Raw genomic sequence first — 41682 nt, forward strand, 5'->3', positions numbered from 1 at the left:
CTGCGAGCTGGCAGTCAGCAATTCACGGAAGCGCCCCTGCGGCAGCACGATCACCTGGCGGAACTGCGCACTGTCGAAGCCCAGCAAGTCGCGCACCGCATCGCTGACCCTGGCGGGCTGGCTGGCCTTGCTGACCCAGTCGTTGCCGTCATGCAGGTCCAGCTGCGCCCTGGCCGGCTCGGTCACCCAGCCCTCGCCGCGCTGCTTGGGCCGCTCCTGCACGGGCGAGCGCGCCACGCGCCAGCGCTGCGCGCCCAGGCTGAACTCCAGCGTCACCTCGGTGCGCAGCGCCGGCGCGGCGTTGGCGCTGCGCATGGCCTGCGCACTGCGCTCGCCGCCGGAGGTATCGCCGTACAGCGCAAAGCAGATCGCGTCGAGCAGCGTGGTCTTGCCCGCACCGGTGGGGCCGTGGATCAGCACGAAGGCCTGCTCGCCCAGCCGCGTGAAATCAACCTGCTCGGTCGCGGCAAAGGGGCCGAAGGCCTGCAGCGTCAAATGCAGCGGTCTCATGCCGACTCCCTGTCCGCGGCGGCGATCCCGGTCAGCACCTGGTCGAGCACGGCACGCTGGTCCGGTTCCAGCTCGGCATCCGCCACTTCGCGGAAGAAGTTGGCAAAGAGCTCGCCGGTTCCCAGCTGCCGCAGCTTGCGTCCGGCCTCCGAGGCCGTGCCGGTGCGCGCCAGCACAGTCCGCTCGATCGCGAGCGCATTGGGATAGACCTGCCGCAGCCTGGCCATCGGGTCCAGCAGTGCGCCGGTATCGGTGAGCCGCGCATGGATATAGTCATCGCGTTGCGGGTCATCGGCCCCCGCTGCCAGCACTTGCGCCAGTTCGCCTTCCACCACGCGCACGTCGCGCAGCGCCTGCAGCGCCACTGGCGTGATGGTGACGGCACCGTCCGCGCCCAGCTCGATACTCGACACTGATTTGTCGTGCGCGCACTCTGACAGCGAGTACTTCAGCAGCGAGCCCGCATAGTGGACGCGCCCGCCGCCCAGCGTCTGCGGCCGGTGCAGGTGACCCAATGCCACCAGGTCGAAGCCGGCGAACAGGTCCGCGGCCACCGCGCCGCTGCCGCCCACCGACAGCGGCCGTTCCGATTCGCTTGCCGCGCCGCCCACCACGAAGGCGTGGCCCACCACCACGGCACGCACGCCCGGCGGATGCACCGCGCGGATGGCATCGAGCTGCGCGCGCAGCGCGGCTTCATGCGATGGCAGGTCGGTGCCCATGGCATCGCGCACCACCGCCGGCTCCGCATACGGCAGCGCGTAGATGCGCACCTCGCCGTGGGCATCGTGCAGCGTCACGCAGGCAGCCTCGGCCAGCGTGCGGCCGGCCACGTGCAGGCCCTGGGCCCGCATCAGCCGCGCGCCGAATTCCAGCCGCTGCGCGCTGTCGTGGTTGCCCGCGATCATCACCACCGGCACGCCGGTGTCGATGACGATGCGGCCCAGCACGTCGTCGAGCAATGCCACCGCCTCGGGCGGCGGCACGGCGCGGTCGTAGACGTCGCCGGCGATCAGCACGGCGTCGGGGCGTTCGGTGCGGACCAGTTCGACAAACTGGTCGAGGATATGGGCCTGGTCTTCCAGCAGGCTGCGCGCATGGAAGAGCCGGCCGAGATGCCAGTCGGCGGTGTGAAGGAAACGCAATCCGGGATCCGGTGGATGAAAAGGGCGAAACCCGCATCATAATGCGTCGCGACCTGACCACCCGTTCAGCAATGGTTCAGGCGGACGCGTGCATCATGCATGCAGTCGCCCCCAGATTGAAGCTAACGGAGAACGCTCATGAAACGCATTTTGACCGCCACTGCCCTGACGCTCGCCCTAGGCCTGGCCGCCACCGGCGCCAGCGCCCAGTACACCGGCCCGTCGGCCATCCCGGCGATGACCGTCAAGGCGCTGCAGGCGGAAGGCAAGGACGACCAGCATGCCATGCTGCGCGGCAAGATCGTCAGCAACGTCGGCCACGAGCACTACCTGTTCTCGGACGGCACCGGCCAGATGAAGGTGAAAATCAAGGCCAGGCTCTGGCCGGCACAGAAGCCGGTGGATGCGCAGACCACGGTGGAACTGGTCGGCGAGTACGACAAGGAGCTGATTGGCGAATCGCACTTCGACGTGAAGGAGATCCGCCTGCAGTGAGGCGAATGCGCGCGCTCACACCGGCTCGGCCTCGCTGTCGGCGATCTGGTACTTGCGCATCTTTTCCCACAGCACCTTGCGGCTGATGCCCAGGCTTGCCGCCGTGTCCTGCCGCCGCCAGCCATTGGCATCGAGCGCGGCCAGGATGCGGCGGCGTTCTTCCGTATCGGCACGCAGGTCGTTGCGCTCGCCGCCATCGAACGCACCCGGATGCAGCGAGCGGAACAGCGGCCGGATGCGCTCTTCGTCCCAGTGCCCGGTCTGCTGAACGGTGATGCCCACACGCTCGGCCAGGTTGCGCAGCTCGCGCACATTGCCGGTGAAATAGGCGGTGCCGACCGCGCCCTTGAGCCAGTCCGGCATCGGCGGCAATGCGTCGAAGCCGGATTCCCCCAGCATATGGCGCAGGAACGACTGCAGCAGCGCCACCTTGTCGGCCTGGCCACGCTCTTCCAGGCTGGGGATGCGCATCTCGATCACCGCCAGGCGGAAGAACAGGTCGGCGCGGAAGCGCCCCTGCCGCACCGCGTCGCGCAGGTCCTTGTTGGTTGCCGCCACCAGCCGGAAATCCAGCTTGACCGCCAGGGTCGAGCCAAGCCGGGTGATCACGTTCTCTTCGAGCACGCGCAGCAGCTTGACCTGCTGGAACAGCGGCAGGTCACCGATTTCATCGAGAAACAGCGTGCCGCCGTTGGCCTGCTCGAAATAGCCACGGTGCGCGAATGAGGCGCCGGTGAACGCGCCCTTGGCATGGCCGAAGAACTGCGACTCGAACAAGCCGTCAGGGATCGCGCCGCAGTTGACCGCGACGAACGGCCCCTTTCCGTAGGTGCCGTTGCGCTCATGAAACAGGCGCGCGATGCGTTCCTTGCCCGCACCGGTTTCGCCATACAGCATCACGTTGCTGCCGAAGTCGGCAAAGGTTTCCACATGCTGCAGCAGCTGGCGCATCGCCGGAGAACCGGCCACGAGGTCGGCCTCGCGCTCGCCCGGCGCGTCCGTGGCCAGCAGTTGCGGCAGCAGCTTGCCGATCTGGCTGCGCAGGTCGGCGCCGGTGAAGTCATCGGCAAGGATATGCGCGTACTCCGGCGGAAAGCGTCCGGGATCGGCCTCGCGGCCCGGGCCGGCCACCCAGATCACCGGCATGCCGTGCGCGGCCTCCCAGTCCAGCGAGAAGCGCGCCGCGCCAATCACCGACACGCTGATCACCGCGATGCAGGGCTTCAGGCGCGGCTCGGCGGGCAAGGCTTCGAGCGCGCCGGCGCGGATCACGTCCACGCCCAGCGGCGCCAGGAAACGCGTGACGCGGTCGGCAATCTCGTACTTGCCTTCCCACACGTAGACTTCAAGGTTTTCGTAGGCCCAGCGGTCTGTCTTCATTCGATTTCTGCCATCAGGCGGTTTGGCGCGATCATGGCTCAGTACACCAGTTCGGCATTGTTGCAGTCGATGCTGTGGACCCAGAGGTCGGCGGTGCCTAGCTGGATGCCGAGGCTGTTGAGCAGCGGCGGGACCAGCGCGTCGAGCGCTGCCCCGACCGGCGCGAGTAGCGGGCCGAGATCGATGGGCACGCTAAGGATCCCCAGCAGCTTGGTCCGCACCTTCAGGGCCAGCACTTGGGAGAACAACCCGCCAAACGGATCGGCAGTACCAACTTGCGCATGCCCGCCCGGTGCCAGCGTGACCTCCTGGCCAGCCGTGCTGCCATAGCGTGGGACGTCCGTGGCAATCACGTCCGCAATGTCGAACAGCCCCAGCTTAGCCTGGCCGAGCACCACATCGCTACCTGTGCAGCCATCGGTGAGGCACGCCGTGACGAGACCGCTCTTGACGTGCATCGTGGCACGGCGGTCCCCAGGATTTGCCGCGCATTGCAGCTTGGTCAGGTCGGCGGTGGCGTTGGCCACATCGAGATAGAGCGGCACGTTCAAGTTGGCGTCCAGTACCGGTTTCAGGATATTGGCGGTGATCTGGAGCATCAGGGTCAGTTTTACCTGGGACGCGCTTGCGGTCGTCTGCCAGGTGTCAGGGTTGCTGGAGAGCTGTCGCGCCGGACCCGCCGCCGTCACCGGCGGCTCGATGACGCGCATGTTGGCGCTGATGCCCCCCAGGCCAAGCGGGAGCTTGGGTATGTTCAGCGGCAGGGCAACTGCCGTATCCCCTCGCGCCACCTGCGCGGAGGCCAGCAGCAACTGCGCCACGTTCAGGCCCACCTCCACCGCCGACGATGCCGCAGGCGCCATCACACCCAGATCAAGCAGCCTGGCCAGTGACACCGTAGCCGCCGCCCCGCTGGCCCCAAGCGCGGTTGGCGGGCTGCCCAGCATCGTCGTCAGCAGCGCGTCGCGGCCAGCGGCGCCAAGCACCAGCGCGTAGAAATCACGCAGGTTCAATGAAGTATTCAGCAGCTGGTCCACCGTGCCGACATCCGCTTTGAGCCGCAACTGGTCCAGCGTCACGTTGGTATTGACCAGTCCCTGCCAGTCCACCAACGACAAGCTCACCGTATTGCCCAGCAACACACTCAGCATGCTGTTGGCAGTGGAGACGTCCAGCAACCCAGTAGCCAGCGAAAACGCCGCCACCGGCGGACTGCCACTGGCAATCGATTCCGCAAACAGTTGCCGGCCGCCCCCCCCATTGATCACGAACAGGATCGGCACAGTCTGCGTGGCCTGAACGCGCACGGCATTGGGCGACACCTGGGCCGGATTGTAGGCAGCGCTGAAATGCCTGGGCCCGCCGCTCGCCGGATCCCACACGCCAAGGCAGGCAGTCATGGCATCCGCGCTGCCACCGGTGGCATCGCCGCAACCCATGGCAATGCCCGACGGATACCCGTTCTTCGCACCGATATTTCTGACCGTACCCAGCACAGCGGCGTTGAGATTCGCCGCGCTATCCGCCCGCTTGAGCTGCTGCGCCGCCGACATCGCGGCCAGGTCCACCATGTTCTGCAACTGCCGCTGGCGCATGAACACATGCCCCACGTCGATCGACACCAGCGCGGCGATCGCCACGGTGGCGATCAGCAGCGCCGCCATCACACTGATGGCGCCGCGCGCGGATCGAGGTGCCCGGCGCAGCCGCGGCTGGCGCAAGCTCATTTGCCGCCCAGCATCTGGCCAGCGGAGCCGGAGCGCGCGGTGCTGGCGTTGGCCTGCCCCGTGTAGAACTCCGGCAGCGCGAAGCGGAAGCTGTTCATGTAGCGCTCATAGCCCAGCGCCGCCTGCTCGCCGTGCATCGGCAGCATGGGGCCGGCCTGCGTGCCTTCGCGCTGGATGGCAAGGATGGCACGCGTGTCGGCGCCGATCTCGCGTTGTGCGGGGCTGCCTGCCGGCATGCCGGTGGTGGCGGCTTCGGTCGTGGCACGGTCGGTCTGCGCCTGCGCGGCGGGCGCCAGCATCAGCAGGCAGAGCGCAGGGATGGCAATGCGGAACATGGCGGTCATGGGGTAACCCCTGCTGTTGCGGCCACGGCCGCCACCGAGGTGGCCGGTGCGGTCGTGGCGGGTTTCGATGGCGCCCGCACTGCCGGCGCAGGACGGGCCGCTGCGCGGTCGCGCGCCGCGGTGGCGCGGGCGATGCGGTCGGCTTCCTTGCGGATGGCGCTGCGCGTGGCTTCGGGCAGTGCGGCCTTCTGCATCATGGCGTTGGCCTGCGCGCGCTTGCCGTCGGCCATCAGCCACACCACGGCGTTGCTGATCACACGCGGATTGTGCGCGTCCAGTTCCAGCGCCTGCATCACCGGCACGCGCGCGTCCTGCAGCGCGCCGGCACGCATCAGCGCGTAGCCCAGGTCGCCGGAGATGCGCGGATTGACGGGGTCGAGCGCGGCGGCCTGGCGCAGCTCGGTGACGGCGCGCGCAAAGTCATCCTGGCGCCCCGCCAGCAGGCCGAGCCCGTGGTGCGCATGCGCGGCCTGTTCGCCCTGCGACGTCGCTGCAAGTTGCTGGTAAGCATCGGTGGCAGCCTTGTCCTGCCCGGTCTCACGCAGCGCATCGGCGCGCATGGCCTGGATCTCCGGGCCGGCGCCGAAGCGCTTCACGTAGACCTCGATATGCGCCAGCGAGGCGAAGTAAAGTCCGTCCTGCTGCATCTTGCGGATCAGGCCCAGGTAGACCGCCTGCTCGCTGTATTCGGCGCGCGCGGTCTTGTCGCGCAGCTTGGCCAGTTCCACCTGGGCCTCCGCCTGCTCATGCATGGCCGCGGCGCCGTTCTGATTGGCGGCGCAGCCGGACAGCGCCGCCAGCAGCAGGCATGCCGCCGTTTTGGAGATCCGGCCCAGCGCCGGACCGACTGAGCGCGTCATCGCGTCCCTCCCATATGTGCCAGCATGCGGATCACCCCTAGAAAGCCGGGGCCCGCGGTCAGGATCAGCAGCACCGGCAGCAGGCTTACCACCATCACCGCAGTCATCTTGACCGTGAGCCGGCCGATCTCGTCCTTCATGCGCGATTTGCGCGCCTCCTGCATGCGCAGGCCGAACTGGCGCAGCGGCTCCTGCACCGCGCCGCCGTGCTTGTCGACCTGCGTCAGCAGCGTGATCAGGCTCTTCAGGTCTTCACTGTCGAACAGCCGGCCGATGCGCAAGAGCGTCTGTTCGCGCGAGCGTCCCGAGGCAAACTGCTGATTCGCGCGTGCCAGCTCCGGCCCCAGCACGCGCAGCATGCTGCCGAACTCGGCCACGATCACCTGCAGGCTCTGGTCGATCGACAGGCCCACGCCCTGCAGCAGGCGCAGCATGTCGATCAGCACCGGCAGCTCGTCATCGACCATGCGCAGGCGGGCCGCGGCACGGCGGCGCAGGTGCCACTTGGGGGCCAGGTAGGCCAGCGCAAACGTGCCGAAGCCCCACGCAACGATGGCGAAGGCGCCCGCGCCCACCTGCCAGAGCATGGCAGCCAGCGCCAGCGCCAACGGCAACCCCAGCCGCAGCACGCCGAACAGCATGCGCGACTGCGGCCCGTACCAGCCGCATTGCTCCAGCAACTGCTGGTCTTCCGGCGTCACCACCGCGCGCCCAAGGCGCGAATCCAGCCAGTGAGCGCTGATGCGCTCGCCCACGCGCGCGCCCAGTTGCACCCCAATCGCTGTGGCCGCCCCGCCCCTGCCCTGCGGCGCTGCGGCACCGGCCTTTGCCGCAGCCTGGGCGCCAGGCGCAGCGGGGGCTGCGGCCTGCGCGGCGTGCGCGGCCTGGGCAGCTTCTGCCGCGCGCTGCCGGGCCAGCGCGCCGTCGATGGTGCGCGCCGCCAGCCGGCGCTGGCGCCAGTCGCGCAACAGCGGCAGCGTCAGTACGCCCACGCCGCAAGCGGCGACCAGCAGGCTGAGCGAAATCAGTGTCAGGCGGTCCATGTTGGCTCTTGTCTGCGTGCTGGCATGCCGCTCAGATCGACTTGGCTAGCCGGTACAGCATGAACGCCCCGGCAATTTCCAGCGCCAGGGCCGACAGCAGCATCGATTTGCCGGTGGGGTCCTTCCACATCATCATGATGTAGCCCGCGTTCAGCATGAACAGGCCGCCGGCCACCACCAGCGGCAGCAGCCCCAGGATCCACGCCGACAGCCGGGTCTCGGCCGACAGCGCCATCAGCTCGCGCTGGGCCTGTTCGCGGTCGCGCATAAAGGCGGCGGTGCGCTCCATCACCACATCGGCGCGGCCGCCGTAGCGCACTGATAGGCGCAGCACGGAAGCCACCAGCACCAGTTCCTCGACCTTGTACACGCGCCCGACCTGCAGCACCGCCTGGTCCAGCTCCTTGCCCGCGCGCTGCAGGTGTATGGCCTGCACCAGGCATTGGCGCAGCGGCGCCTCGGTATTGGCGATGGAGTTCTGGAACGCCGCCGGCACGCTGCTGCCGATCGTCATCAGCCGCACCACGCCGTCCAGGAACCCGGGCAGTTGCGACAGCAGCTTCTTGTGCAGGCGGCGCACGCGGTTCCATGCCGCGAACGCCGCCACGGCCAGCGCCACGATGAGGGCCGACACCGCGCCCAGCCATTGCCCCGCCACGGCGCCGGCCAGCGTGCACAGCACCACCGGCGTGATCCAGACGATGGCGGTGCGTCGCGTCGGCGCCAGGTCGGCACGCCGCAGAAAGTCGTCCCAGCGGCGGCGCAGGTCGCGCGCGGGCGCTTGCAGCGCCGGATCCGGCGCCTGCGCATAGCGCAGGCGCACCTGCTCGGTCTGCGCCTGCAGGAAGGCCTGCTGCTGCTCGCGGCGTGCACGCGCCTGCGCGCTGGCCAGCAGCAGCAGGCCCAGGCCGGTGATGACCAGGGCCATGGCGGCGAGCAGCAGCGTGGCGCTAGACATCGAAGCGATCGTCCAGCATGAAGCCCTGTCCGCGCATGCGCGCCAGCTTGGGCGAGTGCGGCAGCAGGCCGAGCGAGAGCCAGCGGTCGGTCTCGGTGCCGTCCGGGTTCATGAAGGGCTCGTGGCGGTACAGCTCCTGGGTGGAGATGATGTTGTCGCCCAGCCCGGTGATCTCGGTGATCGAGACGATGCGGCGCTTGCCGTTGGAAAGCCGCGCGATCTGCACGATGAAGTCGATGGCGTTGGCGATCTGCCGGCGCAGGCTCGCCTCGCTGCCCTGGAAGCCGGCAAAACCGGCCAGCATCTCCAGCCGGTACAGGCATTCGCGCGGGCTGCTGGCGTGGATGGTGCCCATCGAGCCGTCGTGGCCGGTGCTCATCGCCTGCAGCATTTCCAGCACCTCGCCGCCGCGCACTTCACCCACGATGATGCGGTCCGGACGCATGCGCAGGCTGTTGCGCAGCAGGTCGCGGATCGACACCACGCCGGTGCCCTCGAAGCCGCCGGGACGGCTTTCCAGCCGCACCACGTGCGGGTGGTTCAGCGCCAGCTCGGCGGTGTCCTCGATGGTGATGACGCGCTCGGTGGTCGGCACGAAGGTGGCCAGCGCGTTGAGCAGCGAAGTCTTGCCCGAGCTGGTGCCGCCGCTCACCAGGATATTGCAGCGCGCCTGCACCGCGGCCTGCAGCAGGTCGCAGATCTCGGGGCTCATGGTGCCCAGCGCCTGCAGGTCAGCAGGCGTCATCGGGTCCTTGCGGAACTTGCGGATCGACACCACCGGGCCTTCCAGCGCCAGCGGCGGGATCACCACGTTGATGCGGCCGCCGTCGGGCAGGCGCGCATCGACCATCGGGTTGGACTCATCCAGCCGCCTGCCGATCGGCGCCAGGATGCGGCGCACGATGCGCAGCAGGTGGCCGCTGTCGGTAAAGCGCACCGGGATGCGCTCCAGCACGCCGTGGCGCGACACGTAGACGTCAAGGTGGCCGTTGACCAGGATGTCTTCCACCGCGGGGTCGTTGAGCAGGTCTTCGATCGGCCCGAAGCCGGCCAGCTCCTTGGTCAGCGCCTCGGCAATCTGGCGCAGCTCGGCCTCGTTGATGGGGATGCGGCGCAACCGGGTAAAGCTCTCTAGCTCCAGGTCGACAAAGCGCTGGATCGCGGTGCGCGACCAGCGGCCGAACTCCGCGCCAAGCTCTTCGATGCGGGTCAGCAGGTGCTCGTGCGCCGCTTCCTTGATGTTCTGGAATTCCTGCGAGACCGGGAACGGTGCGGGGGTATTGTCGGAGAATTCAATCGCTTGCGTCATGTCAGCTTCCAGTGCGTGCCACGCGCACCGCGCGCAGCGCCTCAGGCAGTTTGTCCTTCATCCGCGCCAGCAGGCTGGTTTCCCTGGCCTGCGCCGCGCGGTAGCCCAGTCGCGCCAGCAGGTCGGCCAGCGCGCGCACATAGGGGTCGTGCGGATCGTCGTCGGCCAGCACCGCGCCGCGGTTCATGGCCAGCACTAGCGGCGCGCGGCTGTCAGGCAGCGTGCCCACCGACTGCACGCCCAAGCGCTGCGCGATCTGCGCGGCATCCACGCCCAGGCGCGCATCGAAGCGCGACACCAGCAGGTGCAGGTCGTCGCGCTCCACCTCGCGCGCGCGCAGTTCATGCACCAGCTCCGCGGCCGAGACGATCGCGCCCACGCTCTGGTCGGCTACCAGCACCACGCTGTCGGCGGCCTTGAAGATTTGCGCGGTGAATTCGGCATTGCCGAAGCCGCCCAGGTCGATGATCTGCATGTCGAAGAACGCGCGCAGCCGCTCCAGCAGGCTGCTGGCTTCGGAGTAGGAGATGTCGCGCAGCTCGCCCAGCGCCGCGGGCAGGGGCAGCACGCACACGCCGTTGCCGTGGCGCGTAAGCGCGGTCTGCACGAAGACCTGGTCGAAGCGGCGCAGGTTGCGCACCGCCTCGACAAAGTGGAAGCCCGGACTTAGGTTCAGGTACAGCGCGCCGTCGCGCGCCGGCAGGCCCAGGTCCAGCAGCAGCACTTCGGCGCGCGCATCGGTCTTTTCGTTCAGCGGCAGGTGGCGGCGTGCCGCCGCCGCCAGGTTCACGGCCAGGCTGGTCACGCCCACGCCGGGGCGTGCGCCCAGCAGCGCCACGATCTTGCCCTGGCGCGCCGACTGGGCCGGGCGCACCTGCTCGCCCGGCACGGCCAGGCGCTTGACCACGGCCTCGGCATCGGCCGGCGCGTCGCGCAGGTCGATAAAGTCCTTCACGCCCACGCGCAGCGCCGCCAGCATGATGCCGGGCTCGTCGGCGTGGCCCACCGCGACCAGCGGCAGGCCTGGGAAGAGCCGCAGCAGCTGCTCGCCCAGCCGCGCCGACGCGCCGGCCAGTTCCGTCGAGAAATGCAGGAACACCAGCCCCGGGCGCAGCTGGGCCGCGCGCTCGAGAAAGGCTTCCTGGGCGCCGCCTTCAGCCACCAGCGTGCCCAGCCCGCCCAGGACCCTGCCCAGCCAGTCCTTCACTTCGCCCTGCGTTGCATGCAACAGAAAATAGTCCATCTCTCTGCCTCAAGCCGTTGGCCATGCCTGCCGGCACGGCCGGCGGCTATTTTGAGAAACCCGGCAAAGTCGGGTCCGCGTATTCGCCCAGCACATACCAGCCCCATACATTGGGGTTGCCGCTAGTGCGGCCGTCGGCACCAACCGCTTGCGCCGCCGGCGCGCCCTTGGCCAGCGGCTTCACCAGGCGCGGCGTGACGACGATCATCAGCTCACGGTCTTCCTGGTGGAAATTCAGGTTCTTGAAGAAGGCGCCGATCACCGGCAGGTCGCCCAGCACCGGCACCTTGTTGACGTTGCTGACGGTGTTGCGGCTGACCAGCCCGCCGATCACGAAGCTCTCGCCGTCACCCAGCTCCACCGTGGTGTCGGCGCGCCGCGTGACGATGGCGGGCACCACCGCGCCATTGATCGAGATGCCGCGCGAGGGGTCGAGGTCGCTTGCCTCCGGTGCCACCTTCAGCGCGATGCGGTCGGCCGACAGCACCGTGGGCGACACCGTCAGCCCGATGCCGAACGGCTTGAACTGGATCGTGGTCGTGCCCAGCGCCTGCGGCACCGGGATCGGGATCTCGCCGCCGGCCAGGAAGCTGGCGCTCTGGCCAGACAGCGCCACCAGGCTGGGCTCGGCCAGCACGCGCACCAGACCGTTGGCCTCCAGCAGGCTGATATTGGCGAAGATGCCGTGCGTCAGCGACGCGGCCACCAGGTTGAAGGCATTGCTCATCGGCGACGCGATGTCGGCACTGAAACTGCCCGGCGCGCCGCCGCTGCCGGGCGTAAAGGTGAACTTGTTCAGCGTCGATGGCGAGAACGTGCCGAAGGCAAAGCCGGAGTTGTTGCGGAAGAAGTTGATGCCGACTTCCTTGAGCACGGTCTTGCTGATCTCCACCACCTTGACGTCGACCTGCACGGTGCCGGAGAGCGGCACGGTCGAGCGGTCCACCACCAGGCCGGGCTTGCCATCGCTCTTGCCGTTGGTGGCCGCGCGCGCAGCGGCCTGCGCGCGCGCCGCGGCATAGGCATCGGGCGACTGCCCGGTGATGGTGGTACCGGCCGCGGAATAGCCGAGCTTCGCGCCATCGGCATCGGCATCGGGCGCGATGGCATCGACCTGCACGTTGTAAGTCAGAGGCTCGGCGCCGCCGCGCGTCCACACCATCACGTCGGTCACACCGGGTTGCTTGGCCACCAGCAGCACGCTGGGGGCACCGCGTGTGCGCAGCACCAGCGCATCGGCCACCGCCGGGTTGCCCACCGCCACGCGCTCCACCGGCTGCGCGCTGCGGATCTCCTTCTGCGCGCCGGCCAGCAGGCGCAACTGGCGTGCGTTCACGGCTTCCTGCGCCTGTGCGCGCGGCGCCAGTGCGCACCACGCGGTAGTGGCCAGCATCGCGGCCAGCGCGAGCTGCATCAGCCTGCGGCGCAGGGCCGCCGAATGGGGGTACTTCCGGGCCTGGTACTTCCGGGCCTGGTTCTTCTGGATATGCATAAGGTCGGCGCCCACGTTCTTATTCGATCTCGCGCTTGCCCGCGCGGATCACTTCCACGCCTGCGCTTTGTCTTGCCAGGGCTGGCGCGGGCGGCGCGGCAACCTGCAACGGCCGCGGCACCGGGGCTGCCACCGGCGCGCGGGGGGCAGAGGCACCGGTGGTAGCAGCCAGGCCGGACAGCACCACGCCGGCCATGGCCTTGTCGGGGGCGGCGCGCGGCGCGTCGGCGGGAACGCCGGCGCGCGCGGCCAGCGCGGGCTGGGGTTCGGCAAACATGCCGTCGCTGGGCATGGCTTCATCCTGCGGATTGCGCAGCGCCAGCAGCAGGCGCCCGGACTGCTGCGCCATCGCCAGCCAGCTGACCTGCTCCAGCGGCACCGACAGCACCGCGGTCTTGGCGCCTTCCTGGCGCGCCATCATCTGCTCCGGCTTGGCGTTCTGCGGCCGGTTGACCGAGGCGACGCCATAGGCCAGCACGCGCAGGCGCGACAGCAGCATGCGCGCCTGGCTTTCCGGGATCTCCTGCTGGTCGCGGCGCAGCACCAGGAAGACATCGACATAGTCGCCCGGCTGCACCTGGTTGCCGACGCCGATGACTTCATCGACCGACACGGCCACCGCGCGTTCGCCCTCCCGCACCTGCGTGGCCAGGCCGGCCAGCAACTGGCTTTCGAGCACCGGCACGTTGGCACCCAGTGCCAGCAGCGGCACCTGCCCGGTCACGCGTGCCACCTCGCTGTAGGCGCCGGCGGGATCGATGGGCAGCATCTCTACCTTGAGCGCATCGGCGTCAAGCGGCTTGCCTGCTTCCGCCGCGCGCGTGGTCACCACCACCGGATGCAGCGGCCTGGCCGCATTCGACGCCGCGGGCACCTGGGCCGGCTGGCGGCCCACCTGCCACGCCAGCAGCGCAAGCAGCAGGGCCAGGCCGAGCAGCACCCCCGCCAGGAGTCGGATCTGCTTGCTGGTCATGCGGGATTCCTTGGGATGAGCATGGCGTGGGGGCGTCGCGGCATGGCGGCTCAGATATCAGGAGAAAGCTGGACCATGGCCGAGCCCGACAGCATCGCGGGGATCGGGACCATCGGCACGGCGGGGAGGATGTTGGTGGTGGGAAGGTTCAGCGTGACCTGCACGCAGACATCGGTGGAACCGGGCGCGCAGGGCACCGCCTGCGCAACGTTGCCGGGGGGCAGCAGATTCCTGATGGAGGTGGGAAGCGTGCCCCGCGCCATCGCTGCCGCGGCATCGACGCGCGCGCCCTGCGTGGCCGCGAGGCCTGAGCCGGAAACGCCCGCTGGATAGCGCAGCGCAGCGCGCGCGCCTTCCTCGGCGGCCAGCGTCAGCACCTGCTGCAGCGCCAGCATCACGCCGTAGTAAATGATGCCGATCACGATGGCGAGCAGCACCGGCGCCACGATCGCAAACTCGATCGCAGCGCTGCCGGCGCCGTGGCGGCGTCGGTTGATCCCCCTGTTGGCCCTTGCGTGCAGCAACATCTGAAACCCCGGTCCTTTGGTGTTCTTTCGCGCCGACCGGCGACGCAGCCTGCTTGCCCGTGGCCTGTCCGGCTATTGGCCCGCGGCCATCCAGACCAGCACGCCCACGGCCAGGTACGCGGCATATGGAATGCCGCGCGCCCGCGAAAACTGCGCCGTTGGAATGGGTCTGTCCTGGTGATGCAAGGCTTGCTCCGTAGCCGGCGTGCTGGCTGCCACGCGCAGGCGTGCCGCGGCCCGCTGCCGAAGCGCGGCCAGTACGCTGCTGTCCAGTGCCAGCGCCAGCAGCGCGTGCACCAGCCCGAGCAGGCTGCCGACGACCCATGCCACCACCAGTCCTTGCGGGCCGGTGAACAGGCCCACCACCGCCAGGAACTTGACGTCCCCTGCGGCCATGCGCCCGAGGGCGTACGCCGGCAGCGTGACGGCAAGACCCAGCCCCGCGCCGGTCAGACGCGCGGCCAGCGGCAGTTCCGTGGCCTGCCCGGCGAGCAGTGCAAGTCCGAGGACTAGCACGGCGGCCGCCAGCAAGGCGTTGGGAACGCGCCGGTAGGCAAGATCTGTGTAGAGGGTCGCCGCGCAGAGGAGCGCGGAAATCACGCCGGTCTTATGGTTTCGGCCTGCTCAATTGACGAACCATCCCGAAACCTTGACTGAGAGCCGGGTGAAGCTGGCGTTGAGTTCTGTGCCGAGTTGGCCGGCGCCGACTGCGATGGCCAAAGCGACGAGCCCGACGATCAAGCCATACTCGATAGCCGTCGCCCCGCGCTCATCTTTAATAAAGCGTGCAATGAGTCGTTTCATGTTGTCACTCCCGAGTGATCTAAGAAGCCGCGATCACGCTTCCCCCGTTCGATTATCACGGTGCTCTGTGGCCCGCTCTTTTATCGACATTTCACGCTTGCTGCGTTTTCTTTTTAAGATATGGAATGTCTCAACCATACCCCTCCTATGGGTGATAGCAATGACCCAAAGGGGTTAAGACATGCGTTTGAAACGACCCGGCACGCCCGGGTCACAGGTTGTCAAAGAACAGGCTTGCAGGCCGGGAACCGGCCTGCAAGCTGGCATTGCGGTCATTGCGGCCGCAATGCCAGCCAAAATAAAAAGATGCGCTGCGACGGGGTGATGAGCGACAGCGCACCGTGAAAACACCTAGCCGGTATGAGACATTTCAGCGCAGCAGGCCACCCACCAGCGGCAATTGCAGCGTCTTGACGTCGCCGCTGCCACCCTGGCTGTCTTGAGCGCCCTGCTTCAGCCCGCCGACCAGCCCGGTCACCGGCGCCAGCAGCGCGGTCACGGGACTGAGCGCGCCGCCCGCGGAGCCGCCCTCACCTCCGCCGGCGACCTTGGCCAGCGGCAGGTTGTTCACCACGCCGCCGAGCGGGTTGCCGCCATGGCCGCCATCGCCGCCGTACCCGCCGCCCGCGCCTGCCAGCGGCAGGTTGTTCAGCAGGCCACCAAGCGGGTTGCCGCCGCCCTGACCATTGCCGTTGAGGAGCGCGCCAGCGGCCGCGACCGTCTTGCCGGCCTCAGTCACCACGCCGCCCAGCGGCGAGACCACCGGCGCGTGGCTGTTGCTGATCATGCTGCCGCCGGCAGCCGCGGTATTGCCGACCTTGTAGAGCAGGCCGTTGGCCGGATCGCCCAGGTGCGTGACCGCGCCCAGGGTCTGCGTGCCGTCGGTGACCTTGCTGGTCAGCGGCACGATGACCTTGCTGACCGAATTCGTGACCTGCGCGACCGGGCCTTCGGACAGCACGCTGTGCACCTTGCCGCTGCTATCGTGCACCGCGATGCCCACGTGCCTGACCAGGCCGCCCACCGGCTCGGTCACCGGCGCCAGTGGTGCCAGCTTCTCGGTGCCCAGGCCGTATACCAGGTCGCCGCCGCTGATCAGCGTCTCGCCCACGTCGTGGACCACATTGCTGGTGCTGGCAACCGTCACGCCAACCGGGTTGTCGACCGAACCCATCTGCCCCAGCCCGTCGCGCACGCCCGCGCCGAGCGAGCCAACGGCCCTGCCGGCATTGATCACCACGTCGCCGGCGCCTTCGCGCGCCTTGGTGGGCAGCAACGGCAGCGGCGCTTCCTGGATGCTCTTGCCGACCTCGCTGATGGCATTGCCCGTGGCCACCACGGTATTGCCCGCGCCTTCGGTCACCTTGGCGGTGGGCGTGGTCTCGCCCGATGCGGACGGTCCCGGCGTGACCGGCGTGTCGATGTTGCTGTTCGGCCGCGGATTGGCGCCGCTGCCGCCACCGCTCGACGAACAGCCTGCCATCAGCAAGGCAATAGCGGCCACGCCGGCCGCGGCCAGTGAGGTCATGGAATGCTGCGACGGATGCTTGGTTTGCATTGTCCTTCTCCTGTCTTGTTGGCCACGGTGCTGCCGGCCGTCTTGTCTTATGTGCGCCGCATGGGATTGCCGACGAGCCTCCCCGGAGTCCCGCTTTGTTCCTCTGGCGGACCGCTCCGAACCGGCACGGCAAGACAGTGGAACGCGGGATCGTCGGCGCGTCTGGACAACAAATGGCAAGGCCCGTGCCAGCGGCGCCGGCGGTGCCGGCACGGAACCGGCCGCGGCGCTGCAAGCCTTGCCTGGCGCGGATTGCCGGGGTCCGGGGTAGCCACGTGCTGGGCCCAAACGCCGTTGCGGCGCGGGCCTGACGTGTTACGTGCTACGTAACGTGTTCCTGGAACACGGGAACACGGCGGCGCGGATGACCGTGGCGGGAGGGCGGTGGCAGCGCACGGCACGGCGCGCTTTCCTGGCTGGGTCGCCATCGCCGCATGGCCCGCCGTTCCGGCTGTTTTGTTCCCTGCAGACGCCACACGTTACGTAACGCGTAACGCGCAGCCGCCCCGACACCCCGTCCCCGGCGGCGCCGCAAGCGGTTCCCGCCACTCCCCTGGGAACCGCGCCCGGCAAGGCTTTGCGGGCACCACACCCGAATTCCGCAGGGTCCCTTCCGGGACGCGTCGCGGCGCTGGCATACCGATTGCGCCATATCCGTCACCGCCGCACGCAGAAAGCGAACGCGTTGCGCGGCCGAGCGATTTAAACGACGGGAATGAGGGAACAGAACATGCGCAAACAACAACTCGCCGTAACGGCACTCCTCGCAACCTTGCTGGCCCTGGGTGGCTGCGCCAGCGGCAGCGGATCGACCTCCATGGGCACCAGCGATACGGCGGGCACCAATGGCGGCACTAAGACTACGGGAACCGATGGCACTGGCGGCATGGGTGGCTCCGGCGGCAGCACCGACCTGGCCGGCGGCGGTACCGGTGGCACGGGCGGCGGCACGGGTGGTACCGGCGGCACCGGTGGAACGGGTGGCAACGGCGGCAACACTGGCGGCGGCGAAACGCCCACCTCGCTGACCCCGACCGCCACGGTCATCAACAATGCCGGCACGGTGCTGGGCAATACGGGCAGCACCGTCACCGACCTCGGCAACCAGCTCGGCAGCGCCAACCTGCCGCTGGTGCCGACGCAGACGCAAAGCGGCCTGGGCGGCGTGGTGGCCTCCACCGGCGATGCCGTGGGCGCGCTGGCCGCGGGCCTGCAAGCGGGCCTGGGCAGCATCCCCAATTCGACCAACCCGGTTGGCACCACGGTCGCCAGCACCGGCAATGTGGTCACCGAACTCGGCAAGGGAGTGTCCAGCGCCGGCACCGCTGTCAGCGGGCTGGGCACCGGCCAGCTCGCGCCGCTGGCGCCGCTGACTTCGCCGCTGGGCACGGTGGTGGACAAGCTGGGCGACACGGTGACCAGCACCGGCGGCACGCTGACCACGGTGCTGTCGACCGGCGCGGTCGAGCAAGTGACCACTACCACCAGCAAGCTGATCGTGCCGATCACTTCGCAGCTGACCGGCGCCACCCAGACGCTGGGCGCGGCCACGGGCCTGGGCGCTCCGACCGGCGGGCTGCTGGCGACCGTGGGCGGTGCGCTGGCCACGGCCGGCACCAAGCTGCAACAGACCAACACGCCGGTGGTCTCGGGCATCGGCGGCGTGGTGAACGCCACCGGCACGACCGTGGCATCGCTGGGCGGCGCAGTGAACGGGCCCGCCAGCGGCGGCGGCCTGGGCGCGCTGAGCCCGGTACTGGCACCGGTGACTGCGCTGGCCGGGGGGCTGACTGGCGGTGCAGGCGCCGGCGGCACGGGTTCGCCGCTGGCGCCTGTCACCAGCCTGGTCAGCACCATCACCGGCGGCCTTGGCAGTGCCACCGGCGGCAGCACCGGTTCGCCGCTGGCACCGGTCACCACCGCCGTCAGCGGCGTGGTGAATGGCGTGGTTGGCGGCGTCTCCGGCGCCGCGGCGGGCACGGGCACCACCAGCCCGCTGGCCCCCGTCACCAATGTTGTCGCCGCCGTGACCGGCGGCGCCACCTCCACCGCGGGCAGCACCACAAGCAAGGGTTCGACCACCGGCGCCACCGGCCCGATCGGCGGTCTGGTGGGCGGCCTGCTGGGCGGCCTGACCGGCGCGCTCGGCCAGAAGTAATCCAGTCTCAGCCGCTGCCCGGGCGATCGCCTGATCGCGGGCAGCGGAGCACACCAGGTTCAACGTAGCGGCCACGCGCTAAGCCGGCAGCATCGGACAGCAGGCGCCCGGGGGTAGCGGCAATCCCCGCGCCAGTGGCACGCGACGTCAATAGCCGCAGTATTTCCTTACAGGGGTATTACCATGCGTGCACGTCATCGCGTTGCCGCGCTGCTGGTCAGCGTCGGCGCGTTCCATCACGGCCTGGTCCAGGCCGATCCGCGCAGCCCGGTCCAGGGCGACCCGACCCAGACGCTCCCGAAGATCGCTCCGGCCCGGCCGGACAGCAGCGTGACCGTGCAGGTCGAACGGCCGCAGGCGGCCATGCAGGACCTGCTCAATACACGCCTGACACCGCGGCGCTTTCGCATCGAGGGCGCGAAGACGCTGCCTTTCGAGGAAGTGGCCGCGCAGTTCAAGCCGCTGGCCAATCGCGAGATCACGGTGGCACAGCTGCTGGAAGCGGCCAGCACGGTGACGCAGATGTACAAGGACCGTGGCTATCCGCTCTCGTTCGCCTTCGTGCCGGCGCAGGATTTTGCCAACGGCGATGTGCTGATCACCGTGGTCGAAGGCTATGTGGCCAAGGTGACGGTCACTGGCAAGGCGGGCCCGGCAGAGGGCCGGCTGCGCGCCATTGCCGAGAAGCTGCAGCAGGACCGCCCGCTGCGCCAGGACCGTTTCGAACACTACGTCAATGCACTGGCCCTGCAGCCCGGACTGCAGGTGGCGGCCACGGTGCAGCCGCCGACCACCACCGACGGCGCCTGCGAGATGGTGCTCGACGTCAAGCGCAAGCCGTTCACCTTCGGCACCGGCATCGAATACATGTCGCCGGGCCTGCGCGCGATTGCAACCGCGACTACCAACAGCCTGACGCCGCTGGGCGAGCAGATCTCGGTGTCGGCGCTGTTCCCCAAAGGCCGCGACAACGAGGAGTACTACGCTGCCAGCTACGCGCAGCCGCTCGGCACCGAGGGCATGATCGCGCGGCTCAATGCCTCGCACTACCGCGGCGTGCCGCAGAACGCCACGCTGGAGGCGATCGGGTTCAACCCTCGCTACGTCAACGACACCAAGCGCATCGGCGGCTCACTCAGCTATCCGCTGCTGCTGTCCAACGCACACTCGCTCACGCTGACCGGCGGCTTCTACGGCGCCGACCAGTTCGAGCGCTACACCCACACCGCCACCGGCACGCGCGTGACGCTGGGCACCAACGTGCGCGTGGGCACCGCGGAGCTGACCTACGCGCAGCGCGGCGAAGGCGTGAGCCGCAACGCCACGCTGGGCCTGTACAAGGGCTTTGATGCGCTGGGTGCGAGCCGCCAGAACAATACCAACGACCTGAGCTTCTTCCGCACGCGGCTGCTGCTGTCGCAGTCGAAAGACCTGCCGGCGGGCTTCGGCCTCACCGTGGCCGCGGCGGGCCAGTACAGCGGCGACCGCCTGGCCTCGGGCGAGCAGATCAGCTTCGGCGGACGCTTCTTCGGGCTGGGCTATCCCGCCGGCGAAGTGGCGGGCGACAAGGGCTGGGGGGCCTCGGCCGAAATCAGCCGCCTGTTCCTGCCCGACATGGCCTACCTGCGCACGATCCAGCCATATGTGTCGGCCGACGTGGCGCGCGTGTTCTCCAACAGCGTGTCGCTGTCGCACCGCAGCCTGTCGTCGGTGGCCATCGGCGCGCGCTTCTCGGACCGGCGCTACTACACGCTGGACCTGTCGGTGGCACAACCGGTGGGTGACAAGCCGACCAATGCGAGCCATCGGTCGCCGCGGATCAACATGACCTATTCGTACCAGTTCGATTGAGCTGGTCGCGTTTGGGCTGACGACACCAGGTTTCCCTGTACCCGGCCGACGGCAGTCTCGCGTCGGCCGTTTTTTTATCCCGATGGCTGCGTCTGGAGCGAGCACGCGCACCAACCCGCACAAGCAGCGCAGCCTGTGCCGTCGCGCGATACCGCCGCGCAAGCGCGGCGCCGCACTCAAGTCACGCGGAAACCGACCTTCAGCGTGACCTGGTAGTGCGCGATCTTGCCGTTGGTGATGTGGCCGCGCGTTTCCACCACTTCGAACCAGTCGATGTTCTTGATGGTTTCACCGGCCTTTTCAATGGCGCTCTGGATGGCCTGGTCGCAGCCATCGGGTGAAGATCCGACGATCTCGACCAGCTTGTAGGTATGGTTGCTCATATCCCTCTCCTTGGCGGGCGGCCCGCGGGGGTTCCATCCATCATAGGCGCGGGTGCGGATAGTCCCAAGGGCAGCGGCGGCGCACCGATGCTGCACCGCATAGCCGGCCACAGATCCTGTTACACAATCACGCTTTGCCAGTGGCGTATGCGGCTGCTACGCTGCGGACCCGCCCCGACAGCATGCGGCGCGCGGCGCGCGCATGCTGTCATTCACCGACGCAAAGATCCGCCGTGACCTACAGATTCATTCGCCGGGCCGTGCTGGGCCTGGGCCTGGCCGCCGCCGTGTCGGCCTTCACCTCGTTCAGTCCCTTCGCGCTGCTGGCGCACGCCCGCTCGGCTTCCACCTTCGACCAGGTGACCGACACCATCGCCAACAGCATTAGCGAGACCTTCAACGAGGCCGTCGCCAACCACTTTCCCACGCGCGCCGGCAAGCCGGCCCAGCCGGCGCAGCCGCCGGACGCGAAGCCGGTGCCGGCCAGGCCCTTTGCCGATGGCAGCGGCTACACGCTGTGCTTCGTGCCCGATGGCGCGAGTTGCCAGGCGCTGCTGGTCAATGCCATCCGCAGCACGCGCCATCGCCTGCTGATCCAGGCCTATTCGTTCACCAGCGCACCGATTGCCGAGGCCGTGGCACAGGCGCACCGGCGCGGCGTGGACGTGCGCGTGATCCTGGACAAGAGCCAGCAGTCCGAGCGCTATACCAGCGCCACCTACCTCAAGCACGCCGGCGTGCCGGTGGTGATCGACAACAAGCCCGCGATCGCGCACAACAAGGTGATGGTGTTCGACGACCAGGCAGTCTTCACCGGATCGTTCAACTTCACCAAGTCGGCGCAAGAGCGCAACGCCGAGAACGGCATGCTGATCCGCGGCGACGCCGCCGTGGTCAGGGCCTACACCGACAACTGGAACAAGCGCTACAAGCAGTCGCGCGCGTACTGACGGCAGCAGCGTCGGGGCGCCCTGCCCTGCATGAATTGGCGCGCAGTGGCAAACTTGCAGGTTTCCTGTTCAGAGCCTTCCGGAGCCTTTCCCCATGACAGCCATCCCCGACAGCCAGTGGATCCGCGTTGACACCGCCGCGGGCAGCTTCGATGCCTACCTGAGCCTGCCGCCGGCAGGCGTGCAGCCCGGCGCGCCTGGCATCGTGCTGCTGCAGGAGATCTTCGGCGTGAACGAGCATATCCGCGCCGTGGCGGACCAGTACGCCGCCGACGGCTATGCGGTGCTGGCGCCAGACGTGTTCTGGCGCCAGGCGCCGCGCGTGCAACTGGGCTACGAAGGCGACGACATGGCGCGCGCCATGGCGCTGCGCAAGGCGGTGGATGTGCCGGCCGCGCTGGACGATATCGCCGCCACGGTGCAGGTGCTGCGCCAGCACACCGGTGCCGGCAAGGTGGCCGCGGTGGGCTACTGCTTCGGCGGCCTGCTGTCGTACCTGAGCGCGGCGCGCGGACTGGTGGATGCCGCGGTGCCCTACTACGGCGGCGGCATCCAGAACCAGCTGCAGGAGGCGGCAAACATCCGCGTGCCGGTGCAGTTCCACTACGGCGCGCTCGACGCGCATATCCCGCCAGGGGCCGTGCAAGGCGTGCGCGACGCCATGACCGGCAAACCCGGCAGCGAGATCTTCGTCTATGAGGGCGCGGACCACGGCTTCAACTGCTGGGCGCGCGGCTCCTACCACCAGCCCAGCGCCGCGCTGGCGCATGGGCGCGCGCTGGTGTTCCTGTCGGAAGCGCTGTAGTCCCTCATCCCCGAGAGCCGCTGCCGCCTTGCCATGGCCGGGCGGCAGCCTTTATCCTCGGCGCTTGGCTTCAAGACTTGCTGGACCCCAAACCATAACAATGGAGACCACCATGCAGTCAGAGCAGCAGCGCGCCCTGCGCAACACCATCCCCGACGCCATTGCCCGCGCCGTGCGGCGCAGCCCGGGCAAGACCGCGATCCGCTTCGGCGATCGGGCCTGGACCTACCGCCAGCTGGATGAGGCCGCGGCCCGCGTGGCGGGCGCGCTGGCGCAATGGGGCCTGCGCCCCGGCGACCGCGTGGCCGCCTTCGGCAAGAACTCCGACGCCTACGTGCTGCTGTGGCTGGCCTGCCTGCGCAGCGGCCTGATCCATGTGCCGGTCAATTTCTCGATGACGCGCGCGGAGGCCGAGTACATCGTCACGCAATCGGGCGCCAGCGCAATCTTTGCCGATCCGGCGCTGGCCGACCGCGTCGACGGCCTGCCCTGCAAGGTCAGCGGCACGCTGCATGGCGGCAAGGTGCGCGATATCCTGGTGGCGGCGGCCAACGGCCCCGTTTCACCGGTGTCCGAAGCGCTGACCGACAACACGCCCGCGCAAATCCTGTACACCTCGGGCACCACCTCCGCGCCCAAGGGCGCCGTGCTGACCCACCGCGCGCTGCTCGCTGAATACGGCAGCACCATCGCCGCCTGCGATATCCGCGCGTCGGATTACTCGCTGGCCGCGCTGCCGCTGTACCACTCGGCGCAGATGCATGTCTTCCTGATGCCGCTGCTGCTGTGCGGCGGCACCACGCTGATCGCCGACAGCCCCGAGGCCGGCTATTGCCTGCGCACCATCCACGCCGAGGGCATCACCAGCTTCTTCGCGCCGCCCACGGTGTGGATCGCGCTGCTGCGCCATGCGGACTTCGATCCGGCGCGGCTGGGGTCGCTGACCAAGGCCTACTACGGGGCCTCGATCATGCCGGTGCCGGTGCTGCTGGAGCTGCAGCAGAAGCTGCCGGCACTGCGTTTCTACAACTGCTACGGCCAGAGCGAGATCGGGCCGCTGGCCACGGTGCTGGGGCCCGACGAGCATGCGGGGCGCCCGGCGTCCGCCGGCCGGCCGGTGCTGAATGTCGAGACCCGCATCGTCGACGAGACCATGCAGGACGTGCTGCCTGGCGAGCTGGGCGAGATCGTGCATCGCTCGCCGCAACTGCTGACGGAATACTGGGCCAAGCCCGAACAGACCGCCGAAGCCTTCACCGGCGGCTGGTTCCATTCCGGCGACCTCGGCTATATGGATGCCGAGGGCTACCTGTACGTGGTGGACCGGATCAAGGATGTGATCAACTCGGGCGGCGTGCTGGTATCGAGCCGCGAGGTGGAAGAGTGCCTGTACACCCACGGCGCGGTGGCCGAGGCAGCGGTGTTCGCGCTGCCGCACCCGAAGTGGGTCGAGGCGGTAGCCGCCTGCGTGGTGCGCAAGCGCGGCCATGAAGACGCCGCCGAGGAGGAGCTGATCGCCCATGCCCGCCAGGCGCTGGCGCCGTTCAAGGTGCCCAAGCGCATCGTGTTCGTCGCGGACCTGCCGCGCAACACGGCGGGCAAGCTGCTCAAGCGCCAGCTGCGCGAGGACTACGCGCAGCTGTTCGGCACGCAGGCTTAGTACGGCACGGCTACGCCGTTCTCGACCTTGACGCGGTCGCCGATGCGCATCTGGTAGGCATTGGACTGCGTCAGCGTCAGGTAGGCGTTGTCGCTGGTGCGCACGCGCACGCGGTAAGCCGCGGCCGAGGATCCGGTGCGCTTCTCGACCTCGTTGCCGGCCACCGCGCCGGCCACGGCGCCACCGATGGTGGCCACGGTATTGCCGCGGCCGCCGCCGACCTGGTGGCCCAGCAGCCCGCCCACGATGCCCCCGACCACGGCGCCCGCGCCGCTGGTCGAAGGCGGCTGGCCGGGCACCACCTCGATCGCCTCGACCCAGCCGTAGCGCACGCCATAGGCCTGGTTGCCATGGTTGTTGCCATAGCTGCCGTCCGGATATGACTGCTGCGGATACGGCTGCTGCGGGTAGGAAGACTGCGGGTATTCCTGCTGGGGATAGCCTTGCTGCGGGTAACCCTGTTGCGGATACCCTTGCTGCGGATACCCCTGCGGGTAGCCCGATGCCTGCGGGTAGCCCTGCTGCGCCGGGTAGCCGCTGATGGTGGTGCTGCCGCCATAGCCGCTGCTGCCGTAGCCGCTGCTGTTATAGCCACCACCGTAGCTGCCGCCGTACCCTCCGCCATAGCCGTTGTCGTAACCGTACGGCGAGGCACACCCGGCCAGCGCACCGGCGCCAAGCACCGCAAGCACAACCGAACGAAAGGGGATCGACATGTCAGGACTCCTGCGCGCTGCGCGTATTGGGGAATGCGCGCGAGTCTAGGGCCGCCGGCGGCCGGCGGGTGTCACCGGAACTTGTGATTGGTAACTGCCTGTAACCGGCTGGCAGTGCTGGCCTGCCGGGGCTCAACCGCGCTCGGCGCCGTCGTCGTTGAACTGGGTGATGCGGGCCACGCGGAAAGCGCCGCGCAGCGATTCCAGCTCGGACCGGTGCAGCATCGCCAGGCGGTTCAGGTAGCGCTCGCCCTTGGCCAGCAGGTGCACCTGCACGACGCGGCGGTCCTCGGGGTTGAGCCGGCGCTTGACCAGCCCCGCCGCCTCGCAACGGTTGACCAGCGCCACCACGCCGTGCTGCTTGGCCTGCAGCCGTTCTGCCAGCTCGCCGATCGAGGCCCAGTCCTTGTCGGCACAGCCGCGGATATGCAGCAGCAGCAGGTATTGCTGCACGGTCAGCCCTTCCTCGCGCGCCGCATCTTCGGAAAACCGCAGGAAGCGCCGCAACTGGTAGCGGAAATCCGAGAGCGCCTCGAAGTCCGCCTTGGTAAGCGATGTGGATTTCCGGGACGGGGCGGACTTGCTGGGCATAAGGTGGCGAAAAAAGCGCAAAGGAGGATGAAAGCGCAGGCACAACGCGCAAGACCACGGGCGCGCGGCCGGTCCCGCAACCGGGGCGCACGCAATTATAGGGGCCGCGCACCGCGCCGCCAGCACAATCCTGTCAGCCAGGTCACGTGCCCGGCGCATAGTTGCATGGTGCCGGCGTCCGGCTATGGCAGAATCTGTGCGGTTGCAGACACCTTCACCCGTCACCGGAAAACGCACCGATGTTCTCGGAAATCGCTCTCTTCCTGCTGGATACCGTCTTCACCCTGTTCGGCATGGCGCTGTTGCTGCGCGTGTGGATGCAGCTCACGCGGCTGCCTACGCGCAATGCGGTCTCCCAGGGAGTGTTCCAGATCACCGACTGGCTGGTGCGCCCGCTGCGCCGGATCATCCCCGGGCTGGGCGGCATCGACTGGGCCACGGTGGTGGGCGCCTGGCTGACCGCGGTGGTGTTCCTGGTGCTGGTCGCGCTGATCAGCGGCATCGACTTGCTGGGCTTCCTGCCGGCCATGCTGCTGACCGCCCTGCTCTATGTGCTGAAATGGGCGATCAGCCTGGTGATGTGGGTCACGCTGCTGATGGCGATCCTGTCGTGGGTCAACCCGCATTCGCCGGTCACCCCGGCCATCGACCACCTGACCGCGCCGGTGCTGCGCCCGATCCAGCGCGTGGTGCCGCGCCTGGGCGGCTTCGATGTTTCGCCGCTCGTGCTGTTCGTGATCGCGCAGATCCTGCTGATGGTGATCGCGCGGCTGGGCGCCGGCATCTTCGGCATGCACTACTGACCTACCGGCGGCTCGGCACATTGTCCAGAGTCCTGGACAGTGTGTCGAGAATTGCCCCTTTTTCTGCCCAGTGTGAAGTCCTACATTACAGGCACCGCGGCGCTTCCGCCACGTACCCTGCCTTAGAAGGACCACACATCATGAAGACCATCACCCAACGCCGCAGCCTGGCGCTTTCCCTGCTGTGCGCCGTCAGCCTGTCGTTTTCCGCGGCCGCCGCCCACGCCTCCGAACCCGTTTCCGACATCGCCCGCCTGGACGGCAGCATCGCCCACGTCGGCAAGGCCGACCCGTTCCTGGACGGCGCCAAAATCGGCCAGCCCGATCCGTACACCGATGGCGCGCGGGTTGGCAAGCCTGACCCGTTCACTGACGGCGCCAATGTCACCGACCGCCGCGACGCCTTCACCGACGGCGCCTGAGTCCCTGCCCCTTCCCTTGCCACGGCCCCGGCCGTGGCGGCCCGCCAGCGCCCTCAACCCGCCGGGTGGGCCTCTCCCTCAGCATGCCCGCTCGCGGCTGCTTCCGCCCCCATGCCCCCGTCCAGGCCCGCGTTGGGCTCCAGCTCGGACACCATCATCGATTCGATCGCTTCCATGAAGGCCCGCACCTTGCGCGGCTGCAGCCGCCGGTCCGGCAGCAGCGCGAACACGCGCAGCGGCGGCAGCGGGTAGTCCGGCAGCACGCGCACCAGCCGCCCTTGCGCAATCTCGGCCTCGCAATAAATGACCGACAGCCGGGCGATGCCAAGCCCCGCCAGCGCACCCTGCACGCGCAGTTCGGCGTTGTGGGTCTGCATGCGCGGACGGATCGGCACGGACACGGTCTGGCCGTCGCGGGTGAATTCCCAGACGGTGTCGCCGGGCGTGGTCAGCGTCGGCATATTGGCCAGGTCTTCCGGGCGCAGCTGCGCCGGCAGGCTGTCCGCCAGCGCCGGCGCGGCAAACAGGCCGCGTTCGACGTGGTAGATACGGCGCGCCACCGTGCCCGAGTCCGGCAGGTCGGTATCGACGACGACAAAGGCCACGTCAAACCCGTCGCGGATCGGGTCGACCAGGCCCTGGGTGATTTCCACGGCCACATCCAGCGCCGGGTGCGCCGCCAGCGTGCGGCAAATCACGCCGCCCAGCTGCTGGGCGCCGAACTCATAGGGTGTGGCGATGCGCAGCACGCCCTGTACGCGCTCTTCACGCGCCAGCGTTTCCTGGCGAATCTCGCGCAGGCGCGCAAACAAGGGGGCAACATCGCGGTAGACCGCCTTGCCCGCATCCGTGAGGCGCATGCGCCGCGTGGTGCGCTCCAGCAGCTTGGCGCCGATGGCGGTTTCCAGCCGCGCCACCGCGGCCGAGACTCGCGACTTGGGGCAGTCCAGCTGCTCCGCCGCGGCCGTGAACGTCCCCTGCTCGACCACGCAGCAGAACGCCTCCCAATCATTCCATTGGATTGTTTCGTTCACCGGACAATGTTTCCCTGACAAGCTGTAGTTCCCGACGGCAGGCCTACATTATGCTTGAGCGATGCAACAAACGCCTGTCCCAGCTGGACCGGACGCCTCAGCCCCCGCAGTTCCAGCAGCCCTAGCCCCCGCCGCCCCCACACCCCAGCGCCCGCGCATGCAGCTCGCCAGTCACCCGGAAATGGGTCACTGGCGTCTTTCATTGTTCGGCCTGACGCTCGGGCTGGTGACCGGCATCGACTTCTCTTCCACGCTGATGATGGGCGTGGCCAGCCAGCATATCCAGGGCGGCGTCGGTGCCGCGCCGGAAGATTATCTGTACGCGATCTCGGCCTACGCGGCCACCGCGGTGCTGATGAACATGGTGCTGGACCAGGTCGCGCGCCGCATCACCTACAAGCGCTTCACCATGGGGTCGCTGCTGGTATTTGTCCTGGGCTCGCTGATCTGCGCCGAGTTTGCCAGCCCCACCGGGCTGATCACCGGCAAGGCGGTGCAGGGGCTGGGTGCCGGCGGCCTGTTCGCGGCCTCGCGCATCCTGGTGCAGCTGGTGTCGACGCCGGCCGAGCGCGGCCCGCTGATGCTGCGCTTCGGCGGCGGCGCGTTCTCGATGCTGGCCATCACGCCCTGGCTGACCAGCATCTTCCTGGACGATATCGGCTGGCGCGCGGTGTTCCTGTTCCAGGCCGGCATTGCCCTGCCGGTGCTGCTGTCGGTGGCGCTGACCTACCCGACCCGCGCGCCGCGCGACCCGCATCCGCCGGTATCGACACTGGACTGGCCCGCCGCCATCGCCGCCGCGCTGGGCGCGCTGGTGTTCCTGCACACGCTGCAGGAGATGCGCTATACGCGCTTCTTCAGTTCGCTGGAAATGCCGCTGGCCGCGCTGTGCGGGCTGGCATTGTTCGCCTTCAGCGGCTGGCGGCTGTATCGCCATCCCGACCCGTGGATCGACTTCTCGCGCCTGGCCGGGCGCCAGTACCTGTACGGGCTGGGCTTCTACACGCTGTACTACCTGCTCTCGTCGGCCTGGTCGTTCCTGCTGCCGTCGCTCACGCAGACCGGCCTGGGGCTGACCTTCCGCACTACCTGCATGCTGCTGTCGACCAGCGGCACGGTGTCGACCATCGGCGCCGTCGTCATCACGCTGGGCATGGCGCTGGTGTTCCGCAAGCGGCGCGTGATCGCCATCGGCTTTGTCGTCTACGCCTGCGCGGCGATGCTGCTGTCGCACCAGTTGATGCCGGGCGCGCCGGACTACGCGCTGGTGCCGGTGGTGCTGCTTGAAGGGCTGACGCCGGTGCTGCTGATGGTGCAGGTGGCATCGATGACCTACCTGGAAGTGCCGGTCGAGGATTTCTCGCACGCCTACCAGTTCAAGAACGTGTGCAAGCAGATCGCCTCGGCGATGGGCACCGGCCTGGCCAGCGTGTTCATGCAGGACGGCCTGGCGCAGCACCGCACCCACCTGGTGGAGCACATCACGCGCTACAACCCGGTGCTGCAGGCGCCGGATGCGCTCTCGGCAACGAGTCTGGCCAAAATCTCGCTGGAAGTCGACCGGCAGGCCACGCTGCTGGCCGGCATGGACATGCTGCACGGCTTTGCCGTGTTGTGCGTGGTGGCAGCGGTGTTCGTGCTGGCGCAGCGCAGCTTCCGGTAAGGAACCCACGCCCCGGGCGCCAGGCCGCGCCCGGGGCCGGTACTGGCGCAATCCCGGCATTTCCTCTACCCTTTCGGCCTTTCCGTGCCAATCCGGCGAACCGCGCCGGGCTACGTAAATGGCCAGTCCCGCCGATTCCCGCCAGAACCCGCCGCAAGCACCGCAGACCGCCGCCGCCACGCCCGAAAAGCCGAGCGACAGCTATGTGCAGTCCTTTGCACGCGGGCTGTCGGTCATCCGGGCCTTCAACGCGCAGCACCCGGCCCAGACGCTGACCGAGATCGCCCAGGCTAGCGGCCTGACGCGCGCCGGCGCGCGCCGCATCCTGCTGACGCTGGTGGGGTTGGGCTACGTGCAGGCCGACGGCCGCCTGTTCCGGCTGACGCCCAAGATCCTGGACCTGGGCTTCGCCTACCTGACCTCGATGCCGTTCTGGAACCTGGCCGAGCCGATCATGGAGACGCTGTCGCAGCAGGTGCATGAAAGCTGCTCGATCTCGGTGCTGGACGGCACCGAGATCGTCTACGTGCTGCGCGTGCCGGCGCGCAAGATCATGACCATCAACCTGTCGATCGGCAGCCGCCTGCCGGCCTATTGCTCGTCGATGGGGCGGGTGCTGCTGGCCGGCCTGGCCGAGCCCGAGCTCGACAGCGTGCTGCGCGCCACCGAAATGCGCGCGCGCACCGGCCGCACCGTCACCGACGTGGATGCGCTCAAGGCCATCGTCGCCGACATCCGCAAGCGCGGCTGGGCGCTCAACGACCAGGAGCTGGAAGAAGGGCTGGTGTCGCTGGCCGCGCCGATCCGCAACCGCGCCGGCCACACCATCGCCGCCATCAATATCAGCGGCCAGGCCAACCGCACCAGCGCGCAGGAGATGCTGGAGCGTTTCCTGCCGCCGCTGCTGGAAGCTTCGGAGAAGATTTCCGGGCTGGTCGGGCTGCGCACCTGAGCGCGGCCGCCGGGATCAGACTGCTGCGGGCAGCTCCACGCTGCCGAATTCGGCCGAGCGCGTGCCGTCCAGCGGCCGGTTGCTGGCCCCGAAATACGCAAACGCCACTGACAGCTTGACCGCGTTGGACGCATTGCGGCCAGCCGCATGGAACAGCCGGCTGTCGAAGAAGAGCACGTCGCCGCGGTGCAGCGCCAGCGGCTGCGCGGCATCCAGCAGGGGCTGGCTGGCCGGGTGGGCCTCGATCAGGAATTCGGCCGGGTCCAGCTGGCCCGGCTCCAGCTTCGCCTGGTGCGAACCCGGGATGACGCGCAGCACGCCGTTGCGCTCGTCCTCGTCGCCCAGCGCCAGCCACACTGTCACCAGTTCCGGCCGGGCAAACGACCAGTAGCGCGTATCGCGGTGCCAGCCGGTCTGGCTGCCGTAGTGCGGATGCTTGGTCATCACGCAGTTGTGGTGCGCCAGCGTGATGCGGGCGGGCTCGCCCAGCAGCGCCTGCACCACCGCCACCAGCTGCGGGTCGCTGGCCCAGCGGCGGAAGACCTCGTCGCGCCCGTAGGCCTGGCGCAGCCGCCTGACCGTGCCGCCGCCAGCGGCATCGCGCGCGGCCGGCGCGCCGGGATAGCCCAGGTCGGCCTCGAACTCCACCGGCGGCACCGCCGCCGCCAGGTGCTCACGCGTCACCGCCTCCAGCGCCGCGCACGCCGGCTCATCGGCAAAGCCGCGCAGGATCACGAAACCGTTGGCGTGGAAGGCCTGCACCAGGCGCGGCAGCGCGCCGGGATCGGCAGACAGGACGGAGGAAGGCAGGTCGGCGCAGGGGTCCAGCGAGGTCATTGCAGCAGGCGCGGCACAGGCAGCGGAAAGAGGAATGGGAAGGGCCGCGGTGGCCCGACAGGCTCATGATGCCAGAACCTGCGCGATCTGGCGCAGGCGCTGCACCATAACCATGCAGACAGCGCCGGGGCATCGTCTGTCTCCGTACGGAAACAGACGGTGCCGCGTGCCGCCCGCGCCGCTACAATGCGCTGGTCTTCACCCGATATTCCCCGCATCCACCCGCTTTTTCCACCTTTTGCGCCGAGGTCCAACGTGACAGCTCGCCCACGCATCGTCGCTTCGCTGTCCGAGGCCCAGGCCCAGCTGGGCCGCATCGTTCTTGGCAAGCCGCAACAGGTGCGGCTGGCGCTGGCCTGCATGCTGGCACGCGGCCACCTGCTGCTGGAAGACGTGCCCGGCGTCGGCAAGACCACGCTGGCCCATGCGCTGGCGCGCACGCTTGGGCTGCAATACCAGCGCGTGCAGTTCACCAGCGACCTGCTGCCGGCCGACCTGATCGGGGTTTCCGTCTTTGTCCGCGACGCTGGCGAGTTCCGCTTCCATCGCGGCCCGGTGTTCGCGCAGGTGGTGCTGGCCGACGAAATCAACCGCGCGCCGCCCAAGACCCAGAGCGCGCTGCTCGAGGCCATGGCCGAGGGGCAGGTGACCCATGACGGCACCACGCACGCGCTGCCGTCGCCGTTTTTCGTGATCGCCACGCAGAATCCGCTGGAGCAGATCGGCACGCATGCCTTGCCCGAATCGCAGCTGGACCGCTTCACCATGCGGCTGTCGCTCGGCTACCCCGACCCCGTCTTCGAGCGCGTGCTGTACCTGGGCGGCGCCAGCGCGCCGGAGCTGCCTCCGGTGATGGATGGCAGCCAGGTGCTGGCGCTGCAGGAGGCTGCCGCACAGGTGTACGCCAGCCCGGCGCTGGTGGACTACGTGCTGGCGCTGGTGCAGGCCACGCGCAGCCACGGCGGCTTTGCCGCGGGGCTGTCGCCGCGCGCGGGGCTGGCGCTGCTGGCCTGCGCGCGCGCCTGGGCCCTGCTGGCGCAGCGCAACATGGTGCTGCCGGAAGATGTGCAGGCGGTCTTCACCGCAGTGGCCACGCACCGGCTGCTGCCCGCCGGCGCGGGCGGCCATGCGGCCGTTGCCGGCGAGCTGGCCGCGCTGCAGGCCGGCGTGGCCATTCCCTGAAGGCCATGGCGGCGCGCAAGAGCGTGCTCCGCGGCGCGCCGGCCATGGCTCAGCGCCGCACGGCGGGCCGGCGCCCGGCCGGCGAAACCGGCGGCACGCTGCTGCTGGATCGCCGCCACCTCTATATCCTGCCCACCCGCGGCGGCCTCGGCTTTGCGGTCGTGCTGGCGGCGATGCTGCTGACTTCGCTGAACTACAACATCAGCCTGGGCTTTGCGCTGACCTTCCTGCTGGCCGGCATCGGCATGGCCTGCATGTGGCTGGCCTACCGCAACCTGCTCGACCTCGCCGTGGCCGCGGGCCCGGCGGCGCCGGCCTATGCCGGGCAGGATGCCGTGTTCCAGCTGCGCATCGACAACCGCGATGCCGACGCGCGCATCGGCATCGAGGCGCACGTGCCGACGCTGCCAAACGTGGCAATCGCCATGCTGATGCTCGAGGGCAGCGCCAGCGGCATGCTCGCCCTGTACGTGCCAACAGCGCGCCGGGGCCGGCTGGTGCTGCCGCGCGTGGCAATCGCCAGCCGCTTTCCGTTCGGGCTGTTCCGGGTCTGGAGCTATGCGGACCTGGACATGTCGACGCTGGTCTATCCTGCCCCGGAGCCCGATGCCCCGCCACCGCCTGCCGCATATCGGCCCGACGGTGGCGACGCCGTGCACACCACCGCCAGCGCGGCAAGCAGCGACGACGGCATCGACCAGCTGCGCCGCTACCGCAGCGGCGACCCGCTGCACCGCATCGCCTGGAAGCACAGCGCGCGCACCGGCCGCTGGCTCAGTCGCGCCGGCGATCCGCCGCAGCAGCCGGCGCGCTGGCTGGACTGGCACGCACTCCCGGCCGGCATGGAAGCGGAAGCGCGGCTGTCGCGCCTGTGCGCGTGGCTGCTGGCCGCCGGTGACGATGCCGAGATCGGCCTGCGCCTGCCCGGCGTTGAACTGCCGCCGGCGCGCGGCGCCAGCCACCGGCGCGCCTGCCTAGAAGCGCTGGCGTTATGGCCGCAACGGCCCGCGGCCTGCCGTGCCGGAGACCGGGTGTGAAACCCGTCGCGCGACCGCTGCAGCATGACGACCATGGACTGCTGCTGGGCCAGCTGGCGCTGGTGCTGGCGCCGCAGGCGCGCACGCTGCCGGTGGCGGTCAGCCTGCTGCTGGTGCTGCTGCTGGGCTGGCGCTGGCTGCTGTGGCGGAGGCGGGCGCCGCTGCCCTCGCGCTGGATGCTCGGCATCACGGCGGTCATGGTGCTGCTGGTGGCCAGCGCGCTGGTGTGGCAGGACGGCGGCGGCATGGGGCGCGAGCTCGCGGTGGCGCTGCTGGGCGCCTTTGTCATCCTCAAGCTGCTGGAATGCCGCGCGCTGTCGGACGCGACGCTGGTCACGCAGTTGTCGTTCTACCTGCTGCTGACGCTGTACCTGTCCGACCAGCCGTTCTGGCTGGCGCTGTACAGCCTGGCAATCGGCGCCTGGGTGCTGCGCAACTGGCTGCTGCTGCACCACCCCGAGGCGCGCAGCCGGCTGGCGATCTGGCCGCTGCTGGGACGCATGGCGCTGCTGGGCCTGCCCTGGGCGCTGGCGCTGTTCGTGCTGTTCCCCCGGCTGGAGCACCCGCTGTGGCAACTGCCGCAATCGGCGCCGCGCGGCACCACCGGCATCAGCGACACCATGCGGCCGGGCAGCGTCGGGCAGCTGATCCGCTCGCCGGAAGTCGCCCTGCGTGCCGAGGTCGCCGGCCCGCCGCTGCCCTCCGCAGCGCTGTACTGGCGTGCGCTGGTGCTGTGGGAATACGACGGCACCACCTGGCACCCGTCGCGACAGCGCCGGCAGCAACTGGCGCCCGCGCCCGCCGCCGGCAACACGGAAGGCATCGACATCAGCATCACGCTCGAGCCCAGCCAGCAGCGCTGGCTGTTCGCGCTGGACCGCGGCCAGGCCCTGTCCGCCGGCGTGGACGCCGCCGCCACGCCCGACGGCGAATTCATGGTGCGCGGGCCGGTGGACCAGCGCATCCGCTACCGCACGCATTCCACGCTGTCCCCCGCGCCCGAAGCGCTGACAGCCGCCACGCGCCGGCTGGCCCTGAGCCTGCCCGACGGCAATCCGCGCGCCCGCGCGCTGGCCGCCCAATGGGCCGACCGCCATGCCGATCCCGCCGCGCGCGTGCAGGCCGCACTGCGGCTGTTCGCGGCGGCGCCCTTCGCCTATACGCTGAGCCCGCCGCCGCTGGGCAGCGAACAGGTCGACAGCTTTTTGCTCGACACCCGGCGCGGCTTCTGCGAGCACTACGCCAGCAGCTTCGTCTTCCTGATGCGCGCTGCCGGCGTGCCCGCGCGCGTGGTCACGGGGTATCAGGGTGGCGAGTACAACCCCATCGGCAACCACTACGTGGTGCGCCAGTCCGATGCGCATGCCTGGGCCGAGGTCTGGCTGGACGGCCGCGGCTGGGTGCGCGTGGACCCGACAGGCGCCGTCGCGCCGAGCCGCATCGAGCAGGGACTGGATGCGGTGGTGGGCAGCGAAGCCGCCGACTGGCGGCCGTCGCAGCAACCGGCATGGCTGAAGGACCTGCGCTGGGCCTATGAAGGCGTCGTCTACACCTGGCAGCGCTGGGTGCTGCAGTACGACCATGCGCAGCAGCAGCGGCTGCTGCTGGCACTCGGCGCCGGCGTGGGCGCCGGGCAGTTGCTGGCCGGCGTGCTGGGCGCACTGTGCCTGCTGGCACTGGTGCCGCTGTGGCGGCGCCGCGGGCCGGCAGACCCGGTCGATGCGGCCTATGCCCGCTTCTGTGCCCTGCTGGCCCGCCACGGCTGCGAGCGCGCCCAGGCCGAAGGACCGCAAGACTTCGCCGCGCGCGCCAGCGCACGGCTGCCGCGCGCGGCCGACGCAATCGCTGCCGTCAGCGCCGCCTATGTCGGCTTGCGCTACGGCAACCTGCCGGCCGCGCGCCATGCGCAGGCGCTGGCAGCGATGCGGGCAGGCATTCGCCAGATCGCCGCGGCGTTGCGGCATTAGGCCCCCGCCAGCCAGATCGGCCGGCACGCCCCGACAGAATTAGCTTCGTTTGATATAATTTCATCTGTAACTATATCGAATGCAACCGATCCGCCGCTCGCGTGGATCGCAACGCCTCCCGCCATGTCTTTCGAACAACGCATCGACCGCTTCTGCGCCAGCCATCCCGAGGCCCCGCGCGACCTGATCCTGGCCTCCAGGCTGCTGCTGCGCACCGCGCGCCTGCTGCGCGGCCATATCGACCAGGCGCTGGCCCCGTTCGAACTGGACATGAGCCAGTACCTGCTCCTGAGCATGCTTGCCGTCGACGACAACCAGCCCAGCATGCCGTCCGAGCTGGGCACCACGCTGGACGCCACGCGCACGCAGATGACGCGGCTGCTGGACGGCCTGGAAGCGCGCGGGCTGCTGCGCCGGCGGGCGTCGGCCAGCGACCGGCGCAGCCTGGAGCTGACCCTGACCCCGGCCGGCCGCCGGCTGCTGGAGCGCGCCGCGCCGGCGGTGCATGCCGCCTACGGCGAGGCCTGGGCGCCGCTCGGCGCAGGCGGCCTGGCCAGCGCCACGCGTGCACTGACCCAATTGCACCAGACCCTGGAGGGGCTCCAGCCATGAATCCCGGCTCACCCTGGCAGCCGCTGTGGCGATTGCGCGTCAGCATGCGGTGGCTGCGCTGGCTGAGCCACCGGCAGCGCCAGATCCTGCTGATGATGCTGCTGGCGCTGGCCACCGGCGTGGAGTTCCTCGAGAACATCATGTTCGTGTTTGCCTCCAGCCATATCGTCGGCGGCCTCGACGCCGACCCGCGCAGCTTTGCGCTGGTGCAGGCGGCCTACGCGGTGGGCAGCATGCTGATGATCCTGAAGCAGCAATGGCTGTCGCGCCGGTTCGGCTACCGCTACTACCTGACGGGGGCGCTGCTGCTGTTCATGGCGGGCACGGTCGTGGCCGCGACCAGCCATGCGCTGCCGCAGATGGTGGTGGCGCGCTTTATCCAGGGCGTGGGCGGCGGCGCGCTGTTCACCAGCTGCCGCATCCTGGTCAACGTGCTGTTCGGGCCGACGGCACGCCCGCGCGCCACCCGCATTTTCATGATCGGCATCTTCTCGGCGTCGGCGCTGGGTCCGGCCTTCGCCGCCGAGCTGATCGACCATGGCGTATGGCAGGACGTGTTCTACGGCGTGCTGCCGTTCGCCGCGCTGGCCACGCTGGGTGCCTGGCTGCTGCTGCCGGATGCGGAGCCGCGCGCCGATACCAGCGGCCCCGCGCTCGGGCCGCTGCTGCTGTTCGGCGCCGCCATCGTGACCTTGCAGACGGCGCTGACCGAGGCGCGCTTCGACGTGTTCTCGCACCCGCTGCGGCTCGCGCTGGTGGCTGCCGCGGGCCTGGCGCTGCTGGCCGTGTTCCTGTGGCACCAGTGGCACCACCGCGATCCGGTGCTGCACCTGCGCGCACTGCGCCACCCGGTGTACCTGACCGGCTTGGCGATGTACTTCGTGTACTACATGATCAGCAACCTGAGCGGCTACCTGTTCCCGATCTACGCCGAGCAGGCACTGAAGATCCCGCTGGCCACAACCGGCTGGCTCAACACCTTTGCCGCGCTGGTCAGCCTGGCCGGCATCTTCGTCTACCTGCAGGTGGCGCCGCGCCTGACGCGCAAGAAGCCGCTGATGGTCGCCGGCCTGGTGCTGATAGCCGCCACGGCATGGTGGTTCTCGCAGATGCCGCCCGACGCCGGCCCGCCGGCGCTGGCATGGGGGCTGGTCGGCAAGGGGCTGTTCGGCGTGCTGGTGATCATCCCCATTGCCGGGCTGACGTTCCGGGCGCTGAGTCCCGATGAATTCGCCCATGGCTACCGCAGCAAGAACCTGATGCGGCAGGTCGCCAGCTCGTTTGCCTCGGCGCTGGGTGCGGTGCTGCTGCAGAACCGCCAGTTCGCGGTGCACGACAGCCTGCTGCACGCGGTGGGCCAGCGCCCCGCCGAGACCGAACACTGGATGGCTGCCATGCAGGCAGCATTGGCCGCGCGCGGCTTCGATGCGGCGCAGGCCCACCTGGGCGCGCTCGCACAACTAAACGGGCTGATCGAGCAGCAGGCCAGGCTGATTGCCTGCGAGGATATCTATCGGCTGATTGCGGTGCTGGCGCTGGGTGCGGCGGCGTACATGCTGCTGCAGCGGCGGCTGGCCTGAAGCCCGCGCGAGCGGCTATGCGCAAGCCGTGCGACGACTGGAACTACTGCGGGACAGACGCGGAATTCGGGGAGAAGCGAAGGCACCGCGCACGAGGCGATGGCGCGGACGGGTCGCAGTGCCGGCGGATGCGGCACCGGCGAAGTACCTGCTCAGAACAGCGACAGCTGGCGCATGCCGAAACCGATGGTCTCTTCCACGCGCGCACGGGCGTGGGCCAGCGAGCCTTCTGCGCCAGAGTAATTGCCGGCGGCCCAGTGGTAGACCACGGGGATGTCGCCGCGCTCCGACAGGCGCACTTCGCCAAGCTTGTCGCCGCGTTCGTTGCGGTAGAAGTGTGAGCGGTAGCCGCGCTCCCAGTGGGGGGCGACAACCTTCTTGCGCCGCCGGGGCTTCGGCGCGGAGCCGGCGGTGGACGTCGTGGACGTCAGTCGCCGCGCTCTATCGGTACCCGGCGTGATGGCGCGGGTGAAATCCAACTGCATAGACTTCCTCTTTGTCGATTCAGCAGAACCAGGGTCGGCGGGGGCTGCCGCCGCATGCTTCGTGCATCGCAGTCGAGATAATACCTGCTGGCGCGCTTTCTGTAAGCAGTTCGTTGCGCTGAATCCCGCCTCCGGCAAGGCTTAGCGGGCCGTATACCCTCTTCGTATACGTGTCGGTATACGTCGGGGTATACGTCCCGCGCGGGCAGCAAAGCCTTGCCAGTTAACGGCTTGCGGGCAGTCTGGCGTGCCCGCGGCAATCAGCCCAGGTCGAGCGGAATGAAGATGCGCGCATCGTCGCGCTGCACCAGCAGTGCCACCTGCTTGCCCGATTTCGATACCAGCGACCTGAGCTGCTCGGCCGAGCTGATGGGCGTGCCGTTGAGCGACAGGATCACGTCGCCCGGCTGGATGCCGACGCGCGCGGCGGGACCGGCCACGTCCTCGACCACCAGGCCGCCGTCGATGCCGCTGTCACGCTTCTCCGCGGGCGTAAGCGGGCGCACCGCCAGCCCCAGCCGGCCACCGGCCTCGCTGCCGCCGCCCTTCTGTGCGACGGCCCGGTCCTTGGCCGTGCCCACCGTCACCGACAGCGTCATCGGCTGGCCCTTGCGGATGATCTTCAGCGAGGTCTGCGTGCCCGGCTTGATATCGGCCACGTGCTCGGGCAGGTCGCCCGAATGGTCGATCACGTCATTGTCCAGCTGCACGATGACGTCGCCGGGCTTCAGGCCAGCGCGCGCGGCCGGGCTGTCGGGCTCGACCGAGTTGACCAGCGCACCGGTAGGCTTGGGCAGCCCGAACGATTGCGCCAGCGCCTGGTTCACCTCCTGCACGCTGATGCCGAGGCGCCCGCGCGTGACCTTGCCATGCGCCACCAGCTGCTGCTGCACCTTAGTGGCCACGTCGATCGGGATCGCAAACGACAGGCCCTGGTAACCGCCGGTCTGGCTGTAGATCTGCGCGTTGATGCCGACCACCTCGCCGCGCTGGTTGAACAGCGGCCCGCCCGAGTTGCCGGGATTGACGGCAACATCGGTCTGGATGAACGGCACATAGGTATCGTCCGGCAGCGAGCGCGACTTGGCGCTGACGATGCCCGCGGTCACGGTATTCTCGAAGCCATATGGAGAACCGATCGCCAGCACCGGCTCGCCCACGCGCACCCGCGAAGGATCGCCCAGGCGCACGGTCGGCAGGTTCCTGGCGTCGATGCGGATCACGGCCACATCGGTCTGCGGATCACTGCCGAGCACCTTGGCCTTGAACTCGCGGCGGTCGGTCAGCTTGACGGTGACCTCCTGCGCGCCGTCGACGACGTGCGCATTGGTCAGGATCAGCCCGTCCGGGCTCACGATAAAGCCCGAGCCCAGTCCGCGCACCAGTTGCTGCTGGCCGCCCTGCGGACCCTGGAACTGAGGCCCGAAACGCTTGAAGAACTGGAACAGCGGATCGTCCGGATCGATGCCCGGCGGCATCTGCGCCGCGGTGCGCTGGGCGCGCGCGGTGACGCTGATATTGACCACGGCAGGCCCGTACTGTGCCACGATGCCGGAGAAATCCGTCGGCGTGGCCACGGCGGCCGCCGGCTGCGCAGGCGCGACGGCTGGCGCAGGTGCCGCGTACCCCGGCGTGATGACTTCCTTCTGCAGATAGGCATAGCCGCCGCCAAGGGCGGCAAGGGCCGCGATACCAACGGCCGTGCGAGCAATGGTCTGGCGCATCATGTGTGGTTCCTTTCCTTGTGCATCAGGCGTCGACACTTTGCGACGCGACACGGTCATGCTAGCGACCCAGACTTAAAACAGACTTAAGGTTCAGCACTGGCCATGCACGGGCGTATCGAGCACATTTTGGAAAAGTGTAAATTTACATTGCGCACAATTTAATTGTGTTTAATATATCGCCATGGAACGCGACAACGACCCCTCCCCAAACTGGCTGCTGCTGGATCGCCAACTGTGCTTTGCGCTGTATTCGAGCTCACTGGCCATGACCAAGTTGTACAAGCCGCTCTTAAGTGAGCTTGGACTTACTTATCCGCAATATTTGGTGATGCTGGTGTTGTGGGAGACGGAAACGCTGACGGTCTCAGAACTCGGCGCCCGGCTGGCACTGGACTCGGGGACGCTGACGCCGCTGTTGAAGCGGCTGGAAACGGCGCGGCTGGTCACGCGCACACGTGACGCAGCCGACGAACGGCGGGTGCTGGTCAGCCTGACCGACTCCGGCCGTGCGTTGCGCCAGCGTGCCGAGCATATTCCTGAACAGATGTTGTGCGCCACGCAGTGCCCGGTCGAAGAGATCCAGGCCCTGACGCAGCGCCTGCATGCACTGCGGTCGTCGCTTGAACAAGCGCGGACCGATTCCAGCCTGCCGGACTGACGGCAAGCATTGATACGCCCTCTCGGGCAACAAACCGGAGCCTTAGATGAAACTCGAAAAAGTCGTTTATACCGCCCATGCCACCGCCACCGGCGGCCGTGACGGCCGTGCCACCACGTCCGATGGCCAGCTCGACGCCAAACTGGCCGTGCCCAAGGAAATGGGTGGCGCCGGTAACGGCCTGAATCCGGAACAGCTCTTTGCTGCCGGCTATTCGGCTTGTTTCCTGGGCGCCATGCGCTACGTTGCCGGCCAGCAGAAGATCGCCGTGCCCGCCGATGCCACCATCGAGGGCGCCGTCGGCATCGGCCCGATCCCGCAAGGCTTCGGCATCCAGGTCGAACTGAAGATCTCGCTGCCGGGCTTCGAGCGCGAGGCTGCCGAAAAGCTGGTCGAACAGGCGCACCAGGTGTGCCCGTACTCGAACGCAACGCGCGGCAATATCGATGTGACGCTGACTGTGGTCTGATCCTGCAGGCATGGAAAAGGCCGGTATCGCGAAGGCGATACCGGCCTTTTTGTTTGATCGCCCTGCCGTCTACTGAGCCGGCTCGGCTGCCGGCAATTGGGCGCAAAATGCGCGCTTCTGCGTCGAACTCAAGCGCTTGATCTCGATTTCCGCCTTCAACGCTTCGGACTTCGTCTCGAAGCGCAACTGGCCCAGGACGCGTATGGGCTTGCGCGATCGCGTGTATTTGGCGCCTTTTCCGGACAGATGCTCGGCGAAGCGGCGGGCAACATCGGTCGTGATTCCGGTGTAGATGGAATCACCGGTGCATTCGAGCAGATAGAGATACCAGGCGCTGTCAGCCGACATGGATGGGTAATGGGGGATTCAGCGAGGGATTTCAGCGGTAATGGTATTACGCCGGTGCGGCGGCGGCGAGTCATTGCATTTTCGCCGCGCCAAAGCAAAAACCCCCAGCCTTTTGGGGCTGGGGGTTCTGCGGTATAAGAGCCTGGCGATGACCTACTTTCACACGGGTATCCGCACTATCATCGGCGCGGAGCTGTTTCACGGACCTGTTCGGGATGGGAAGGGGTGGTTCCAGCTCGCTATGGTCACCAGGCATAAGGGGTTGCAGCGCTGAGGTTGAGGTCAACGCTGCGAATAGGGATGTAGTTGGGGTTGTGCGTCTTGTGTCAACTGTTTCGGCACAGTCGCGATCACACACCAGGCAAAACACACTGGTTATAGGATCAAGCCTTACGGGCAATTAGTACTGGTTAGCTTAACGCAT

At 68.6% G+C, this 41682-nt stretch carries 41 protein-coding genes and 1 rRNA gene (1 of these 42 cut by a window edge); 17 read left to right on the forward strand and 25 right to left on the reverse strand.

Annotated features, from left to right (window positions below; genetic code table 11):
• On the reverse strand, positions 1-510 hold the 5' portion of the coding sequence (locus AC3WL8_RS01560) for an AAA family ATPase (protein ID WP_492377786.1). The gene continues 2553 nt to the left of window position 1, outside the view; only the first 510 of its 3063 coding nucleotides appear in the window; it begins with the start codon at positions 508-510; its stop codon lies beyond the left edge, outside the window.
• On the reverse strand, positions 507-1655 hold the full coding sequence (locus AC3WL8_RS01565) for an exonuclease SbcCD subunit D (protein WP_013951893.1): 1149 nt from the start codon (positions 1653-1655) through the stop codon (positions 507-509). Before AC3WL8_RS01565 ends, AC3WL8_RS01560 begins: the two co-directional genes overlap by 4 nt.
• A gap of 138 nt (positions 1656-1793) precedes the next feature.
• On the opposite strand from AC3WL8_RS01565, the gene AC3WL8_RS01570 reads away from it, so the two are divergent.
• On the forward strand, positions 1794-2150 hold the full coding sequence (locus tag AC3WL8_RS01570; RefSeq protein ID WP_211979553.1) for a YgiW/YdeI family stress tolerance OB fold protein: 357 nt from the start codon (positions 1794-1796) through the stop codon (positions 2148-2150).
• A gap of 15 nt (positions 2151-2165) precedes the next feature.
• On the opposite strand, the gene AC3WL8_RS01575 is transcribed toward AC3WL8_RS01570, so the two are convergent.
• The 14 genes from AC3WL8_RS01575 to AC3WL8_RS01640 form a co-directional block, all read right to left on the reverse strand.
• Positions 2166-3530, reverse strand: a complete 1365-nt coding sequence (locus AC3WL8_RS01575; RefSeq protein WP_011616405.1) for a sigma 54-interacting transcriptional regulator — start codon at positions 3528-3530, stop codon at positions 2166-2168.
• 38 nt (positions 3531-3568) lie between these two features.
• A complete protein-coding gene (locus AC3WL8_RS01580; protein WP_211979552.1) occupies positions 3569-5257 on the reverse strand; it encodes a TadG family pilus assembly protein in 1689 nt (562 codons plus the stop codon).
• On the reverse strand, positions 5254-5601 hold the full coding sequence (locus AC3WL8_RS01585) for a DUF3613 domain-containing protein (RefSeq protein ID WP_211979551.1): 348 nt from the start codon (positions 5599-5601) through the stop codon (positions 5254-5256). Before AC3WL8_RS01585 ends, AC3WL8_RS01580 begins: the two co-directional genes overlap by 4 nt.
• Positions 5598-6461 (reverse strand): tetratricopeptide repeat protein, encoded by an 864-nt coding sequence (locus tag AC3WL8_RS01590; protein ID WP_211979550.1) that lies wholly within the window; start codon positions 6459-6461, stop codon positions 5598-5600. Before AC3WL8_RS01590 ends, AC3WL8_RS01585 begins: the two co-directional genes overlap by 4 nt.
• Entirely contained in the window at positions 6458-7504 is a 1047-nt protein-coding gene (locus AC3WL8_RS01595; RefSeq protein ID WP_013951888.1) for a type II secretion system F family protein, read from the reverse strand. The genes AC3WL8_RS01590 and AC3WL8_RS01595 overlap by 4 nt, the downstream gene beginning before the upstream one ends.
• A 31-nt stretch (positions 7505-7535) precedes the next feature.
• Positions 7536-8462, reverse strand: coding sequence for a type II secretion system F family protein (locus tag AC3WL8_RS01600; protein ID WP_013951887.1), 927 nt, complete (start codon positions 8460-8462; stop codon positions 7536-7538).
• The gene (locus tag AC3WL8_RS01605) at positions 8455-9771 is read right to left on the reverse strand and encodes a TadA family conjugal transfer-associated ATPase (RefSeq protein WP_153954557.1); all 1317 of its coding nucleotides are present in this window, start codon (positions 9769-9771) and stop codon (positions 8455-8457) included. The genes AC3WL8_RS01600 and AC3WL8_RS01605 overlap by 8 nt, the downstream gene beginning before the upstream one ends.
• A 1-nt stretch (position 9772) precedes the next feature.
• Complete coding sequence (locus tag AC3WL8_RS01610; protein ID WP_153954556.1) at positions 9773-11014, reverse strand: CpaE/TadZ family protein; 1242 nt, start codon at positions 11012-11014, stop codon at positions 9773-9775.
• Positions 11015-11060: 46 nt separating this feature from the next.
• Entirely contained in the window at positions 11061-12506 is a 1446-nt protein-coding gene (locus tag AC3WL8_RS01615) for a type II and III secretion system protein family protein (RefSeq protein WP_211982235.1), read from the reverse strand.
• Between the two features lie 19 nt (positions 12507-12525).
• Positions 12526-13479: a Flp pilus assembly protein CpaB gene (gene cpaB / locus AC3WL8_RS01620; RefSeq protein ID WP_211979549.1), complete on the reverse strand. Its 954-nt coding sequence runs from the start codon at positions 13477-13479 to the stop codon at positions 12526-12528.
• Between the two features lie 50 nt (positions 13480-13529).
• Positions 13530-14006 carry a TadE/TadG family type IV pilus assembly protein gene (locus AC3WL8_RS01625; protein WP_013951882.1) on the reverse strand — a complete coding sequence of 159 codons (477 nt, stop codon included), beginning with the start codon at positions 14004-14006 and terminating at the stop codon, positions 13530-13532.
• Between the two features lie 72 nt (positions 14007-14078).
• On the reverse strand, positions 14079-14606 hold the full coding sequence (locus AC3WL8_RS01630; RefSeq protein ID WP_211979548.1) for a prepilin peptidase: 528 nt from the start codon (positions 14604-14606) through the stop codon (positions 14079-14081).
• Positions 14607-14630: 24 nt separating this feature from the next.
• Positions 14631-14810 (reverse strand): Flp family type IVb pilin, encoded by a 180-nt coding sequence (locus tag AC3WL8_RS01635; RefSeq protein ID WP_013951880.1) that lies wholly within the window; start codon positions 14808-14810, stop codon positions 14631-14633.
• A 370-nt stretch (positions 14811-15180) separates the two neighbouring features.
• Complete coding sequence (locus tag AC3WL8_RS01640; RefSeq protein WP_211979547.1) at positions 15181-16368, reverse strand: collagen-like triple helix repeat-containing protein; 1188 nt, start codon at positions 16366-16368, stop codon at positions 15181-15183.
• A 730-nt stretch (positions 16369-17098) separates the two neighbouring features.
• On the opposite strand from AC3WL8_RS01640, the gene AC3WL8_RS01645 reads away from it, so the two are divergent.
• A complete protein-coding gene (locus tag AC3WL8_RS01645) occupies positions 17099-18526 on the forward strand; it encodes a collagen-like triple helix repeat-containing protein (RefSeq protein ID WP_211979546.1) in 1428 nt (475 codons plus the stop codon).
• 183 nt (positions 18527-18709) lie between these two features.
• Positions 18710-20377 (forward strand): ShlB/FhaC/HecB family hemolysin secretion/activation protein, encoded by a 1668-nt coding sequence (locus AC3WL8_RS01650; RefSeq protein ID WP_013951877.1) that lies wholly within the window; start codon positions 18710-18712, stop codon positions 20375-20377.
• 176 nt (positions 20378-20553) lie between these two features.
• Here the strand turns inward: AC3WL8_RS01650 and AC3WL8_RS01655 are convergent, their stop codons facing one another.
• Positions 20554-20760 (reverse strand): dodecin, encoded by a 207-nt coding sequence (locus AC3WL8_RS01655; RefSeq protein WP_013951876.1) that lies wholly within the window; start codon positions 20758-20760, stop codon positions 20554-20556.
• Positions 20761-20993: 233 nt separating this feature from the next.
• Here AC3WL8_RS01655 and AC3WL8_RS01660 point away from each other — a divergent pair, with 233 nt between their 5' ends.
• The 3 genes from AC3WL8_RS01660 (at position 20994) to AC3WL8_RS01670 (ending at position 24175) form a co-directional block, all read left to right on the forward strand.
• Complete coding sequence (locus AC3WL8_RS01660) at positions 20994-21710, forward strand: phospholipase D family nuclease (RefSeq protein ID WP_238553110.1); 717 nt, start codon at positions 20994-20996, stop codon at positions 21708-21710.
• Positions 21711-21804: 94 nt separating this feature from the next.
• Complete coding sequence (locus AC3WL8_RS01665; protein WP_153954553.1) at positions 21805-22515, forward strand: dienelactone hydrolase family protein; 711 nt, start codon at positions 21805-21807, stop codon at positions 22513-22515.
• A 112-nt stretch (positions 22516-22627) separates the two neighbouring features.
• Complete coding sequence (locus AC3WL8_RS01670; protein WP_153954552.1) at positions 22628-24175, forward strand: acyl-CoA synthetase; 1548 nt, start codon at positions 22628-22630, stop codon at positions 24173-24175.
• Here the strand turns inward: AC3WL8_RS01670 and AC3WL8_RS01675 are convergent.
• Together AC3WL8_RS01675 and AC3WL8_RS01680 are read right to left on the reverse strand one after the other, a co-directional pair.
• Positions 24172-24891 (reverse strand): glycine zipper 2TM domain-containing protein, encoded by a 720-nt coding sequence (locus tag AC3WL8_RS01675; RefSeq protein ID WP_013951872.1) that lies wholly within the window; start codon positions 24889-24891, stop codon positions 24172-24174. The genes AC3WL8_RS01670 and AC3WL8_RS01675 overlap by 4 nt on opposite strands.
• Positions 24892-25023: 132 nt before the next feature.
• Positions 25024-25482 carry a MarR family winged helix-turn-helix transcriptional regulator gene (locus AC3WL8_RS01680; protein WP_013951870.1) on the reverse strand — a complete coding sequence of 153 codons (459 nt, stop codon included), beginning with the start codon at positions 25480-25482 and terminating at the stop codon, positions 25024-25026.
• A 239-nt stretch (positions 25483-25721) separates the two neighbouring features.
• Between AC3WL8_RS01680 and AC3WL8_RS01685 the strand changes: the two genes are divergently transcribed.
• On the forward strand, positions 25722-26285 hold the full coding sequence (locus AC3WL8_RS01685) for a YggT family protein (RefSeq protein ID WP_041228513.1): 564 nt from the start codon (positions 25722-25724) through the stop codon (positions 26283-26285).
• A gap of 140 nt (positions 26286-26425) precedes the next feature.
• Entirely contained in the window at positions 26426-26707 is a 282-nt protein-coding gene (locus tag AC3WL8_RS01690) for a hypothetical protein (RefSeq protein ID WP_211979544.1), read from the forward strand.
• A gap of 53 nt (positions 26708-26760) precedes the next feature.
• On the opposite strand, the gene AC3WL8_RS01695 is transcribed toward AC3WL8_RS01690, so the two are convergent.
• The gene (locus AC3WL8_RS01695; RefSeq protein WP_013951868.1) at positions 26761-27741 is read right to left on the reverse strand and encodes a LysR family transcriptional regulator; all 981 of its coding nucleotides are present in this window, start codon (positions 27739-27741) and stop codon (positions 26761-26763) included.
• A 61-nt stretch (positions 27742-27802) separates the two neighbouring features.
• On the opposite strand from AC3WL8_RS01695, the gene AC3WL8_RS01700 reads away from it, so the two are divergent.
• Positions 27803-29404 (forward strand): MFS transporter, encoded by a 1602-nt coding sequence (locus AC3WL8_RS01700; protein WP_013951867.1) that lies wholly within the window; start codon positions 27803-27805, stop codon positions 29402-29404.
• 118 nt (positions 29405-29522) lie between these two features.
• Positions 29523-30356 (forward strand): IclR family transcriptional regulator, encoded by an 834-nt coding sequence (locus AC3WL8_RS01705; RefSeq protein ID WP_211979543.1) that lies wholly within the window; start codon positions 29523-29525, stop codon positions 30354-30356.
• A 15-nt stretch (positions 30357-30371) separates the two neighbouring features.
• Here AC3WL8_RS01705 and AC3WL8_RS01710 read toward each other — a convergent pair whose 3' ends face one another.
• On the reverse strand, positions 30372-31193 hold the full coding sequence (locus AC3WL8_RS01710) for a phytanoyl-CoA dioxygenase family protein (RefSeq protein ID WP_211979542.1): 822 nt from the start codon (positions 31191-31193) through the stop codon (positions 30372-30374).
• A 255-nt stretch (positions 31194-31448) separates the two neighbouring features.
• Here AC3WL8_RS01710 and AC3WL8_RS01715 point away from each other — a divergent pair, with 255 nt between their 5' ends.
• The 5 genes from AC3WL8_RS01715 to AC3WL8_RS01735 all read left to right on the forward strand — a co-directional run bounded on the left by AC3WL8_RS01715 (position 31449) and on the right by AC3WL8_RS01735 (position 37571).
• Positions 31449-32375, forward strand: a complete 927-nt coding sequence (locus AC3WL8_RS01715) for an AAA family ATPase (RefSeq protein ID WP_013951864.1) — start codon at positions 31449-31451, stop codon at positions 32373-32375.
• 5 nt (positions 32376-32380) lie between these two features.
• Complete coding sequence (locus AC3WL8_RS01720) at positions 32381-33412, forward strand: DUF58 domain-containing protein (RefSeq protein ID WP_211979541.1); 1032 nt, start codon at positions 32381-32383, stop codon at positions 33410-33412.
• Positions 33409-35379, forward strand: a complete 1971-nt coding sequence (locus AC3WL8_RS01725) for a transglutaminase TgpA family protein (RefSeq protein ID WP_211979540.1) — start codon at positions 33409-33411, stop codon at positions 35377-35379. The genes AC3WL8_RS01720 and AC3WL8_RS01725 overlap by 4 nt, the downstream gene beginning before the upstream one ends.
• 123 nt (positions 35380-35502) lie before the next feature.
• Positions 35503-35991 carry a MarR family winged helix-turn-helix transcriptional regulator gene (locus AC3WL8_RS01730; protein ID WP_013951861.1) on the forward strand — a complete coding sequence of 163 codons (489 nt, stop codon included), beginning with the start codon at positions 35503-35505 and terminating at the stop codon, positions 35989-35991.
• Positions 35988-37571, forward strand: coding sequence for an MFS transporter (locus tag AC3WL8_RS01735; protein WP_211979539.1), 1584 nt, complete (start codon positions 35988-35990; stop codon positions 37569-37571). The genes AC3WL8_RS01730 and AC3WL8_RS01735 overlap by 4 nt, the downstream gene beginning before the upstream one ends.
• A 152-nt stretch (positions 37572-37723) precedes the next feature.
• Here the strand turns inward: AC3WL8_RS01735 and AC3WL8_RS01740 are convergent, their stop codons facing one another.
• Complete coding sequence (locus AC3WL8_RS01740; protein WP_010809792.1) at positions 37724-38056, reverse strand: hypothetical protein; 333 nt, start codon at positions 38054-38056, stop codon at positions 37724-37726.
• A gap of 260 nt (positions 38057-38316) precedes the next feature.
• Positions 38317-39783: a DegQ family serine endoprotease gene (locus AC3WL8_RS01745; protein WP_211979538.1), complete on the reverse strand. Its 1467-nt coding sequence runs from the start codon at positions 39781-39783 to the stop codon at positions 38317-38319.
• A 181-nt stretch (positions 39784-39964) separates the two neighbouring features.
• Between AC3WL8_RS01745 and AC3WL8_RS01750 the strand changes: the two genes are divergently transcribed.
• Together AC3WL8_RS01750 and AC3WL8_RS01755 are read left to right on the forward strand one after the other, a co-directional pair.
• Positions 39965-40441: a MarR family winged helix-turn-helix transcriptional regulator gene (locus AC3WL8_RS01750; protein ID WP_013951858.1), complete on the forward strand. Its 477-nt coding sequence runs from the start codon at positions 39965-39967 to the stop codon at positions 40439-40441.
• A gap of 46 nt (positions 40442-40487) precedes the next feature.
• Positions 40488-40910: an organic hydroperoxide resistance protein gene (locus tag AC3WL8_RS01755; protein ID WP_013951857.1), complete on the forward strand. Its 423-nt coding sequence runs from the start codon at positions 40488-40490 to the stop codon at positions 40908-40910.
• Positions 40911-40979: 69 nt separating this feature from the next.
• Here the strand turns inward: AC3WL8_RS01755 and AC3WL8_RS01760 are convergent, their stop codons facing one another.
• Together AC3WL8_RS01760 and rrf are read right to left on the reverse strand one after the other, a co-directional pair.
• A complete protein-coding gene (locus AC3WL8_RS01760; protein WP_013951856.1) occupies positions 40980-41258 on the reverse strand; it encodes a GIY-YIG nuclease family protein in 279 nt (92 codons plus the stop codon).
• A gap of 140 nt (positions 41259-41398) precedes the next feature.
• A 5S ribosomal RNA gene (gene rrf, locus AC3WL8_RS01765) occupies positions 41399-41511 on the reverse strand.
• Positions 41512-41682 lie beyond the last annotated feature (171 nt).

This window comes from Cupriavidus sp. FW305-F7 (genome assembly GCF_058782875.1).

Coding starts and splice junctions, on each gene's coding strand:
- AC3WL8_RS01570 (WP_211979553.1), top strand. CDS start 1,794: ATGAAACGCATTTTGACCGCCACTGCCCTGACGCTCGCCCTAGGCCTG.
- AC3WL8_RS01575 (WP_011616405.1), bottom strand. CDS start 3,530: ATGAAGACAGACCGCTGGGCCTACGAAAACCTTGAAGTCTACGTGTGG.
- AC3WL8_RS01580 (WP_211979552.1), bottom strand. CDS start 5,257: ATGAGCTTGCGCCAGCCGCGGCTGCGCCGGGCACCTCGATCCGCGCGC.
- AC3WL8_RS01585 (WP_211979551.1), bottom strand. CDS start 5,601: ATGACCGCCATGTTCCGCATTGCCATCCCTGCGCTCTGCCTGCTGATG.
- AC3WL8_RS01590 (WP_211979550.1), bottom strand. CDS start 6,461: ATGACGCGCTCAGTCGGTCCGGCGCTGGGCCGGATCTCCAAAACGGCG.
- AC3WL8_RS01595 (WP_013951888.1), bottom strand. CDS start 7,504: ATGGACCGCCTGACACTGATTTCGCTCAGCCTGCTGGTCGCCGCTTGC.
- AC3WL8_RS01600 (WP_013951887.1), bottom strand. CDS start 8,462: ATGTCTAGCGCCACGCTGCTGCTCGCCGCCATGGCCCTGGTCATCACC.
- AC3WL8_RS01605 (WP_153954557.1), bottom strand. CDS start 9,771: ATGACGCAAGCGATTGAATTCTCCGACAATACCCCCGCACCGTTCCCG.
- AC3WL8_RS01610 (WP_153954556.1), bottom strand. CDS start 11,014: ATGGACTATTTTCTGTTGCATGCAACGCAGGGCGAAGTGAAGGACTGG.
- AC3WL8_RS01615 (WP_211982235.1), bottom strand. CDS start 12,506: ATGCATATCCAGAAGAACCAGGCCCGGAAGTACCAGGCCCGGAAGTAC.
- cpaB (WP_211979549.1), bottom strand. CDS start 13,479: ATGACCAGCAAGCAGATCCGACTCCTGGCGGGGGTGCTGCTCGGCCTG.
- AC3WL8_RS01625 (WP_013951882.1), bottom strand. CDS start 14,006: ATGTTGCTGCACGCAAGGGCCAACAGGGGGATCAACCGACGCCGCCAC.
- AC3WL8_RS01635 (WP_013951880.1), bottom strand. CDS start 14,810: ATGAAACGACTCATTGCACGCTTTATTAAAGATGAGCGCGGGGCGACG.
- AC3WL8_RS01640 (WP_211979547.1), bottom strand. CDS start 16,368: ATGCAAACCAAGCATCCGTCGCAGCATTCCATGACCTCACTGGCCGCG.
- AC3WL8_RS01645 (WP_211979546.1), top strand. CDS start 17,099: ATGCGCAAACAACAACTCGCCGTAACGGCACTCCTCGCAACCTTGCTG.
- AC3WL8_RS01650 (WP_013951877.1), top strand. CDS start 18,710: ATGCGTGCACGTCATCGCGTTGCCGCGCTGCTGGTCAGCGTCGGCGCG.
- AC3WL8_RS01655 (WP_013951876.1), bottom strand. CDS start 20,760: ATGAGCAACCATACCTACAAGCTGGTCGAGATCGTCGGATCTTCACCC.
- AC3WL8_RS01665 (WP_153954553.1), top strand. CDS start 21,805: ATGACAGCCATCCCCGACAGCCAGTGGATCCGCGTTGACACCGCCGCG.
- AC3WL8_RS01670 (WP_153954552.1), top strand. CDS start 22,628: ATGCAGTCAGAGCAGCAGCGCGCCCTGCGCAACACCATCCCCGACGCC.
- AC3WL8_RS01675 (WP_013951872.1), bottom strand. CDS start 24,891: ATGTCGATCCCCTTTCGTTCGGTTGTGCTTGCGGTGCTTGGCGCCGGT.
- AC3WL8_RS01680 (WP_013951870.1), bottom strand. CDS start 25,482: ATGCCCAGCAAGTCCGCCCCGTCCCGGAAATCCACATCGCTTACCAAG.
- AC3WL8_RS01685 (WP_041228513.1), top strand. CDS start 25,722: ATGTTCTCGGAAATCGCTCTCTTCCTGCTGGATACCGTCTTCACCCTG.
- AC3WL8_RS01690 (WP_211979544.1), top strand. CDS start 26,426: ATGAAGACCATCACCCAACGCCGCAGCCTGGCGCTTTCCCTGCTGTGC.
- AC3WL8_RS01700 (WP_013951867.1), top strand. CDS start 27,803: ATGCAACAAACGCCTGTCCCAGCTGGACCGGACGCCTCAGCCCCCGCA.
- AC3WL8_RS01705 (WP_211979543.1), top strand. CDS start 29,523: ATGGCCAGTCCCGCCGATTCCCGCCAGAACCCGCCGCAAGCACCGCAG.
- AC3WL8_RS01710 (WP_211979542.1), bottom strand. CDS start 31,193: ATGACCTCGCTGGACCCCTGCGCCGACCTGCCTTCCTCCGTCCTGTCT.
- AC3WL8_RS01720 (WP_211979541.1), top strand. CDS start 32,381: ATGGCGGCGCGCAAGAGCGTGCTCCGCGGCGCGCCGGCCATGGCTCAG.
- AC3WL8_RS01730 (WP_013951861.1), top strand. CDS start 35,503: ATGTCTTTCGAACAACGCATCGACCGCTTCTGCGCCAGCCATCCCGAG.
- AC3WL8_RS01735 (WP_211979539.1), top strand. CDS start 35,988: ATGAATCCCGGCTCACCCTGGCAGCCGCTGTGGCGATTGCGCGTCAGC.
- AC3WL8_RS01740 (WP_010809792.1), bottom strand. CDS start 38,056: ATGCAGTTGGATTTCACCCGCGCCATCACGCCGGGTACCGATAGAGCG.
- AC3WL8_RS01745 (WP_211979538.1), bottom strand. CDS start 39,783: ATGATGCGCCAGACCATTGCTCGCACGGCCGTTGGTATCGCGGCCCTT.
- AC3WL8_RS01750 (WP_013951858.1), top strand. CDS start 39,965: ATGGAACGCGACAACGACCCCTCCCCAAACTGGCTGCTGCTGGATCGC.
- AC3WL8_RS01755 (WP_013951857.1), top strand. CDS start 40,488: ATGAAACTCGAAAAAGTCGTTTATACCGCCCATGCCACCGCCACCGGC.
- AC3WL8_RS01760 (WP_013951856.1), bottom strand. CDS start 41,258: ATGTCGGCTGACAGCGCCTGGTATCTCTATCTGCTCGAATGCACCGGT.